At 63.7% G+C, this 57671-nt stretch carries 48 protein-coding genes, 3 tRNA genes, 1 pseudogene and 1 riboswitch (2 of these 53 running past the window's edge); of the genes and pseudogenes, 38 read left to right on the top strand and 14 right to left on the bottom strand.

Annotated features, from left to right (window positions below; translation table 11 throughout):
• From REH34_RS06785 to REH34_RS06770, 4 genes are all read left to right on the top strand, one after another.
• Positions 1-128: the 3' portion of an SDR family oxidoreductase gene (locus REH34_RS06785; RefSeq protein WP_226505313.1), read on the top strand. Its footprint begins 649 nt before the window's first position; 128 of the gene's 777 nt are visible here — the last part of the coding sequence; its start codon lies off the left edge, out of view; it ends in the stop codon at positions 126-128.
• Positions 129-212: 84 nt separating this feature from the next.
• Positions 213-288, top strand: a tRNA-Val gene (locus tag REH34_RS06780).
• A 59-nt stretch (positions 289-347) separates the two neighbouring features.
• A tRNA-Asp gene (locus tag REH34_RS06775) sits at positions 348-424 on the top strand.
• A gap of 95 nt (positions 425-519) precedes the next feature.
• Positions 520-596 (top strand) — tRNA-Asp (locus REH34_RS06770).
• A gap of 800 nt (positions 597-1396) precedes the next feature.
• Here the strand turns inward: REH34_RS06770 and REH34_RS06765 are convergent.
• The 5 genes from REH34_RS06765 to hmgA form a co-directional block, all read right to left on the bottom strand.
• Positions 1397-2638, bottom strand: coding sequence for an arsenic transporter (locus REH34_RS06765; protein ID WP_226505891.1), 1242 nt, complete (start codon positions 2636-2638; stop codon positions 1397-1399).
• 9 nt (positions 2639-2647) lie between these two features.
• On the bottom strand, positions 2648-3859 hold the full coding sequence (locus tag REH34_RS06760) for an MFS transporter (protein WP_311971179.1): 1212 nt from the start codon (positions 3857-3859) through the stop codon (positions 2648-2650).
• 134 nt (positions 3860-3993) lie between these two features.
• Positions 3994-4863, bottom strand: coding sequence for an oxaloacetate decarboxylase (locus REH34_RS06755; protein WP_311971178.1), 870 nt, complete (start codon positions 4861-4863; stop codon positions 3994-3996).
• 210 nt (positions 4864-5073) lie between these two features.
• Positions 5074-6357 carry a fumarylacetoacetase gene (gene fahA, locus REH34_RS06750; RefSeq protein ID WP_311971177.1) on the bottom strand — a complete coding sequence of 428 codons (1284 nt, stop codon included), beginning with the start codon at positions 6355-6357 and terminating at the stop codon, positions 5074-5076.
• On the bottom strand, positions 6354-7661 hold the full coding sequence (gene hmgA / locus REH34_RS06745; RefSeq protein WP_311971176.1) for a homogentisate 1,2-dioxygenase: 1308 nt from the start codon (positions 7659-7661) through the stop codon (positions 6354-6356). Before hmgA ends, fahA begins: the two co-directional genes overlap by 4 nt.
• Positions 7662-7834: 173 nt before the next feature.
• Here hmgA and REH34_RS06740 point away from each other — a divergent pair, with 173 nt between their 5' ends.
• Positions 7835-8485 (top strand): TetR/AcrR family transcriptional regulator, encoded by a 651-nt coding sequence (locus REH34_RS06740; RefSeq protein WP_311971175.1) that lies wholly within the window; start codon positions 7835-7837, stop codon positions 8483-8485.
• 143 nt (positions 8486-8628) lie between these two features.
• On the opposite strand, the gene REH34_RS06735 is transcribed toward REH34_RS06740, so the two are convergent.
• On the bottom strand, positions 8629-11361 hold the full coding sequence (locus REH34_RS06735) for a glycoside hydrolase family 3 C-terminal domain-containing protein (protein ID WP_311971174.1): 2733 nt from the start codon (positions 11359-11361) through the stop codon (positions 8629-8631).
• Between the two features lie 465 nt (positions 11362-11826).
• Between REH34_RS06735 and REH34_RS06730 the strand changes: the two genes are divergently transcribed.
• The 12 genes and pseudogenes from REH34_RS06730 (at position 11827) to gspD (ending at position 22538) form a co-directional block, all read left to right on the top strand.
• Positions 11827-12042, top strand: coding sequence for a hypothetical protein (locus REH34_RS06730; protein ID WP_226505884.1), 216 nt, complete (start codon positions 11827-11829; stop codon positions 12040-12042).
• A 64-nt stretch (positions 12043-12106) separates the two neighbouring features.
• Positions 12107-13825, top strand: coding sequence for a type II secretion system ATPase GspE (gene gspE / locus REH34_RS06725; RefSeq protein WP_226505883.1), 1719 nt, complete (start codon positions 12107-12109; stop codon positions 13823-13825).
• Position 13826: 1 nt separating this feature from the next.
• Positions 13827-15026 carry a type II secretion system inner membrane protein GspF gene (gene gspF / locus REH34_RS06720; RefSeq protein ID WP_311971173.1) on the top strand — a complete coding sequence of 400 codons (1200 nt, stop codon included), beginning with the start codon at positions 13827-13829 and terminating at the stop codon, positions 15024-15026.
• A gap of 21 nt (positions 15027-15047) precedes the next feature.
• On the top strand, positions 15048-15458 hold the full coding sequence (gene gspG / locus REH34_RS06715; protein WP_226505977.1) for a type II secretion system major pseudopilin GspG: 411 nt from the start codon (positions 15048-15050) through the stop codon (positions 15456-15458).
• 5 nt (positions 15459-15463) lie between these two features.
• Positions 15464-15892 carry a Tfp pilus assembly protein FimT/FimU gene (locus tag REH34_RS06710; RefSeq protein WP_409373255.1) on the top strand — a complete coding sequence of 143 codons (429 nt, stop codon included), beginning with the start codon at positions 15464-15466 and terminating at the stop codon, positions 15890-15892.
• A 161-nt stretch (positions 15893-16053) separates the two neighbouring features.
• Positions 16054-16422 (top strand): annotated as a pseudogene (locus tag REH34_RS06705) (prepilin-type N-terminal cleavage/methylation domain-containing protein); the annotation flags it as partial.
• A gap of 92 nt (positions 16423-16514) precedes the next feature.
• Positions 16515-17120, top strand: a complete 606-nt coding sequence (locus tag REH34_RS06700; RefSeq protein ID WP_226505879.1) for a prepilin-type N-terminal cleavage/methylation domain-containing protein — start codon at positions 16515-16517, stop codon at positions 17118-17120.
• Entirely contained in the window at positions 17120-17989 is an 870-nt protein-coding gene (locus REH34_RS06695; protein WP_311971172.1) for a type II secretion system protein GspK, read from the top strand. Before REH34_RS06700 ends, REH34_RS06695 begins: the two co-directional genes overlap by 1 nt.
• Positions 17986-19071, top strand: a complete 1086-nt coding sequence (locus REH34_RS06690; protein ID WP_311971171.1) for a type II secretion system protein GspL — start codon at positions 17986-17988, stop codon at positions 19069-19071. The genes REH34_RS06695 and REH34_RS06690 overlap by 4 nt, the downstream gene beginning before the upstream one ends.
• Positions 19055-19666 carry a type II secretion system protein GspM gene (gene gspM / locus REH34_RS06685; RefSeq protein ID WP_311971170.1) on the top strand — a complete coding sequence of 204 codons (612 nt, stop codon included), beginning with the start codon at positions 19055-19057 and terminating at the stop codon, positions 19664-19666. The genes REH34_RS06690 and gspM overlap by 17 nt, the downstream gene beginning before the upstream one ends.
• The gene (locus tag REH34_RS06680; protein ID WP_311971169.1) at positions 19663-20223 is read left to right on the top strand and encodes a hypothetical protein; all 561 of its coding nucleotides are present in this window, start codon (positions 19663-19665) and stop codon (positions 20221-20223) included. The genes gspM and REH34_RS06680 overlap by 4 nt, the downstream gene beginning before the upstream one ends.
• Positions 20220-22538: a type II secretion system secretin GspD gene (gene gspD, locus REH34_RS06675; RefSeq protein WP_311971168.1), complete on the top strand. Its 2319-nt coding sequence runs from the start codon at positions 20220-20222 to the stop codon at positions 22536-22538. The genes REH34_RS06680 and gspD overlap by 4 nt, the downstream gene beginning before the upstream one ends.
• Positions 22539-22687: 149 nt before the next feature.
• Here gspD and REH34_RS06670 read toward each other — a convergent pair whose 3' ends face one another.
• From REH34_RS06670 to REH34_RS06660, 3 genes are all read right to left on the bottom strand, one after another.
• Positions 22688-24472, bottom strand: coding sequence for a sensor domain-containing phosphodiesterase (locus tag REH34_RS06670; RefSeq protein ID WP_311971167.1), 1785 nt, complete (start codon positions 24470-24472; stop codon positions 22688-22690).
• A gap of 259 nt (positions 24473-24731) precedes the next feature.
• Positions 24732-25244: a cytochrome b/b6 domain-containing protein gene (locus REH34_RS06665; RefSeq protein ID WP_311971166.1), complete on the bottom strand. Its 513-nt coding sequence runs from the start codon at positions 25242-25244 to the stop codon at positions 24732-24734.
• A gap of 213 nt (positions 25245-25457) precedes the next feature.
• Positions 25458-26360, bottom strand: coding sequence for an AEC family transporter (locus REH34_RS06660; protein ID WP_226505871.1), 903 nt, complete (start codon positions 26358-26360; stop codon positions 25458-25460).
• A gap of 208 nt (positions 26361-26568) precedes the next feature.
• Here REH34_RS06660 and REH34_RS06655 point away from each other — a divergent pair, with 208 nt between their 5' ends.
• The 6 genes from REH34_RS06655 to REH34_RS06630 all read left to right on the top strand — a co-directional run bounded on the left by REH34_RS06655 (position 26569) and on the right by REH34_RS06630 (position 33775).
• Positions 26569-27783 (top strand): multidrug effflux MFS transporter, encoded by a 1215-nt coding sequence (locus REH34_RS06655; RefSeq protein WP_311971165.1) that lies wholly within the window; start codon positions 26569-26571, stop codon positions 27781-27783.
• A gap of 6 nt (positions 27784-27789) precedes the next feature.
• Positions 27790-28662 carry an oxygenase MpaB family protein gene (locus REH34_RS06650; protein WP_226505869.1) on the top strand — a complete coding sequence of 291 codons (873 nt, stop codon included), beginning with the start codon at positions 27790-27792 and terminating at the stop codon, positions 28660-28662.
• Between the two features lie 106 nt (positions 28663-28768).
• Positions 28769-30094: a cation:dicarboxylate symporter family transporter gene (locus REH34_RS06645; RefSeq protein WP_226505868.1), complete on the top strand. Its 1326-nt coding sequence runs from the start codon at positions 28769-28771 to the stop codon at positions 30092-30094.
• On the top strand, positions 30091-30990 hold the full coding sequence (locus tag REH34_RS06640; RefSeq protein ID WP_311971164.1) for a DUF1932 domain-containing protein: 900 nt from the start codon (positions 30091-30093) through the stop codon (positions 30988-30990). Before REH34_RS06645 ends, REH34_RS06640 begins: the two co-directional genes overlap by 4 nt.
• A 125-nt stretch (positions 30991-31115) precedes the next feature.
• Positions 31116-32462, top strand: coding sequence for an aromatic acid/H+ symport family MFS transporter (locus REH34_RS06635; protein ID WP_311971163.1), 1347 nt, complete (start codon positions 31116-31118; stop codon positions 32460-32462).
• Positions 32463-32518: 56 nt separating this feature from the next.
• Positions 32519-33775: a gallate dioxygenase gene (locus REH34_RS06630; RefSeq protein ID WP_311971162.1), complete on the top strand. Its 1257-nt coding sequence runs from the start codon at positions 32519-32521 to the stop codon at positions 33773-33775.
• 31 nt (positions 33776-33806) lie between these two features.
• Here REH34_RS06630 and REH34_RS06625 read toward each other — a convergent pair whose 3' ends face one another.
• The gene (locus REH34_RS06625) at positions 33807-34997 is read right to left on the bottom strand and encodes a LysR family transcriptional regulator (RefSeq protein WP_311971161.1); all 1191 of its coding nucleotides are present in this window, start codon (positions 34995-34997) and stop codon (positions 33807-33809) included.
• 125 nt (positions 34998-35122) lie between these two features.
• On the opposite strand from REH34_RS06625, the gene galB reads away from it, so the two are divergent.
• The 3 genes from galB to REH34_RS06610 all read left to right on the top strand — a co-directional run bounded on the left by galB (position 35123) and on the right by REH34_RS06610 (position 37798).
• Complete coding sequence (galB, locus tag REH34_RS06620) at positions 35123-35866, top strand: 4-oxalmesaconate hydratase (protein ID WP_226505863.1); 744 nt, start codon at positions 35123-35125, stop codon at positions 35864-35866.
• Positions 35863-36570, top strand: coding sequence for a 4-carboxy-4-hydroxy-2-oxoadipate aldolase/oxaloacetate decarboxylase (locus REH34_RS06615; RefSeq protein WP_311971160.1), 708 nt, complete (start codon positions 35863-35865; stop codon positions 36568-36570). Before galB ends, REH34_RS06615 begins: the two co-directional genes overlap by 4 nt.
• Before the next feature lie 151 nt (positions 36571-36721).
• Positions 36722-37798: a 4-oxalomesaconate tautomerase gene (locus tag REH34_RS06610; protein WP_311971159.1), complete on the top strand. Its 1077-nt coding sequence runs from the start codon at positions 36722-36724 to the stop codon at positions 37796-37798.
• Between the two features lie 77 nt (positions 37799-37875).
• On the opposite strand, the gene REH34_RS06605 is transcribed toward REH34_RS06610, so the two are convergent.
• On the bottom strand, positions 37876-39192 hold the full coding sequence (locus REH34_RS06605) for a sorbosone dehydrogenase family protein (protein ID WP_311971158.1): 1317 nt from the start codon (positions 39190-39192) through the stop codon (positions 37876-37878).
• 267 nt (positions 39193-39459) lie between these two features.
• Positions 39460-39686: riboswitch (cobalamin riboswitch) on the top strand.
• Between the two features lie 132 nt (positions 39687-39818).
• Here REH34_RS06605 and cobO point away from each other — a divergent pair.
• From cobO to REH34_RS06550, 11 genes are all read left to right on the top strand, one after another.
• Positions 39819-40430 carry a cob(I)yrinic acid a,c-diamide adenosyltransferase gene (cobO, locus tag REH34_RS06600; RefSeq protein WP_226505859.1) on the top strand — a complete coding sequence of 204 codons (612 nt, stop codon included), beginning with the start codon at positions 39819-39821 and terminating at the stop codon, positions 40428-40430.
• Entirely contained in the window at positions 40427-41731 is a 1305-nt protein-coding gene (locus REH34_RS06595; RefSeq protein ID WP_311971157.1) for a cobyrinate a,c-diamide synthase, read from the top strand. Before cobO ends, REH34_RS06595 begins: the two co-directional genes overlap by 4 nt.
• Positions 41732-41848: 117 nt before the next feature.
• Entirely contained in the window at positions 41849-42499 is a 651-nt protein-coding gene (gene bluB, locus REH34_RS06590) for a 5,6-dimethylbenzimidazole synthase (RefSeq protein WP_226505857.1), read from the top strand.
• A complete protein-coding gene (gene cbiB / locus REH34_RS06585) occupies positions 42496-43404 on the top strand; it encodes an adenosylcobinamide-phosphate synthase CbiB (protein WP_311971156.1) in 909 nt (302 codons plus the stop codon). Before bluB ends, cbiB begins: the two co-directional genes overlap by 4 nt.
• Positions 43397-44395 (top strand): threonine-phosphate decarboxylase CobD, encoded by a 999-nt coding sequence (gene cobD / locus REH34_RS06580; RefSeq protein WP_311971155.1) that lies wholly within the window; start codon positions 43397-43399, stop codon positions 44393-44395. Before cbiB ends, cobD begins: the two co-directional genes overlap by 8 nt.
• Positions 44392-45858, top strand: coding sequence for a cobyric acid synthase (locus REH34_RS06575; RefSeq protein ID WP_311971154.1), 1467 nt, complete (start codon positions 44392-44394; stop codon positions 45856-45858). Before cobD ends, REH34_RS06575 begins: the two co-directional genes overlap by 4 nt.
• Position 45859: 1 nt before the next feature.
• The gene (gene cobU, locus REH34_RS06570; protein ID WP_226505853.1) at positions 45860-46378 is read left to right on the top strand and encodes a bifunctional adenosylcobinamide kinase/adenosylcobinamide-phosphate guanylyltransferase; all 519 of its coding nucleotides are present in this window, start codon (positions 45860-45862) and stop codon (positions 46376-46378) included.
• Entirely contained in the window at positions 46378-47433 is a 1056-nt protein-coding gene (gene cobT / locus REH34_RS06565; protein ID WP_226505852.1) for a nicotinate-nucleotide--dimethylbenzimidazole phosphoribosyltransferase, read from the top strand. The genes cobU and cobT overlap by 1 nt, the downstream gene beginning before the upstream one ends.
• On the top strand, positions 47430-48005 hold the full coding sequence (cobC, locus tag REH34_RS06560) for an alpha-ribazole phosphatase family protein (protein WP_311971153.1): 576 nt from the start codon (positions 47430-47432) through the stop codon (positions 48003-48005). Before cobT ends, cobC begins: the two co-directional genes overlap by 4 nt.
• On the top strand, positions 48005-48724 hold the full coding sequence (locus REH34_RS06555; RefSeq protein ID WP_311971152.1) for an adenosylcobinamide-GDP ribazoletransferase: 720 nt from the start codon (positions 48005-48007) through the stop codon (positions 48722-48724). The genes cobC and REH34_RS06555 overlap by 1 nt, the downstream gene beginning before the upstream one ends.
• A 218-nt stretch (positions 48725-48942) precedes the next feature.
• Positions 48943-50148, top strand: a complete 1206-nt coding sequence (locus tag REH34_RS06550; protein WP_311971151.1) for an MFS transporter — start codon at positions 48943-48945, stop codon at positions 50146-50148.
• 177 nt (positions 50149-50325) lie between these two features.
• Here REH34_RS06550 and REH34_RS06545 read toward each other — a convergent pair whose 3' ends face one another.
• Both REH34_RS06545 and REH34_RS06540 read right to left on the bottom strand, forming a co-directional pair.
• Positions 50326-51591 (bottom strand): outer membrane protein transport protein, encoded by a 1266-nt coding sequence (locus REH34_RS06545; protein WP_311971150.1) that lies wholly within the window; start codon positions 51589-51591, stop codon positions 50326-50328.
• Positions 51592-52164: 573 nt separating this feature from the next.
• Entirely contained in the window at positions 52165-52389 is a 225-nt protein-coding gene (locus tag REH34_RS06540; RefSeq protein ID WP_226505847.1) for a hypothetical protein, read from the bottom strand.
• A 1247-nt stretch (positions 52390-53636) separates the two neighbouring features.
• Between REH34_RS06540 and rmuC the strand changes: the two genes are divergently transcribed.
• Entirely contained in the window at positions 53637-55040 is a 1404-nt protein-coding gene (rmuC, locus tag REH34_RS06535) for a DNA recombination protein RmuC (protein ID WP_311972054.1), read from the top strand.
• On the opposite strand, the gene REH34_RS06530 is transcribed toward rmuC, so the two are convergent.
• On the bottom strand, positions 55011-57671 hold the 3' portion of the coding sequence (locus REH34_RS06530) for a NahK/ErcS family hybrid sensor histidine kinase/response regulator (protein WP_311971149.1). The gene runs 810 nt beyond the window's last position; the window shows 2661 of its 3471 coding nt (coding positions 811-3471); its start codon lies off the right edge, out of view; its stop codon occupies positions 55011-55013. The two genes, rmuC and REH34_RS06530, sit on opposite strands and share 30 nt — an antisense overlap.

Below are 57671 nucleotides of genomic sequence, written 5' to 3'. Positions count from 1 at the left end.
GTGTGGGCACGGTCGAGGACGTTGCCGGGATGGTCGCATGGCTGCTGTCGCGTCAGGCCGGTTTTGTCACTGGGCAGGAATTTGTCGTCGACGGTGGCATGTCGCGCAAGATGATCTATCAGCCCTGAAAAAGGTTTTTTTAGAAAAACTTCAATCAGAGTATTGACTTAGCATCGCTAGGTGCGTAAATTTCGCGGCCTCAGCGAAGCAAAGGGTGATTAGCTCAGCCGGGAGAGCATCTGCCTTACAAGCAGAGGGTCGGCGGTTCGATCCCGTCATCACCCACCACTTCGTGAGAAAGCAGCATCGCAATATGGGTTGTACCGCTTCAGAAGAAGCACCGACGCGCAGTGGTAGTTCAGTCGGTTAGAATACCGGCCTGTCACGCCGGGGGTCGCGGGTTCGAGTCCCGTCCACTGCGCCATTTTATGTACCAGCTGGATTTATCCGGTTGGCGATTCAAAGGCACCGAAGCCTTGGAGTCACACAGGTTCAAACGGACGCAAGTCCGAGCGATACGCAGCGGTAGTTCAGTCGGTTAGAATACCGGCCTGTCACGCCGGGGGTCGCGGGTTCGAGTCCCGTCCGCTGCGCCATACATAGCTTCAGGGCCCTTGAACTCCTTGAAGCGAAACAGAGAAAGCGGCCTTCGGGTCGCTTTTTTTGTGGGCGCTGGTTAATGGCAAGGCCGAGGCTGGTTCCTGGTTCCTGGTTCCTGGTTCCTGGTTCCTGGTTGCCGCGTTTTGTCATCTGCGTTCGGATTTGGCTTCAGTGCTGGGGTGTCTTGGCTATGGGGCTTTTGGATGGCGTGTTGGTCCTGCTTGCGCTCCAGCCTGTGCGACGCCCAGCATTGGCCCTTCGCTGACGCTCAGGGTACCCGCGTTCCGGCTGCTGAATCGGTGGCACGCCGCGAATCGCCCTCCATGGCTCAGCGCGGCTTCCCCGGCATCCATGCCGGGGAGCCACCGATTCAGCAGCCGGAACGCGGCCTGCTGGAAGGGCGCCGCACAGGCTGGAGCGCAAGCAGGACCAAGCGGAAATCGCGGTGTCTTCAAAACTCAAAGCCAAAAGCCAAAAGCCAAAAGCGAATCGCTGACGCTTTTAAAATCTCGAGGACGCCACAAATATCACTGTTCTGCTTTCGAGTCGGCCTTGGGGTCGCGGCCCCCTTCCAGCAGGCCGCGTTTCGACGCACTGACGAGGGGATAGCCGGCATGGATGCCGGCTAAGCCCCGTTGGGCCACGGAAGGCCCATCGGGGCGTGCCCCTCGTCAGTGCGTCGAAGCGCGGGAACCCTGAGCCAAAGCGAAGGGCCAATGGCGGGGGCCGCGACCCCAAGGCCGGCTCGAAAGCAGAACCACCCCGAATCCCCAGATCGCCCACTTCACTCGAAGGCTTAACGTATCGCCGCCAGCGCCCCCAACAGCGCAGGCGGCATCACCAACGCCCCCAGCTTCAAGAACGTCCACGCGCTCACATGCAGCCCCTCGCGGCGTACGGCGATCAACCACAGCAAGGTCGCCAAGGAACCGGTGATCGACAAATTGGGGCCAAGGTCGACCGCTACCACCAAGGCTGCTGTCGTTTGCCCGGGCAGGCTCGCCAGCTGGCCGACCGAACCGGCGATCAACCCTGCCGGAAGGTTGTTCATCAGGTTCGTGGCGATCGCGACCAATATCCCGGTGCCCCAGGTCGCCTGCGCAGGCGCTTGTCGTGTCCACTGCTCCAGCGCCTTGGCCAGCTCCGCGATCACCCCGGTCATGGCCAACGCCTCCACCAGCACGAACAGCCCCGCCACTAACGGCAGCACAGCCCAGGACACACCCTTGAACACCGCCCATGGCGTACGGCGTTGCAGCACGTGCACCAGCGCTACCGTCAGCAACCCAGCGATGCACGTGGGCAGCCCTAGCGGTTGATCCAGTGCCGACACCACCAGCAGCAACACCGCTGTCACCGCAATGCCCGCCGCCGTCAGCCGTGCGCCCATGGGTAGCGGGCCAAGTGCCGAAACTTCGGCCAATGGTTGACGCAGATGCTTGCGCTGGCTCAGCCGCAACACTCCGTAGGTAAGCACGATCGCCGCCAGCGACGGCAGGCTGAACTGCGCCAGCCAGTCCAGCAACGGCGGCATATGGCGGCCGAAGATCACCAGGTTGGCCGGGTTTGAAATCGGCAGCACGAAGCTCGCGGCGTTGGCGATAAAGGCGCAGATGAACAGATAGGGCAGGGGATCGGCCTTGGCGGCCCGTGTCGCGGCGTATACCGCCGGGGTCAGCACCACAGCTGTGGCGTCATTGGATAAAAACACCGTGACCAGCGTGCCGACGCCGAACACCAGATCGAACAAGCGCTGACTCGAGCCACGGGCGTGCCGCGCGGCCAGGGTCGCCAGCCAGTCGAACAGGCCTTCGCGCCGGGCCATCTCGGCCAGCAGCATCATGCCGATCAGGAACAGATAGACGTCGTCCCCCTTGGTCACCGCGCTCAGCGCCAGCGTTACAGGTACCAGGCCGCTGATGACCAGGATCAGCGCGCCGCCTAGCGCCCAGATGTACTCTGGCACCCTCCATGGCCGCAGGATGACGCCAGCAGTGGCGACGGCGGTGATGCACCAGATGATCAACGGTGAATGCATAGGGCGAACTCAGGAGGCAGTGGGGGATCGATCAAGGGATTCAGGAAGTGCCAACAATAGCAGCACAGCCAATGCGGCAATGCCTGCCAGGGTCAAGAACGCCGCGCTATAGCCCGCTTCTTGCACGACCCAGCCTGCCAGCCCGTTACTCAGTGCCGCGCCCAGGCCGAACGCAGTCGTCACCGCGCCCAGGCTGACGTTGAAGCGCCCGGTACCCGCCGTGAGATCCTTGACCACCAGCGGCAGCAACGCACCGAACAGCCCAGCACCGATGCCGTCGAGCAACTGCACGCCCACCAGCCAGTAGGGGTTATCCGACAGCGTGTAGAGCACGCCGCGGATCGGCAGGATGGCGAACCCAGCCAGCAACAGCGGTTTGCGCCCCCAGCGATCGGCACGGGCGCCCACTAGTAGTGCGGCAGGTACCATCACCAGCTGCGCAGCGACGATGCACGCCGAGGTCAACGGGGTGGCCAGGCTCAGGTCGAACTGCGAGAGCTTCTGGCTCACCAGCGGCAGCATGGCGGCATTGGCCAGGTGAAATAACGCGCAACAAAACGCGAACAACAGCAGCGAGCGATTGCTCAGCAGCACCCGCCAGCCGGAGGCTTGCTCGCCGTGGGCAGGATCGAAGCCCCGCGCCATTTGATGATCGATATCCCCCGGTGCAACGGCCACTACGGCCACGACACTGCAGACCGCCATGATCGCCATCAGGTAGAACACCGCCACCGGCCCGAACAACCAGGCGAAGCCCCCCGCCAGCAGGGCAGCACAGGCATTGCCTGCGTGATTGAAGGTTTCGTTGCGCCCGGTCCGGCGAGTGAAGGCCTTCGGGCCGGTCATGCCCAAGGAGATGGCTGCAATGGCCGGGGCGAAAATCGAGGCCGCCGCCGCGCTGAACGCCTGGGTCAGCGCGACCCAGGTGAAGTCGTTGATGAACGGCAGGATCACGCAACTGCCAGTGACCACCAAAGCGGCCACGGCGACGATCAGGCGCTTGCCGCGGGTGCGGTCGATCAGCGCGCCAGCCGGGGTCTGGGTCACCAACGCGGCCAGGCCGGCAAGGGTCATCACCAGGCCGATGCTGGCAGGTTCCCAATGGTGCACGGCCAACAGGTAGATGGCCAGATAAGGCCCCAGGCCGTCGCGTACATCGGCCAGAAAGAAGTTCAGCGCATCCAGCGCATAGGTGCTGCGAGGCGAGGCGGAGTGGGCCATGATGAGCTCGACGAAGGACGCGTTGAAACTCAGTGTGGCGCTTGGTCCTTTAAGTTCCGTGCGACCGCCCCTCACCTGTGTGAGTGGGCGGGCGCGTCGGGCGGCGAAAGGTCTTCACCGGCTCCCAGCAAACATCACTCATCGACGTGCATGAATTCCCGAGCCCACTCGACGTAGCGTTCCGGGCGCGTATAAACGCGGGTCAATTCAGTCGCGCTGAGGTTCTCGGTGCTGTGCGTCAGGTTGCGTTGCGCGCGCAAGGCATCATAGGTGGCCTTGATGGCCGCGAAATAGGCGCCGTGGCCATCCACGCAGATACGCACACCGAGCTTGGCCAGGCGCGCATCGTCCTGCAGCGCCTTATTGCCGTAGGTCACCAACATCAACGGCACGGTCAGGTTGGCGGCGATTTCTTCCAGATGCTCGAAGTCGCGCACGCCGACCATACAGATACCGTCGGCACCGGCCTTCTGATAGGCCCTGGTGCGGTGAATCACTTCTTCGGTCGACAGCACACCAGCGTTGGTGCGAGCGATGATCGCCAGCTCGGGGTCGACGCGGGCTTCGAGGCCCGCGCGGATCTTGCCGATGCCTTCCTCGACAGAGATCAGGTCGGTGGACTTGCGCCCGAATTGGGCGGGCAGCAGGGTGTCTTCGATGGTCAGCGCGGCGATCCCGGCTCGCTCCAGCTCGGTCACGGTGCGCATCACGTTGAGGGCGTTGCCGTACCCGTGATCGGCGTCGGCGAGTACCGGCAGCTGAGCGACGCGACCAATGCGCGTGGCCTGCTCGACGAATTCGGACAGCGTGATCAGTGCGAAATCCGGTGCACCCAGCACCTGCAGGGAGGCGACCGAGCCGCCGAGAATACCGACCTCAAAGCCGAGGTCGGCGGCGATCCGCGCAGACATCGGATCGAACACGGAAGCGGTGTGATAGCAGGTGTGTGAGGCCAGCAACTCGCGAAAGGCGCTGCGCAATCCCTTGTGGGAAATTCTGGACATGTTTGCTCCTTATGGAGGCAGTACCGGGTTCATCCCGTCGGGCTATGGAATCGTTTAAGCCGCGTATGATAAGGAATAATTTCGTCTGTGACGATTGGTCGCGCTGTCGCAGCGGATGAAAGATGACCGAGCGGTCTGTTTGCATGACCCTTAGTGGCCGCGCACGCGAGGCGTTCAAGCGGGTTTCGACTAGCTGCGCCGAGCGCTGACCTAAGCCGCCACCACAACGCCTCGACACTCCCCAAACCCAATTTCCGGCAGCCCCGCCCCGTGGCATCTGGCCCGCAAAATCACCTCATCGCCATCTTCCAGAAACAGCCGCGTTTCACCGTTGGCCAGTACCAACGGCAACTTCCCGCCCTCGGTGATCTCCAGCAGGCTGCCAGACTCCCCTTCGTCCGGCCCTGATAAGGTCCCGGTGCCGAGCAAATCCCCCGGTTGCAACCGGCAGCCGTTAACGCTGTGATGCGCCACCATCTGCGCAACCGTCCAGTACATGTGCTGCGTATTGCTCAGCCCCAAACGTTGCGGCGCCAGCCCCTGCTCACGCATCAGCGGTGTCAGCAGCAGCGCCTGCAACTCGATATTCAGCGCGCCATGGCGTTGATCCTGTTCGGCCAGCAAATACCCAAGCGGCTGCGGGTCACCGGCGGGGCGCGGGGGTTGGGCGCAACGGAACGGTGCCAGCGCCTCGGCAGTGACCACCCAGGGCGACAGCGTAGTGGCGAAGCTCTTGGACAAAAAAGGCCCCAGCGGCTGATATTCCCAGACCTGAATATCCCGTGCCGACCAATCGTTGAGCAGGCAAAAACCGGCGATATGCTCGGCCGCCCGATCAATGGCGATAGCCGTGCCTTGGGCATTGCCGGGGCCAATCCAGACACCCAGCTCTAGCTCGAAGTCGAGCCGCCCGCAGGGGCCGAACACTGGCTCGCTGGCGCCGTTCGGCAGCGTCTGGCCGTTAGGCCGATGGACCGGCGTGCCGCTGATATTCAAGGTCGACGCGCGGCCGTGATAGCCGATAGGCACGTATTTGTAGTTGGGCAGCAGCGGAGTGTCCGGGCGCAACAGCTTGCCCACGTTGGTCGCGTGGTGGATGCCCACGTAGAAGTCGGTGTAGTCGCCTACTTGCGCGGGCAGGTGCATCTGGCAGTCGATCTGTGGATGAAGGGCGCTGGCCAGCAAGGTTTGCACCGTACTGTGTTCGCCCAGCAGGTCGAGCAAGGCCGCGCGCAAGGCTTGGCGCGCCGCACTGCCCAGCGCAAAGAAAGCATTCAGCGTCGCGCCACTGGCCGCCTCGGCCGCTGCCAGCGCTGCACCCGTGAACACACCCAGGGCGATGGCGGCGCGAAGGTCCAGCAGCAAATCGCCGATGGCGGCGCCGCCACGGGGGGTGCCGTCGCCGTGGCTGAAGATACCTAACGGCAAGTTATGGAGGGGAAAGTCCGGATGGCCATTGGCCGAGGTAATCCAGCTCTGCGGTGCCTGGCTCATGGTTGATTCCCGTCGAAGCGCGTGGGCATGCCGGCCCAGCAGCTGTCGTAATCGTTCTGCAACTGCGGTAACGCCAAAGCGGCGCGGCTAGGCCGCAACACGTAGCGTGTCTCGAACATGAAGGCCATGGTCTGCTCGATCTTGTGTGGGCGCAGCTCGGCCTCGGTGGCCAGTTGCACGGTGCTGTCGTCCGGGCCATGGGCGCTCATGCAGCTGTGCAGCGAGGCGCCGCCGGGGCTGAAGCCGCTCGCCTTGGCGTCGTAGGCGCCGCTGATCAGGCCCATGAATTCGTTCATCACATTGCGGTGGAACCAAGGCGGACGAAAGGTGTTCTCGGCCACCATCCAGCGTGGCGGGAAGATCACGAAATCGACGGTGGCGACGCCAGGGTCCGGGCTGGGCGAGGTCAGCACGGTAAAGATAGACGGGTCGGGGTGATCGAAGCTCACCGTGCCCAAGGTATTGAAGTGCCGCAGATCGTATTTACAAGGCACGTTGTTGCCGTGCCAGGCGACCACGTCGAAGGGCGAGTGCGGCAGCTCGGTGGCCCACAGCTCGCCGAGGAATTTCTGCACCAGTTGGCAGGGTTGGCGCAAGTCCTCGAAACGCGCCACCGGGCTGAGAAAATCCCGCGGGTTGGCCAGGCCGTTGCTGCCGATGGGCCCCAGGTCAGGCAGGCGCAAGGGGCTGGCGTGGTTCTCGCAGATATAGCCCCGCGCAATGGTGTCCGGCAATTCGACCTTGAACTTCAGGCCGCGCGGCAACACGAGGATCTCTTGCGGTTCGACCTCCAGCACCCCGAGTTCGGTGATCACCCGCAACCGCCCCTGTTGCGGCACCACCAGCCATTCGCCGTCGGCGCTGAAGAACGCGCGTTGCATCGAGCGATTGGCGGCATAGAGGTAGACGCTGACGCCCTCGGCCTGATCGCTAGCGTGGGTTGCGGCCAGCGGCACCAGCCCATCGATGAAGTCACAAGGCTGCGCGGGAATGTCCAGCGGGTTCCAGCGCAAGCGATTGGGCGTGATCACACCCGGTTCGCGGCCCGGCAACTGGCGTTGCAGGCGTTCGAAGCGCGGGTGGTTGGCTGCGGGTTGCAGACGGTACAGCCAGGTGCGCCGGGCTTCGCTGCGGGGCACGGTAAAGGCGCTACCGGAGAATTGCTCGGCGTACAGACCGTAGGGCGGGCGCTGCGGGGAGTTGCGCCCCACTGGCAGCGCACCGGGCAATGCCTCGCTGCTGAACTGGTTGCCGAAGCCACTGAGGTAGGTCAGCGCGCTCGGAGGGGTTGGGCTGGCAGGCATGGGGGCCTCGTTTTATGGCACTGCATTTTTATTGTAGGGCGCGCGCTATGGCCCGCCCGTTGAGGCTCAACCTAGTCGCCGCAGGCGGGTCGGTCAAGGGCGATGGCCGCCAGGTATTTGCACCTCGCGGGCAATCTGTTTACGGTAAGGGCCTTGCCCGAATGGATGCCACGATGACTACCCAGCCTGACCCCGCGCAGGACGCGCCGCCCGCCACCCCCCGCCAACGCCGCGCCCCCAAGGGCGAAAAGCGCCGTGAAGAACTGCTCGATGCCGCCTTGCAGCTGTTTTCACTGGAGGGCTATAGCGGCGCATCCATCGCCCGAATCGCCGAACGTGTCGGTATCAGCGTGGCTGGGGTGCTGCATCATTTTCCCAGCAAGATTGCGTTGCTGATGGGCGTGCTCGATCGGCGCGACGAGGTCAACCGCCGCATTGCCGACGAAGTGCGTGGCGATGGCAGCCTGGATGGGTTGTTTGGCAGCTTGCGGGCAATCAATCGCTCCAACGCCGGAGCGCCGGGTGTGGTGCGGGCGTTCAGTATTCTCAATGCCGAGAGCCTGGTGGAGGGACACCCCGCCTGGGAGTGGTATCAGGCGCGCTATCAGGATATCTATGGCCGCTTGGGTGGGCATTTGCGAGAGTTGGTACAGCGAGGGGAGGTGCGTGAGGATGTCGATCTGGATGCCATCACCCAGCAGATTCTGGCGATGATGGACGGGCTGCAGCTGCAATGGCTGCGGTTTCCCGAGCAGGTCGATCTGGAGCGTAGTTTCGAGGTTTATCTAGAGCAGGTCGATCAGGCGATTCGCCGGCGACCTTGATGGGGTGGCGGTGGGGTTGATGGCCTCTTCGCGGGCAGAGCCCGCTCCCACAGGTGCAAATCTGTGGGAGCAAGGCTTGCCCGCGAAGGGGCCGGCAAAGCAACGACGACTCCTGCGGCGTACACCGCAGGAGCCTTCACCTCTTAGTAGTCAGTCGAACCGTAGTTATCGTCGCTGGTACCGGTATCGTCGCTGGTTTCCTGATCATCCACGCCGCCAGTCTTCACCGCAGTCACAGTGACTTTGGTGGAGTTCAGCGCCGAGCGTGGCAGCGGGTTACTGGTGGTGGTCGACAGTTCCTGACGGAACTGATTGACCACTTTGCCCTGCAGACGAATGTCCTGCGACGACGCACCCAACGAGATGTTGAAGGTGTCAGCGTCGATGACCCACTGCTTGCTGTCGACATCGAAGTAGGCCAGCGAGCGATCGTTGAGCTCGATGGTCACGTGGCGAGTCTCACCCGGCTGCAGGTAGACCTTCTTGTAACCCTTGAGCTCTTTGAGTGCGCGCTCGACTTTCGGATGAGCCTGGCCAACATACAGCTCGGCAACCTCGGAGCCAGCGACCTTGCCGGTGTTGGTCAGGTCGAACGACACCTTGATCGGCGTATTGCCCACGGCAACGCCTGGGGTCACGCTGATGTTGTTGTAGCCGAAAGTGGTGTACGACAGGCCGTAACCAAACGGGAAGAGCGGCTTGGTGCCTTTCTTCTCGTAGCCGCGGTAGCCCAGGAACAGGTCGTCCTTGTAGCTGGTTTCCTTGAGCGACAGGTTGTTGTCGTAGTTCGGGAAGTCGGCGTACAGCGGGTTGTCTTCGATGTTGCGTTCGATACTGATCGGCAGCTTGGCCGACGGGTTGACCTTGCCGAAGAGGATCTCGGCCAAGGCCTGACCGCCGTTCTGGCCAGGGTAGAAGGCATGCAGCGCAGCCGGGACCTGATCGATCCAGTCCGCCATCTTCAGGCCGGTACCGCCGTGTACAGTGACGATGGTGTTCTTGTTGACCTTGCCGATGCTCTGAATCAGCTCGCTCTGGTATTCCGGCAGGTCGAAACCGTGGTCGAAACCCTCACCTTCGTATTCGTTGCTGTTACCGACCGCGACAACCACTGCGTCGTACTTGGACAGGTCTTGCGGCGCTGCCAGCGAAGCCCACGACAGCTGCACGCCCACCAGCCCGCCCATGGTCGAGATGTAGCCATCGCGACGCGAGTACTCGAGCTTGATGTCATACGCCTTGCCGGCTTCCAGATGCACTTTGCCGAACGACGGGATGGTCGGCGGGATGCTGTTGGTAGGCAGATGCTCGCCGTCACCGTTGTTGATGATTTCCTTGCCATTGACCCACAGGCGTACCGCGCCGTCGGCACGTACCTTGAATACCTGATCGCCACTGGTGGTCGGGGTCACGGTACCGGTGTAGCGGATCGAGGTATTGGCGGTGTCACCGTTGACGGGCAGCGTATCGGTGGACCAGTCTAGATCGACGTGGTCGCTGATCTGCGTAGCGGCGGCATCGCCCGACCAGTTGGCGTTGGTGAAGTACTCGGTCTTCAGGCCGGCAACTTTGTTGCCTTTGCTGTCTTTGGACGACCACACCGAAGCGCTCGGGTCCAACGACAGGCCATCGATGAATTCGACTTTGGCATTCGGCGCGGTCTGGGTCAGGCCGCTCAGCTCGCTGATGTAGTGGCTGGCCATGACGTTGGCGCTGCCGAAACCGGTTGGCGGCGAGTACTTGGCCAGATTGCCGACCACGGCGATGGTCTTGACCTTGGACTTGTCCAGCGGCAGCACGTTGTTCTGGTTCTTGAGCAGCACGATGCCTTCGCGGGCCACGTTCAGTGCGACCTTGTTGCTGGTGGCGCTGTTCATGTTGTGGGTGGTCAGCGGCGCGAATTTGTCGAACTGGTACAGGTAGATCGCGCGCAGGATGCGGCGCACCTTGTCGTCGATGGTCGCTGCCTTCAGCTCGCCGCTGTCCAGGTACGGTTTGAGGATGGTGCTGTTGAACTGGTAGCCCATCATATCCAGGTCGGTACCGGCCTGGGCTGCAGGAAGGCCATCGACAACCGCGTTGTAGTCACTCTGGATGAAACCCTTGTAGCCCCATTCCTTCTTCAGGATCTGAGCGATCAGGTGGGAATTTTCGCAGGCGTATTCGCCGTTCACTTTCTGGAACGAGCACATCATCATCGCCACCAGGCCGTTCTTGGAGGCGGACTCGAAGCTCGGCAGGGTCATCTCGCGCAGCACGCGCTCGGGGATCTTTTCGTCGAGGATGAAGCGGTTGGTTTCCTGGTCGTTGGCAGCGAAGTGCTTGGCCTCGGCCCAGACACGGCGAGACTGGATGCCGTTGATCGCGGCGGTGCCCATGCTCGCGCCGAGGAACGGATCTTCACCGGACAGGTATTCGAACGCGCGGCCGCCGTACGGGGTGCGGTACAGGTTCATGCCGGGGCCAGTGATGAACTGGTAGCCGCCAGACGCGGTGTCGTAGCCCAATGCGCGACCGAAATCGATGGCGCGACGCGGGTTCCAGGTGGCGGCGAGGTTCGGGCCGGACGGATAGACCACGCCCTGCGCGTTGCCTTCGCTTGTGTAGCGCACGCCAGCACCGCCATCGGCACCGTGAATCTGCGGTACGCCGTAAGCGCTCAACGGTTTGACGTCCCAGCCGCCAGTACCGCCGATATAGGCCAGCTTCTCTTCCATGCTCATCTTCGCCACGGTCGCGGCGGCGGCTTTGTCGGCACGTTGCTCTTTGGCTTCAAGCTGCGTCTGCGCCGTGGTGTCGGCGGCATGCACTTGCGCGATTGCCAAGCCCAGTAGTGCCAGTGCCGATTTAGCGCCAAGAAGTGTTCGGTTACGCATCTTTGATTACTCCAACTGCCGATCTTGCCCCGCGCTCTTATGTCGCAGGCAACTAGCGCGACGCCTTGCTGGCGGCAAGTCTTGGCCCCTCCCGTCATAATTGGGCAAGGAACAAACAGGCAGCAGCAGGCATGGCTATCGCCGTGCGATGAAGCGGGGAATTGTTTAATTTAAAAGCAAAAATACTGGCAACTTGCCTTCAAGTTAGAGTCAGTGCTTCCGCTTTCCCTTAAATTAAGACGATGTTTTTCAATTTGTGTCAACACGAAAAACACAAAGAATAAAAATGTAATTTTTTTATGTCAGGATGTGAACCTACCCTAAACCTACAGGTCTGTTGGTTTAGTAAAATCGCCGTCACCCCTGATTTTACTGGCTTTGGCAGTGTTTTTTTTGCGGTGATGGCTAATTGATTGCATTTTTGGCAATACTGACTTGCCATAACTTTGATTGGAGTTGATTTATATGAAGTGGCCACTTATTGCAGGTTCGGCAGTGTTGTCGATGGTTGTTGCAGGTATGGCATTGGCTGATGATTCCGCCAACTCGACCAGTGCTTCGGGTACGGCAGATTCTACCGTCATGACCCAGACCCACGATGCCAAGGCAGAAAAGAAGCAAGCGCAGAAGACGATCAAGGGCGGCCGTCCGGCCGGCGCCTCAGCTGCTACCACTAAATAACTGGTAAGATTCATCGGGGCGTCTGCAAAGGCGCCCTTTTTATTTAATTCCTGAAGTTCATCCCATGCCCTTGTCCCCCATCGATGCCGTGCACGCACAGCTGCCTGCCGACGCGCAGATCTGCGAGTGGCTGCTCGCCCATGGTGGGCTGAAGGCGGTGGATCTGGAGCGCGCGCGGCGTCTGGAGCAGGACTCGGCCAGTAATGAACTGCTCGGCCTGCTGACGCGCCTGGGGCTGGTCTCTGAAATGTCCCTGGCCGAGGCCTGGGCCGCCTGCCTGCCCGCCCCCTTGCTGCTGGCCGCCGATGCGCCGCCCATGCTCGAAGCGGTGCCGGCCTTGAGCGAACGTTTTTTGCGTCATCACCGCGTGGTGCCCTTGGGCGCGGAACGCGATGGCCTGCATGTATTGGTGGCCAACCCGGCCAATCGCTACGCCATCGAGGCGGTTGCCTATGCCTGCCAGCTGCCGGTCTACCTCTCGGTGGGCGCGGCCAATGAAGTGGAAGCCCTGATCGAGCGCTACTTCGGCCAAGGTCGGTCGGCCATGGGCTCGCTGATCGAGACCCTGGACGAGGAGGGGGGCGCTAAAGAGGACATCGAGCACCTCAAGGACCTCGCCTCCGAGGCACCGGTGATTCGCCTGGTCAACCTGATTCTCCAGCGTGCGGTGGAGCAGCGCGCCTCCGATATTCACGTCGAGCCCTTCGAAAGCCAGTTGAAGGTGCGCTACCGCATTGATGGCGTGCTGCACGAAGCCGAAGCGCCGCCGTCGAGCTCGGCGGCGGCGGTCATTTCGCGCTTGAAGATCATGGCCCGGCTCGACATCGCCGAGCGGCGTTTGCCTCAGGATGGTCGCATCATGCTGCGCATCCAGGGCAAGTCCCTTGACCTGCGGGTGTCGACGGTGCCCACCAGTTTTGGCGAGTCGGTGGTGATGCGTTTACTTGATCGGCAAACGGTCAGCTTCGATTTCCAGAGCCTGGGCATGGACGGCGAGCGCCTCGAGGGTTTCCTCGAGGTGCTGCGCAACCCCCACGGCATCCTGTTGGTGACCGGGCCCACCGGCTCGGGCAAGACCACCACGCTGTATACCGCGCTGTCGCAGCTCAATACCGCCGAGCGCAAGATCATCACCGTCGAAGACCCGGTGGAATATCAGCTCGAGGGCATCAACCAGATTCAGGTCAAACCCTCCATCGGCCTGGATTTCGCCGGGGCACTGCGCTCTATCGTGCGTCAGGACCCTGACGTGATCATGATCGGTGAGATGCGCGATCTCGAGACCTGCCGCATCGCCATTCAGTCGTCACTGACCGGCCACCTGGTGCTCTCCACCCTGCACACCAATAGCGCCGCAGCGAGTATCACGCGGCTGCTGGACATGGGCGTGGAAAGCTACCTGATTGCCTCGACGGTCAAGGGCATCCTCGCTCAGCGCCTGGTGCGACGCCTCGATCCCGAGACGCGTATCGCCTTCGAGGCGCCGCCGGAACTGGTCGCCGCCCACGGCCTCGATCGTTTCACCGAGCAGCGCCCGATCATTCTTTATCGGCCCGATACCGAGGCGATCGGCGGTGGTTATCACGGCCGCAGCGCGATCACCGAATTGCTGGTAATGAGCGAAGAACTGCGCGGCCTGCTGATGCGTCAGGCCGACGCCGCGACCCTCGAACAGGCCGCCCGCCGCGGCGGCTTGCGGACCTTGTACGAAGAAGGCCTGCGCCAGGCGGTGGCCGGCATCACTTCGCTCGAAGAGGTGCTGCGCGTGACGCGCGGCGACTGATATGGCCGACTTCAATTACCACGCCGTCGACAGCGAAGGCGCCAGTCAGCGCGGGGCGATCAGCGCCGCCGATCAGCCGGCCGCCGTAGCGCTCCTGCAAAAACGCGGGTTGATGGTCTTGAGTATTCAGGCCAGTGCTGGCGCCAGTGCGCTGGGGCGTCGGCGCAGTGCGCTGAGTGGCGCGGCGCTGGTGAGTTTCACCCAGCAGTTGGCAACCCTGTTGGGCGCCGGCCAGCCGCTGGAAAAATCCCTCGGCATCCTGCTCAAGCAGAGCAACGAGCCCAAGCGCCGTGCCCTGCTGGAGCGCATACGCGAGCAGGTCAAGGCGGGCAAGCCGCTGTCCCAGGCGCTGGAAGAGGAGGGCGGGCAGTTCTCGACGCTCTACATCAGCATGCTGCGCGCCGGTGAAGCCGGTGGTTCGCTGGAAAGCACCCTGCGCCAGCTCTCCGAGTATCTGGAGCGCAGCGAGACCTTGCGCGGAGAAGTCATCAACGCGCTGATCTATCCGATCTTTCTGGTGGTCGGCGTGCTCGGCTCGCTGGCCCTGCTGCTGGCCTATGTGGTGCCGCAGTTCGTGCCGATCTTTCGCGATCTGGGGGTGCCGATTCCGTTGATCACCGAGGTCATCCTGCGAGCCGGCCAGGTGCTCAGCGATGACGGGCTGTTGATACTCGCCGGGCTGATCGTGCTGGTCTGGGGCATCGCCTGGCGCCGTCGCGATCCGGCCCGGCGGCTGCGCTTCGATCGTCGGCTGTTGTCGGTTCGCGTCATTGGTCCGCTGCTGCAGCGCATTGAAGCGGCGCGACTCGCCCGCACGCTGGGCACCTTGTTGAGCAACGGGGTGGCCTTGTTGCAAGCGCTGCTGATCGTGCGCCAGGTCTGTGGCAACCGCGCCATCGTCCAGCAGGTCGAGCAGGCCGGCGAGTGGGTCAAGGGGGGCGGTACGTTGGCCAGTGCGTTTGGCGAGCAACCGCTGCTGCCCGAACTGGCCGTGCAAATGATCGAGGTCGGTGAACAGGCCGGCAATCTCGACGCGATGCTGCTCAAGGTCGCGGATGTGTTCGATGTAGAAGCCAAACGCGGTATCGACCGGATGCTCGCCGCGCTGGTACCGACCCTGACCGTGGTCATGGCAGTGATGGTGGCGGTGATCATGCTCGCCATCATGCTGCCGCTGATGAGCCTTACCAGTAATATCTGAGGAATCGATTCGATGAAAACCATGAAGTCCAGCCGTCGCCAAGGCGGCTTTACGCTGCTGGAAATGCTCGCAGTGATCGTGCTGCTGGGCATCGTCGCTACCATTGTGGTGCGTCAGGTGGGCGGCAATGTCGACAAGGGCAAGTACGGCGCGGGCAAGGCGCAGTTGGCGAGTTTGAGCATGAAGGTCGAGAGCTACGCGCTGGACGTGGGCGCGCCACCGGCCAACCTGCAGCAACTTCTGACCAAGCCGGCCAACGCCAGCGGCTGGATGGGCCCGTATGCCAAGCCGTCGGACCTCAAGGACCCGTTCGGTCACGCGTTTGGCTATCGCTTTCCGGGTGAGCATGGCAGCTATGACTTGATCTTCTACGGTCAGGATGGCGTCGCAGGCGGGGATGGCTACAAGGCCGACCTGGGTAACTGGCAGTAATGACGATGCACCGTGCCCGCGGCTTCACCTTGTTCGAAATGCTCGTGGTGATCGTGCTCATCGGCGTGACCGTGGGCATTCTCTCCTTTGGGGTGGGCAAGGGGCTGCATGCCGCTGCCGAACGCCGCGCCATCGCTCAGGTGGTGCAGGCGCTGCGTGCGGCGCGGGTGCAGGCGATCGTCAGCGGGCAGCCAGCGCAGACGCGGTTTGACTTGGCGCAGCGGCGTTTCGCGGCGCCCGGGCAAGCGGCACAGTCGCTGCCGGCGGATATGAACATTCAGTTGCAGACCGCTCAGGAGCTGGGGGCTGCGTTCGAGTTCTATCCGGACGGCGGGGCCAGTGGTGGGCACGTATTGCTCAGCGAAGGCGACAAGCGTTGGCGTATCGATATTGGTTGGCTGACGGGCAGCGTGGCTGTGCGGGATGTGCCGTGATTGCCCTGCGCACCTTTACCGATCCGGACTTTGTGTACGACTTGGTGGCCTCTTCGCGGGCAAGCCTGGCTCCCACAGTGCGAGCAGGGCTCGAGCGTACACCCGCGAGAGCAAGGCTTGCCCGCGAAAAGGCCCGCAGCGGCAATACAGATCGAACCCCATCCACACAGCGCGGCTTCACCCTTTTGGAAATGCTGGCGGCCCTCACCGTATTGGCCCTGTGCTGCGCCGTACTGTTGACCGCCTTCGGGCAAAGCGCCAAGTCCTTGCAGCAGGTGCAGCGCAGCGACCGTTTGAGCCTGGCCGCCCGTTCGTTGATGGATGAATTCAGCAACGGCCCGCTGCATGCCGGGCGCAGCGAGGGCACCTGGGATGGCGCGTTGCGCTGGCAGCTGAACGTCAGCCAGCAGCCCAGCACTACCGCGCAAATTGCGCTGTATCGCCTGGACCTCAACCTTGACGAAGACCGCCGCCACGCGCGCTTCAGCACCTTGCAAGCCCGCGCGGCCAGCAGTGGGGCCGCGCCGTGAAACACCGCAGCGAACTTCGACCATCGGCATGCCCGCGTGCCCAGTGGATACACCCCCCCGTGCGCCTCGGCAGTTCAAGGCAGCATCCCGCGATGCGCCGCAGCGCCGGCTTCACCCTGCTCGAAATCCTCATCGTGATCAGCCTGCTCGGGGTGATGCTGACGCTGATCGGCGGCGCGATCGTCGGTGCCAATCGCGCGGTGGCCAAGGCCGATCGCTACAGCACGCGGCTCGATGAAGTCCGTGCCAGCCAAGGGTTTTTACGTCGCTCGATCAGCCAGGCGCTGCCATTGGCCGCCGGTTCGCCGGACGCGCAAGCACCGCAGATATTCCAGGGCTCGGCGCAGAGCATGAGGTTTTATGCGCCGCTGCCGAGCCATATGGGGGGCGGCCTGTATCAGCATCAATTCAGTTGGCAGAACCATCGCTTGGTGGTTGATCTGGCACAGCTCGACGGGCAGACGCTCCACGCATTCGGCGAGCCGCAGGTCTTGCTGCATGACGTCAAGGCGCTGCACCTGAGCTACCGCGGCACTACGCCGACGGGGCAACCGAGCGGCTGGCTGGAGCAATGGCCATGGCCGGCCCGCCTGCCGCAGGCGGTGCGTATCGACGCCACCCTCGGCGGCCCGGTGCCGTGGACCTTGCAGAGCGTCGCACTGAAGCTGGACTTGTCGGCACAGGCGGGTGGGCAGTGATGTCTGTGCATATCCTTACCGGCCTCTTCGCGGGCAAGCCTGGCTCCCACAGTGCCGGCTGCACCGCAGTCGCCGCCCTGTGGGAGCCAGGCTTGCCCGCGAAGAGGCCCGCTCTGCTGACGCCGTTCCAACCTTCGCCACACAACGACCACCGCCAGCGCGGCATAGCGCTATTGGTCGTGCTCTGGGTTCTGGCTTTGCTCAGCGTCCTGCTCGCTGGCCTGGCCGGTTGGGTGCGTCTCGAAACCCGCCAGGCGCTCTGGCAACATCAGCACACCCAAGCGCTGTTCGCCGCCGAGGCCGGGGTAGGCGTCGCCGTGGCCGCCTTGCTCGATCACGATCCGCGCCGCCAATGGCTCGCCGACGGCCAACCCCACGGTTTGAACTTCGATGGCAGTGCCCTGCAAATCAGCGTGTTCAGCGAGCGCGGCAAGCTGGATCTGAACGCCGGCGCCGCTGCGGATTTCGGCCGTCTGCTCAAGGCCGTCGGCGCTCCGAACACCCTCGCCGATGACCTTGAACGCGCCCTTGAGCAGCGCCGCGGCGCTGGCCAGGCACCGCTGCGCCTGCTCGAAGAAGCCCGCGAACTGCCCGGCATGACCGAGGCGCTCTACGGCGCATTACTCCCCGACATCACCCTGTGGAGCGGCCTTGACAGCCCCGACGCCGCCTTCGCCAGCCCGCAGCTCAAGCGCGCCCTGGGCTTGGCCAAAGGCATCCCGCTGGTCGGCGATCAAGGCCCGATTCTCACGCTATATAGCCAGGCACGCCTGCCCGACGGTTTCACCACGACGCTGGGCGTGACCCTGTTACTTAATGCATCGAAGGAGGGGACGCGGCCTTACCGGGTCCTGCGTTGGCAAGAATGAACCCATTGAATTCCACCGCCCTGGCACCGCTTCGGGCCCAGGTCGAACGCCTGCTCGGCCATTGGCGCGGCAGCCCGGCGCAGCGCTATTGGCGCTTGTGGCTGAGCGAGCTGCACGGCGTGCTGCCGGCGCGTTGGCGTGCGCGTATGGGCAGCGGGCCACAGATCCGCACGCTCGACTGGCCGCTGAGCCTAGGCGATGCGGCGCTTGTGGGAGCTCCCACAGGGGATGGCGTTTCGTCCACTCTGTCCGGTGCCCGGCATATTTTGCTGCTGCCCGCCAGCACCGTGCTGATCCAACACCTCAGTGTCCCCGTCATCGCCACCCGCAACCTGCGCGACGTCCTAGGTTTCGAGCTGGACAAACACACCCCCTTCAACGCCACCCAACTGTATTTCGACGCCAAGGTCGTCAGCCGTGACAAGCATCAGGCCAGAGTCGTGCTGGTCGCGATCCTGCGCGAGCGCCTGCAAGCCATCCTCGATGAATGCCAGCAACAGGGCCTCGTTCTGCAAGCCGTAGATGTCCGCGATGCCCACGGCACGCCGCTCGGCATCGATCTGCTGCCCGCCCACGCCCGGCCGAAACAGCGTGCCGGCAACCGCATCGATCGCTGGTTGCTGGCGATCAGCGCCACGCTGCTGCTGGGCTGCATGCTGCTATGGCTCGACGCCCGGCAAACACTGTTGGACGACATGCAAAACAGCGTCGCCGAGCAGCGCCAGCAGGTCGCGCAACTGCAGCGACTGCGCAGCGAACTGCTCAATACCCGCGGCGCAGCGCGCTACCTGGCGCAACGCAAACTGGCACAGCCAGCGCTGACCCAGGTGCTCGCCGACCTCACCGACTGCCTGGGCGCCGACACCTGGCTCGAGCAGCTCGAGGTCAGCGACAGCGGCGACGTCACGCTGTCGGGCCAGAGCGCCAGTGCCAGTGATCTGATCAACCGCGTCAAGGGCTGCCACAGCCTGGTCGACGCGCAGTTCCAGGGCATCATTCAACCCGACACCGACACCGGCAAGGATCACTTTTCGCTGCGTGCCCATCTGCGCAAGGAGGCCGCCGATGCGCCGTCCGCTTAACGCCCGCGAGCGCCGCGGCGCTGCGGTCATCGTCCTCGCCCTGCTGCTATGGGCGACCTGGTGGTTGCTGGTGCAAAGCTGGTTCACTGGCCCGTTGAGCGATATCGACGACCAGTTGCAGGACCTGCGCGAACAGCAACAACGCTACGCCGGCCAGCTGGCGCAAAAAACCTTGCTGCAGCAGCAGCTCGAACAGGCGCGCCGCGATCCTGCCAGCCGCAGCAGCCTGCTGCCCGGTGACGATCTCAGCGCCGTGGCCGCGCAGTTGATGCAGCACAGCGTCGAATTGATCAAGGCCCATGCCGACGAAGGCCCCGGCTGCGAACTGACCCAACGCATGCCGATCACCCCGGAGCAGGACAGCGCTCAGCCCTATCGTCAGGTCAAAGTCAGCCTGACCCTGGACTGCGCCGCCGAACCCCTCGGGCATCTTTTACATGACATCGAATACAGCCAGCCGGCGCTGTTCGTCGACAGCCTGAGCATTCGTCGCAACAGCACCGCGCCAGCCACGGGTGGCCCCGGTCGCCTGCGTGTGCATCTGCTGGTGAGCGGCTATCTGCAGCCGGCAGCGGCGAAGGAGGTCGCCCGATGAAAACGCTGCCCTTCAATCCGCTGTTGCTGATCCCCTGTGTGTTGCTCTCGGTGCTGTTGGCCATGTTGCTCACCGGCAGCGGGCAAGACCCTCAATGGCTGGCGCCCACCGACGCGCCGCCGATGAGCAACGCCAACGCTCGTCCGCTGGCCATGCCGGAGCTGGCTGAGCAACGCCTCGCGCTCATCTGGCAGCAGCCACTGTTCAGCCCTTCGCGCCAAGGTGATCCGGCGGGCGAGCGCGCCGCCGACACCGGGCTCGCGGGCCTGAGCCTCAGCGGTGTGGTGCTCGACGGCGCCGCCCAATGGGCACTGCTGCGCGAAGGCTCGCGCAGCCTCAAATTGAAAGTCGGCGCCAGCCTCGACAACGGTTGGCAGTTGCAAGCGCTGACCCCGCGCCAGGCGACCTTCGTTCACCATGGTCAGACCCGTCAGTTGAGCCTGCCGACCTTGCGCCTGCCGCCGCCCGATGCCGCATCGGGCCCCAAGCTTCCCGCCCCATCAGTCGTGCACACGGATGCGCCTCAAGAGGCCGAGCCTCCAGTGACCGCACCATGAACATCATCCCCTCAGGAGTCAGTAACATAGCCACCTTGCGCACCCCCCTGCTTTGTCTGGCCGCCGCCGTCGCCCTTGCCGGTTGCGCGATGCCTTCGACCCGCACCGAGAACGATCCGGCGCTGATGCACGAGGCCCTGCGCGGCACCGGCGACCAGCGCTCGGCAGTGGACGACACACCGCTGGCCACGCCGGTCAACGACGCCGCCACACCGGCCGCGAGTCGCGCACGCCAGCAGATCATCCGCGGCAACCAGAGTTTCGTGCACACCGCGCCGAGTCGCGCCACGGCGCTGCCGGCCAGCGCGCCAGGCCAGGGAGGGCAGGCGTCCGGCGACATCATGTTCAACTTCACCAACCAGCCGATCGAAGCGGTGATCAACAGCGTCATGGGCGACCTGATGCACGAGAACTACAGCATCGCCCAGGGTGTGACCGGCGACGTCAGCTTCTCCACCTCGCAGCCGGTCGACAAGACCGAAGCGCTGTCGATCCTCGAGACCCTGCTGTCCTGGACCAACAACGCCATGATTCGTCAGGGCAACCGCTACGTGATCCTGCCGGCCAACCAGGCGGTGAGTGGCAAACTCACGCCGACGCTGGCCTCCGCGCGGCCGGCCAATGGCCTCTCGGCGCGGTTGTTCAGCCTGCGCTACATCTCCGCCACCGAGATGCAGAAACTGCTCAAGCCCTTCGCCCGCGAGAACGCCTTCCTGCTGGTGGACCCTGCCCGCAACGTGCTCAGCCTGGCCGGTACGCCCGAAGAGCTGGCCAACTACCAAGACACCATCAATACCTTCGATGTCGACTGGCTCAAGGGCATGTCCATCGGCGTGTACGGCCTGCAGCGCGCCACCGTCGGCGAATTGATGCCGCAACTGCAGAAGATGTTCGGCCCCGACAGTGGTATGCCGCTGGCCGGCATGGTGCACTTCTTGCCGATCGAGCGGACCAACTCGGTGGTCGCGATCTCGTCGCAACCGCAGTACCTGAGCGAAGTCGGTGACTGGATTCACACCATCGACGAGGGCGGCGGCAACGAGCCGCAGCTGTACGTCTACGACGTGCGCAACATGAAGGCCACGGACCTGGCAAAGTACTTGCGCCAGATCTACGGCAACGGCGAGATCAAGGACGACAGCGCCGCCAAGGTTGCGCCGGGTGTGCGCACCACCAGCCTGTCCTCGCTGAACAGCAACAACAGCTCGGGCACCAGCGGTGGCCTGAGCAGCGGCGGCCTCAATGGCAGCAGTGGCCAGGGCCTCAACAGCAGCAACGGCAACAGCATGCAAAGCGTCGGCAGCGAGCAGAACAGCGACGACGACAGCGATCAGGACGGCACCGCCAGCAGCGATGGCAGCGATGGCAGCAGCAGTGATTCGGCCGGCAGCCAAGGCACCGCAAAAAGCCTCGACCAAAGCACCCGCATCACCGCGCAAAAGAGCAGCAACCAACTGTTGATTCGTACCCGCCCGGCACAGTGGACGGAGATCGAAGGCGCCATCAAGCGCCTCGACAATCCGCCCATGCAGGTGCAGATCGAAACGCGCATCCTCGAGGTCAACCTCACCGGTGAACTGGACATGGGGGTGCAGTGGTACCTCGGGCGCCTGGCCGGTAACTCTTCCAGCACCACGGTATCCAATACCTCGGGCAGCCAAGGCGCGCTGGGCAGTGGCGGCGCAGCGTTAGCCAGCACCGATTCGCTGTTCTACTCGTTCGTCAGCAAGAATCTGCAAGTGGCCTTGCATGCGCTGGAGAGCAATGGCCGCACCCAGGTGCTGTCGGCGCCGTCGTTGGTGGTAATGAACAACCAGCAGGCGCAGATCCAGGTGGGCCAGAACATCCCGATCAACCAGACCTCGGTCAACACCACCACCTCGGACACGACTCTGAGCAGCGTCGAATACGTGCAGACCGGGGTGATCCTCGATGTGGTGCCGCGCATCAACCCGGGCGGCCTGGTGTACATGGACATCAAGCAGCAGGTCAGCAACGCCGACTACAGTAACGTCACCACCACTAACAGCAACCCGGCCATCTCCGCACGTTCGGTGGCGACTCAGGTGGCGGTGCAGAGTGGTCAGACGGTGCTGTTGGGGGGCTTGATCAAGCAGGACAACAGCGACACCAGCACAGCGGTGCCGTATCTGGGGCGCATTCCGGGGCTCAAGTGGTTGTTTGGCAGCACCACCAAGTCGAAGGCGCGTACCGAGTTGATCGTGCTGATCACGCCGCGCGTGGTGACGGGGAACAGCCAGGCGCAGCAGGTGACCGACGATTACCGGCAGCAGATGCAGTTGCTCAAGCCTTGATGGGGTGAATCAGGGCTGGCCCGTTCACTGCCGAACGTGCAAGCCCGCTTCCACAGGTGTACGACGCTGGGACTGTCGACACTGTGGGAGCCAGGGGGCGCGTTCGGCGGCGAAGGCGCCGGATCAAGCAACGCCAAGCCCGCAAGCGTTCAACCGCAAGCAATCAACGGGAAATCCTGACCCGCATCCTCTGAGTATCCACGCATCAGCCGCTCCGCCGGCAACGGCCGACTGAGGAAGTACCCCTGCGCCTCATGGCAGCCATAGGACTTCACCAGGCTCAAGCTTCTGAACGTTTCGATCCCTTCAGCCACCGTCCGGTACCCCAGTTCGCGCGCCAGTTGCAGCACCGAGCGGGCGATCACGCGGTTACGCGGTTTGTTTTCCAGGTCGGTGATGATCGATTGGTCGAGCTTCAGCACATTGGCCGGGATGTCACGCAGATACGCGAAGTTGCTGTAGCCAGTGCCGAAATCGTCGATGGCGACATCCACGCCCAGCGCCCGAATCCGCTGCAATTGCCCGATCACGTTCGGCGCTTCGCGAATCCACTCGCCCTCGGTGATCTCCACCTCGATGCGCTCGGCAGGCACCTGATGCAGCTTGCAGGCACGGCTCAGGGTCTGAGCGATGTCCATGCCTTGAAAGTCCAGCGCCGACAGGTTGATCGACACTTTGCTGTCGTCATGCGCCCACTGCGCAACGGCCGCCAGCGAACGATCGATGACCCAGCGCGTGACGTGGTTGATCTGCCCGGCACGTTCGATCAGCGGGATGAATTCGGCCGGCGACACCGGTCCGAAGTGCTGGTGGCGCCAGCGCAGCAGGGCTTCGGCGCCCAGTTGCCGGCCATCCTGCAGGTTGAAGCGCGGCTGGAATTCCAAATACATGCCGCCGCCTTCCATGGCCGCGCTGAAATCGTTGACCAGGCTGAAGGCGCGCCGATGGATATGCGCGCGGCTTTCGTCATAGGCCTGCCAGCGGCTGCGCGCGCGCTCGGCGGCGCTGGCGGCATGGATGGCCTTGCGCAGCAGATTGCCCACCGACTGGCTGCCGTCCAGGCAACAGGCGACACCGATGCGGGTGCACGGTGCCAAGGGGAAATCCTGAGTAGGGAAGGGCTGGGTGATCATCTCCACCAGCGCCTTGGTCAGTTCCTGATGGCGATCGGGGTGACAGGTCAGCATCAGGCAGAACTGCTGCTCGCTGAGCTGGTACAGGCACGCCACACCCTCGAGGATGTGCGCCAGCTTGTCACTGACGCGCTTGGCGCCGGAGCGCAGGGCGCTGAAATTGTCGTCGGCGCCGTCGTCGGGCTGCCAGTGGTTGTCCACCGCCTCGATCAGCATCATCAAGCGCGCCGGGGCGCGAGAATCGAGGTGCACGCCGCGGGTATCGGTCAGGAACTGGCGCAGATTGGGCAGGCCACTGACCGGGTCGCGGGTGTCGAGCATCTGCCGTTGTTCGATCTGCGCCATGACCATTTCGGCCATGTCCTGCAGCACCAGGCTATCGCCCGGGGCCAGTTCGTGGGGAAGCTTGTCGATGATGCACAGGCTGCCGATATTGAAGCCCGAGCGGGTGCGCAGCGCCGCACCGGCGTAAAAACGGATGCCTTCGGGGGCGGTGACCAGCGTGTTGTTGCACACCCGCGGATCCTGCCGGGCATCGGGGATCTGCATCACGCCGTTCTGGCGGATGGTCAGGGCACAGATCGACTGATTGATCGGCGTTTCGCTGGCAGCGAAGCCAATACGCGCCGGGAACCACTGGCGGTCTTGCTCCACCAATGACACTAATACGGTCGGCACTTTGAAGTAGGCCGCCGCCAAGCGGCAGATACGCTGGAAATCCTCGTTATGAGCGGTTTCCAGCCATTGCAGCGCATGCACAGCCGCCAGGCGTTGGGATTCGGCAGTATCGGTACTGTGCATGGGGGTGGCCTTCGAATGGTGCACGGCAGAGGCTTTCTAGTAGATTAACAGGGTGATGGCCTTGTGACACTAACTGATGGCAAAGGTTTCACGGGCGGGCGACGTGTGGTGGGGGTTTTCACTGGAAGGTGTCGAAATCGTTACCGAAAGGTGGCTATTGCATCGAGGTGGATGCGATTTCCGGGTTTATAAATGGGAGAACCCTGAGTTGATGCCACGGGCACCATCGCGAGCAATAACATCTTGCAGCGCTAAGCGATCACCGCATCCGGTACAACACCGACTTCCCCCGCAGCGCATGCACCGCCACCGCCCCCAGGTGCATCGCCACCAGCAACGCCAACAGTGCACACAGCACATGATGCGCCTCATGGATGCGGTCCAGCACCTGACTTGAATGGATCAACTGCGGAAACGTCACCAGCGAAAGCATCCTTACCGGATGCGTCATCATCAACACCCCACTGAGCAGTACGCTGAAAATCATCAGATACAACAACCCATGCACCAAGCCCGCCACCCGGTTATGCACCTCGGTATCGCGATCCCGCAGATACAGCCACAACCGCATCAGAAAAAATGGAATGAACAGGCTGGTCAGCTGCGGATTGAGATTCTCGACCCACACCCGCAGCGGGTCATCTGGCGCCAGCAGACCGACCCCGAACCCACTGAACGTCGCCCATAGAATGATCAACGCCGACAGCCAATGCAGGTATTTGCGAGCGGGGGTGTAGGGGGATTCAGCTGACGAGGGGGAGCTGGTAGGCATAGCGGTTACCGTTAGCGTTTGCGAAACAGATGCATTTGCGTCGGTGGTATACGCCTGTTGGACGTTTTTTGCACGGTGATTTTACTAACCGACCCCCAGTGCCTGCTCGCACCGTCGACCGAAGCGGGGTGCACGGCCATGTTCAGCCTCAATGCCGCCTGCGACGCGCTTAATCGAGGACGTGAAAGCCCTGGAAAAGGTCGATGAACCTGACTATCCCACCAGCCCATTCACCCACATCCACAACGGCAACGTCACCGCCGACAACACCGTGGTCAAGCAAATCGCCGAACTGGCCTTCTGGCTATCCTCCAACGTGCGCGAGAACCCCAGGGTATTGACCCCGCACGGGTTCGCCGCCATCAGCACCAGCACCCCTCGCGGCATGCCATACACCCCAAAGAACCGGCACGCCACGATCACCAGCAACGGCATGATCATCAGCTTGGCGAGGGTAATCCCCAACGCCTCGACACTGGGCTTGAGCCGAAACCCTGCCAGATTCGCCCCCAGCACGATCAGCGCGCAGGGCAGGGCGGCCTGAGCCAGCCATTGCGCCAGCTGCATCAGCGGGACGGGCAGGTGCAGGTTGCTGAGGTTCAACGCCACGCCGGCCAGCAGGCCAATGATCATCGGGTTGGCGAGGCTGGCGACCAGGGTGCTGGCCTTGAAGGGTTCGTTGCCGGCGAAGCTGTTGTACAGGCTCTGGAAGCTGAACAGCAGCAAGCTGTGCACGGCCAGCACGGTGAACAGCATCACCAGCCCGCCGCTGCCGAACAGCCCGGCCACCAGCGGGATGCCGATCAGGGCGTTATTGCCAAAGGCGGCGGTCAGGCCGTAGGGCGTGGGGCGGCCGACGTAGTAGTGGGTGACGCCATTGACCAGCGCGAAGATCATCAGGGCCGGGATGAAGTACGCGGCCAGGAGTGTCACATTCAAACCGTCGTGCAGCGGCGCGTTGGCCATGCCGGTGAACAGCACCATGGGCATGAACAGCGAGAAGGTGATGCTGCTCAGGCCCTTGTTGATCTCGGGCTTGAGCGGGCCGCGGCGGGCGAGTAAATAGCCGAGGATGATCAGCAGAAAAATCGGCAGGATGACTTGCGGGACGGCCACGGCGCTGGGCTCCTTGAATACATGGCGGGCATTATTGACCGAATGGACGTCGGTTGTCGTACCATTCTTCTACCGCCCGACTTAGAGCGCTGCGCGCTACATATGGCCGGTAACCTGAAGTCCCTGACCGATGCTGCGGTTTTTATCCCGATAGACTGATCCCTTTGGCCGCCCGTGCGGCCTTTTGACTGTGATAAGGCGTAAATGCATGAAGATGAGCAGGGCAGGCGTGACATTCGCGGTGTTCCTGGGGGCGTTGGCCGCGCTGCCGCCGATTGCCACCGACATGGCGTTGCCCGCGCTGACCCGGATCGGCGATGCGCTGCACTCCACGCAATCGCTGGCGGGGATGACCCTGAGCCTGTTCATGGCCGGCTTTGCACTGAGTCCGTTCTTCTACGGGCCGTTGTCCGACCGTCATGGGCGTCGGCCGTTGCTGGTGGTCGGCCTGGTGCTGTTCGCGCTGGGCGGGGTGCTGGCCACGGTGGCGCCGAACATGACCGTCCTGTTGATTGCCCGCCTGCTGCAGGGCCTGGGTGCCGGCGCCGGGATGACCCTGGCCATGGCCATGGTGCGCGACAGTTTTGAAGGGCGGACAGCGCAGTCGCGGCTGGCGGTGATCACTGTGGTGGCGAACATGGCGCCCATGGTCGCGCCGGCGCTTGGCGTGGCGGTGCTGGCGGCGATGGGCTGGCGCGCCATCTATGCGATCAATGCGGTGAGCGGCGTGCTGTTGCTGGTGATGGCCTGGCTCGGCCTTGAAGAGACCGCTGCGCCAGTGCCAAACCCAGCCAAAGCCAGCAGCCTGATTCAGGATTACCGCGAGGCCCTGAGCCACCGCTCCGTACGCGACCATCTGTTGATCAATGCCCTGGGGTTCGGTTGGATGTTCGGTTACGTGGCCGGTTCGCCCGTGGTGCTGATCGAGCACCTGCATGCCAGCACGACCCTCTATTCGATCTTGTTTGCGTGCACGGGCGGCGGCATTGTCGCCGGTGCCAGCCTGAGTGGCTGGCTGGGCCAGCGCGGCGTGGCACCTCAGCGGCTGATTCAATGCGGGGTGATCCTCGCGGTGCTGGTCACGGGCGCAGCGGTGGTGATGTCGCTGACGGCGACCGCCACGCTGGTCACCTTGATGCCGTGCCTGGTGCTGGCCACTGCTGCGTTCGGCATCCTCGCGCCCTGTGCCGCGCAAGGCGCCCTGGAGCCGTTGCCAGCGCTGGCGGGCGTGACCGGCGGGCTGCTGACCTCGATTCAGATGTTCGCCGGCGCCCTGGCCAGCCTGTTGGTGAGCCTGCTGCTGCCGCCGCTGGGTATACTCGGCATGACCGCCACCATGGCCGGTTTTGCCCTTTTGACCTTGCTGCTGGTGCTGGGCCTGGCGCGCGCCACGGCCGCCGAAGCCGCACCGATGGAAACCTGAAGCCCTATGGAATACCTGCGCCGCCGCATCGAAGCACAAATGCTCAGCATGACCGGCCTGGCGCTGGGGCAGATCGATTTCGAACAGCCCAAGGGCGACCCCGGTTTGTACGGCCCCGATGCAGTGTGCTGGCGGGTACACGGCGATTTCCCTTGCATGCTGATCGGCGGCATCACCGCGTTGCTGCTGCAGATGCTCCACCCGCTGGCGCTGGCCGGGGTGTGGGATCACTCCAACTTCCGCGACGACATGACCGGCCGCCTGCGCCGCACCGGGCAGTTCATTGCGGGCACCACCTTCGCCGCGCGAGCGGACGCCGACTGGCTGATCGACAAGGTCCGCACCCTGCATGAGAAGGTCGTCGGTACCGCCGCAGATGGCCGGCCCTACGCGGCCAGTGATCCAGCGCTGCTGACCTGGGTGCACGTGGCCGAAGTGCACAGCTTCATGGCCGCGCATTTGCGCTATCTCAACCCGCACCTGTCGCTGGCCGAGCAGGATCGTTACTACGCCGAAACCGCCCTGATCGCGCGACGGCTCGGCGCCGAGCATGTCCCAACCAATGCCCGCGCGATCGTCGCTTATATCGACGGCATGCGTGGGCAATTGTCGTGCGATGAACGCAGTCTCGAGGTGTTGCGCTTGCTGCACACCGCGCCCGCGCCGAGCGTGCTGGCGCGGCCGGTAGGGGCCCTGATGCTGCAAGCCGGGGTGGATCTGCTGCCCGCGTGGGCCGCGCAACTCTTCGGTATCGAGCATTCGCCGCTGCGCCGCAGCCTGGTGCGTGCCACCACGCAGCCCGTGGCAGGGGCGATGCGCTGGGCGCTGCGCAACGGCTCGATCCACCGCGCCCGCAAACGCCTCGATCTGCCTCTCTAGCGGCCCCGATAAACAAAAGGCATGGTCCCGCAAGGCTTACGCATTGCCCTGACTGCGCCCCCCTGTGCCACCCTCGACCTGAATAATAAAAACAAGGTCGCCCCCCATGAAATTGCTCGGCAAACTGTACATCCAGGTGCTGATCGCGATGGCATTGGCCATCGTGCTCGGGCTTGCCGCACCCTCCGTCGCCATTCAGATGAAACCCCTGGGCAGCGCCTTCATCGCGCTGTTGAAGATGCTCCTGGGCCCGATCATTTTCTTCACCGTGGTCCACGGCATCGCCCACATCGGCGACTTCCGGCGCTTGGGCCGCATCGGCATCAAAACCCTGGTGTACTTCGAGGTGGTCAGCAGCCTGGCAATGGTTGTCGGCTTTACCGTGGTGTCGCTGGTGCGTCCCGGCGAGGGGCTGCACGCCAACCTCGGTGACAGCCTGAATGCCGGCGAAGCGGCCACGGTGAATGCGGCGCTGTCGGGCGGCAGTTTCGACATCGGGCACTTCTTCCTTTCGATCATCCCCAAGACCCTGGCCTCGGCCTTTGTCGAGGGCGATATCCTGCCGGTGCTGTTCGTTTCAGTGCTGGTAGGCATTGCCCTGGCGCAGTGCGCCAAACCCGACTGGCTGGGCCTCAAGCTGCTCTCCGAGGGCCAGACCCTGACCTTCAAGTTGCTCAGCTACATCATGCGCCTGTCGCCCATCGGTGCATTCGGCGCCATGGCCGCCGCCGTTGGCAGTTTCGGCTCACAGACCTTGCTGTACCTGCTGCGCTACATCCTCACGTACTACGCCAGCACGCTGATCTTTATCTTCCTGGTGCTGGGCAGCGTGGCGGCCCTGGCCGGGCTGTCGATCTTCAAGATACTGCGGGTCATCAAGGAGGAAGCCATCATCGCCATGGGCACGGCTTCCAGTGAGGCGGCGTTCCCGCGGTTGGTCGACAAACTCACCAAGGCCGGTTGCGATGAGGCCGTGGTCGGGTTCGTGTTGCCTGCCGGTTACAGTTTCAATATCGATGGCGCCTGTTTGTACATGGCCTGCGGCCTGGGATTCCTGGCCCAGGCCACCGACACCAGCCTGACCCTCAGCCAGCAGATCAGCATCATGGCGGTGATGTTGCTGACCTCCAAGGGCGGCGCCGGTGCGGCCGGTGGTGCGGTCATCAAACTGGCGGCTACCTTGCAGTCAGTGCATGTGGTGCCGCTTGGTTCACTGGGCCTGCTGTTCGGCATCGACCGGGTGCTGGCCATCGCTACCTCGACCACCAATGTCATCGGTAACAGCGTGGCGGTGATTGTGATCTGCAAGTGGGAAAAACTCTTCGATCGCGAACGCTTCGACGCCTGTCTGCGCAACCCTGATAGCACTGGAGCTATGGCCGAGCAAGCGCCTGTCACCCCACAACCTGTCTTCAAGGAAAGCCTCAAATGACTACCCTAGCATCCCTGCAACATGTGGCCCTGATCGGTTTCGGTGAGGCCGGCGGCATTCTTGGCCAGGACCTCGCTGCCCAGGGCGTCAGCGTGCATGTCTACGACCGGCTGTTCGAGGATGCGGCGCGGCGGCCGGCGCTGCAGGCCAAAGCTCAGGCTGCGGGTGTCGAGCTGTGCGAGAGTGCGGCCAGTGCTATCCAAGGTGTGCAACTGGTGATCTCGGCGGTCACGGCCGGGTCGGCCTTGCAGGTCGCCGAGCAGGCTGCGGCGCACCTGCAGCCCCAGCAATTGTTCATGGACATCAACTCGGTGGCGCCGGCGACCAAGCAAGCTGCCAGCGCGGCCATCGAAGCCCGCAGTGGCCTTTACGTCGACGCCGCAGTGATGGCGCCGGTACCGCCGCAGCGCTTGCAGACACCGATCCTGCTGGGCGGCCCACAGGCGCAGCCGCTGGCCGACTGGCTGACACCGCTGGGCTTCAATATTCAGGTGGTGGCCGACCGCATCGGTGTCGCCTCGGCCATCAAGATGTGCCGCAGCGTGATGATCAAGGGGCTCGAAGCGCTGACCACCGAGTGCCTGGCGACCGCCCGCCAGTACGGCGCCGAAGAGCGGGTGCTGGCCTCGCTGCACAAGAGCTTCCCGGGCATGGGCTGGGATGCGCGCCAGCCCCATTACCTGATCAGCCGCGTCGCCGAGCATGGACGGCGACGCGCCGAAGAGATGGAGGAGGTGGCCAAGACCGCAGCCGATGTCGGCGTCAGCCCGCACATGAGCCTGGCAATTGTGCAGACCCAGCGCGGCCTGGTCGAGCGGATGGCTGAGCAGGGCCTGGCGTATAGCGACCCCTTCGATTGGCAGGTACTGGTCGATGAACTGTATGGCGATCAATAGAACCGATACCTGTTTAAACATTTCACAGACGCTTCCCAGGCGGCGCCGGCCTATGCTGGCGCTACCTGCAAACGCCCCTGCTTGGCGTCATGCAGCCCCACAATCAAAATAAAAGGGTCGCATCGATGAACACTCCCGCTGTGGACATCAAACACTGGATCGATCAGCGATCCGTCTCCCGCTTTCAATGGCTGATTCTCGGTTTGTGTTTTTTGATCGTCACCTTCGACGGTTTTGACGCCGCCATCATGGGCTTCATTGCGCCGGCGGTGATTGCCGACTGGGGCATCAGCAAGTCTGCCTTCGGTCCGATCCTCGCCTCGGCCATGGTCGGGCTGGCAGTGGGCGCGCTGATGTCCGGGCCCTACTCTGACCGCCTGGGGCGGCGCCGCGTGCTCTTGATGTCGGTCGCCTGTTTTGGGGTGTTCAGCCTTTTGTGTGCCTTCGCGCGCTCGCCGTTGGAGCTGGCCGCATTGCGCTTTCTCACCGGCCTGGGGCTGGGCGCAGCGATGCCTAACAGCACCACGCTGCTGTCCGAATATATTCCGGCGCGGTTGCGGGGCCGCTTGATCACCTCGATGTTCATGGGCTTCGGGCTGGGCTCGGCCATGGGGGGCTTCGTGTCGGCATGGATGATCCCCTCGTTTGGCTGGCACGCCGTGCTGCTGGTGGGTGGCGTGCTGCCGCTGGCGCTGCTGCCGGTGCTGTACTTCCTGCTGCCGGAATCGGTGGACTTGATGATCGATCGGCGTTTCCCCCGGGAGCGAATCATGGCCGTACTGAAGCGCATGGGGGCGGAATTTTCAGACACCGTGAGCTTTGTGGTCAGCGCGCCGGTTGCGCGCGAATCGGCAGGGCGCAAGGTGTCGCACCTGTTTACCGCTGAATACCGCTGGCGCACGCTGAGCCTGTGGGGCACCTATTTCATGGGCCTGCTAGTCATCTATCTGTTGACCGGCTGGATGCCGACCCTGATCAAGGATGCCGGCATCAGCCTCGAACGCGCGGCGGTGGTCACCGCCATGTTCCAGTTCGGCGGCCTGGCAGGGATCTTGTTGGTCGGCTTCGCCATGGACCGCTTCAATCCGAAGGCGGCGATTGCCCTGGCTTACGTGGGCGGCGCGCTGTGCATATTCGCTCTGGGTTTCGTCGAGATCGGCGCCTCGGCGTTAGGTGTGCTGGTGTTCGCGGCGGGGTTTTGCATGAATGGAGCGCAGACGGGCCTCAACGCTTTTGCGCCGGGCCAGTACCCAACGGATTTCCGTGCTACAGGCGTCAGCTGGATGCTCGGCATCGGCCGCTTCGGTGGCATTTTCGGCTCCCTCACTGGCGGCGCGCTGTTGAGCCTGGGGCTGCCGATGAGCCTGATATTCGCCGTGCTCGGCATCCCGGCGCTGCTGGCGGCGCTGGCTATTCTGGCCGGCCCCAAGCCGCGGCAGGCCCTCGGATTAATGCCTGAGCTCCACCATTGATAAGTCGCGGGCTTGCGGGCCCGCGGTGTTTTTGCGTTTATTCTGGAGACCTTCACATGGCGCGCATCATCGGCGGCCTCGCCGTATCACACACGCCCACCATCGGCTATGCGGTCGATCACGACAAACAGTCGGAAGCGGCCTGGGCGCCGATCTTCGCCAGCTTCGAGCCGATCAAGGCCTGGCTCGCCGAGAAGCAGCCGGACGTGCTGTTCTACATCTTCAACGATCATGTGACGTCTTTTTTCTTCGACCACTATTCGGCCTTCGCGCTGGGGGTGGACGACCAGTACGACGTCGCCGACGAGGGCGGTGGCAAGCGCGACCTGCCGGCCATTGGCGGCCATGCGGCGCTGTCGCGGCACATCGGCCAGAGCTTGATGGCCGATGAGTTCGATATGGCGTTCTTCCGCGACAAGCCCATCGACCACGGTCTGTTCTCGCCGATGTCGGCGCTGATGCCGTTCAAGGATGGCTGGCCGGTGCAGGTGGTGCCGCTGCAGGTGGGCGTGTTGCAGTTTCCGATCCCCAGTGCCAAGCGTTGCTACAAACTCGGCCAGGCGCTGCGCCGGGCGATCGAGAGCTATCCCGAAGACCTCAAGGTTGCCATCGTTGCCACGGGCGGCGTGTCGCACCAGGTGCACGGCGAGCGTTGTGGCTTCAACAACCCGGAATGGGACGCGCAGTTTCTCGATCTGTTCGTCAACGATCCCGAGCGCCTGACGGACATCACCTTGGCTGAATACGCCACCCTGGGCGGCATGGAGGGCTCGGAGGTGATCACCTGGCTGATCATGCGCGGGGCCTTGTCGGCCAACGTGGTCAAGCTGCATCAAGACTATTACCTGCCGTCGATGACCGGCATCGCCACCTTGCTGCTGGAGAACCAGGCGCGCGAGGTGCCGGTGGATGTACTGCAGCGCCACCGCGACCACATCGGCTATCAACTGGCCGGAATCGAGAAGCTGCCCGGTACCTATCCGTTCGATTTGGAGCGCAGCCACAAGGGGTATCGCTTGAATCGCTTCCTGCATCGGCTGATCGAGCCCGGCTGGCGCCAGCGTTTTCTCGAAACGCCCGAGGTGCTGTTCGAGGAGCATCAGTTGACGGATGAAGAGCGCCGACTGGTCAGCGAGCGCGACTGGCAGGGGCTGATTCGCTACGGGGCGATCTTCTTTTTGCTGGAGAAACTGGGCGCGGTGGTGGGGGTGTCGAACCTGCATATCTATTCGGCGATGAAGGGCTTGAGCCTGGAGGCGTTCCAGCAGACCCGTAATCAGCAGGTGACGTATTCGGTGGCGGGCAAGCGCTGAGGTTCCCCGTAGCGAGGGGCAGGCCCGCTCGCTACAGGTTTTTTGCCACGCTGCGGATCTGCGCCATCAACGCCTCGGCCGCAGGCGATGGCAGGCCGTTGCTGCGGTAGATCAGGCCGATGGGACGCAGGGTGTCGTGCAGCGTCAGGCGCAACGGCTGCAGTTCACCACTGGCCATCTCGTATTCCAATTGGTGTGCCGACACCACGGCGAGCATGTCCGAGCGCATCAGCAGGCCACGGATGATCGCCATGTCGCCGGTCTCTACTACCGGTTCAGGCGACGGGCTACCAATCTGCTGAAAGTGCGCCTCCAGCAGCAATCGCGCTGGAGTATCCGCTCGCGGCAGCACCCAGCGCGCATCATCCAGCTCGGTCAGGTCCAGACTGCGGTCCAGCAGCGGATGCCCGCGGCGTACCAGTATCACCATCTCCTCGGTCAGCAACCGTTCGCCGTGCAAGTCGCTGGCGTAATCGCTGGCACGCAGGGCGCCGAAGACGAAATCCACATCCCCGGCTCGCAGTTCCAGGGCCAGCAGATTGAACGGGCTTTCATTGGTGGCGATGCGCACGCCGGGGTGTTGCTCAAGCAACTGCACGATGGCCTGGGGCAGGATGCGTGTGCGCCCCAGTGGCAGCGCGCCAACCATCACCACGCCTTGCAGCGAGCCCTTGATGGCGGCGACATCGGCGTCGATGCGGCGCAGATCGTTGAGCGCGCGGCGGATCGGATAGAGGATGTCGTGGCTGGCCTGGGTTGGCTGCAGCCCGCGCGCGGTGCGCTCGAACAGCCCCTTGCCGGCGCCGTCTTCGAGGGCCTTGAGCGCGGCGCTGATGGCCGGTTGGGTCAGGCCGAAGGCCTTGGCCACCGTTTGCATGTGGCGGGTTTCGCAGAGTTTGACGAAGATTTCCAGGCGCCGCGTTTGCAGCAGGTACAGCGGTTCGTGGGCGGCATGGCCGAGCAATGCCGGAATGGCCTCCAGCTCAGCCAGCACCCGCACCGCGCGCGGCAGGATGGCTTTGCCATAGCCGCTGAGGAGCATGCCGCTGGCGTGACGTTCGAACAGCGGCACATCGAGGCGGATCTCCAGATCGCGGATGGCTCGGGTGATCACCGATTGCGCGCGCAGCAATACCTCACACGCGCGGGAGATGCTGCCGTGTTCGGCTACACGCACGAAGGCGCGGATCTGCATCAGGGAAGGCAGGGGCTGCTCGGGCATGGGGCGGTTACCAGTCAGGCAATGAGGGCCGATAAGTAAAAAGTATACCAGCCCTAACTGAACGCATTATTGCGTTATGGCGTGGCGTGACAGCATGGCCAGACTAAAAAAGCAGGAGCCTTTGCATGAATAACAACAGCCCCGCCAAAACCGCCCTGGTGGTCAGCGCCCACTCCGCCGACTTCGTCTGGCGCGCCGGCGGCTCGATCGCCCTGCATGCCGCTCAGGGCTACAAGGTGCATATCGTCTGCCTGTCGTTCGGCGAGCGCGGCGAGTCGGCCAAGCTGTGGCGCAAGGGCGCCGAGATGACCGAAGCCACCGTCAAGGCCGCGCGCCGCGAAGAAGCTCAGGCCGCCGCCGACATTCTCGGCGCGAGCGTGGAGTTCTTCGACATCGGTGATTACCCCATGCGCGCCGACAAGGACACGTTGTTCCGCCTGGCCGACGTGTTCCGTCGTGTGCAACCGGAGTTCGTCCTCAGCCATTCGCTCAAGGACCCGTACAACTATGATCACCCGCTGGCCATTCACCTGACCCAGGAAGCACGCATCATCGCTCAGGCCGAAGGCTACAAACCTGGCGAGCAGATCGTTGGCGCGCCACCGGTGTACAGCTTCGAACCCCACCAGCCCGAGCAGTGCGAGTGGAAGCCCGACGTACTGCTGGACATCACCGAGGTCTGGGACAAAAAGTACGCCGCGATCCAGTGCATGGCTGGCCAGGAGCACCTGTGGGAGTACTACACCCGCGTGGCCCTGCAGCGCGGCGTGCAGGCCAAGCGCAACATCGGCATCACGGCGAAAAAGAACATCGTCTACGCCGAGGGCTATCAGAGCATCTTTCCACGGGTCACGGAGAATCTGGGATGAGCAGTGTAGGAAAGACCGGTGTGGTGGTGCGCAATATCCAGCGCGCCGACCAGGCGTTGATCGCAGAACTGACCCAGTACGGCGTTGCCACCGTGCATGAGGCGCAGGGCCGCAAGGGGCTGTTGGCGCCGTCGATTCGGCCGATCCAGCAGGACTTCGCCCTCAGCGGCTCGGCGGTCACCGTGCTGGCGGCGCCGGGGGACAACTGGATGTTCCACGTGGCGGTAGAGCAGTGTCAGCCTGGGGACATTCTGGTGATGGCGCCCAGCTCACCATGCACCGACGGTTTTTTCGGCGATTTGCTCGCGACTTCGTTGAAGGCCCGCGGGGTGCTTGGCCTGGTGCTCGACGCCGGGGTGCGCGATACCCGCACCTTGCGTGAGATGGGCTTTGCCGTGTGGTCGCGGGCGGTGCATGCCCAGGGGACGATCAAGGAGACCCTGGGCTCGGTGAATATCCCGATTGTTTGCGCCGGGCAACTGGTCAATCCGGGCGATGTAGTGCTGGCGGACGACGACGGTGTGGTGATCGTGCGCCGCGATGAGTTGCCCGCGGTGGTCGAGGCCAGCCGCAAACGGGCGGATCTCGAAGAGCAGAAGCGCCTGCGCCTGGCGGCCGGTGAGTTGGGCCTGGACATCTACAACATGCGCCCGCGGCTGGCGGAGAAGGGCTTGCGGTATGCCGATAGTCTGGATGACGTGTAAGGCCTTTAGCCAGGCGGCGTTTATGCCGGCCCCTTCGCGGGCGAGCCTTGCTCCCACAGGTGTTCGACTCGGACGCTGTGGGAGCAAGGCTTGCCCGCGAAGAGTCCGGTAGGACTGGCACTTATGTTTTGTCGTGATGGAGATTCGAACCATGCCCCAAACCCGCATACCCTGCCTGATGATGCGCGGCGGCACGTCCAAGGGCGCGTACTTCCTCGCGGACGATCTGCCCGCCGATCCTGCGCAGCGCGACCGGGTATTGCTGGCTGCCATGGGCTCGCCGGACCCGCGCCAGATCGACGGCATCGGCGGCGCGGACTCCTTGACCAGCAAGGTGGCGATCATCCGCGCATCGACCCGCCCCGGCATCGACGTCGACTACCTGTTTGCCCAGGTCGTGGTGGATCAGCCACGGGTCGATTACGGCCAGAATTGCGGCAACATCCTCGCCGGGGTCGGGCCATTTGCGTTGGAGCGCGGCTTGGTGGCGGCCCAGGGCGAGCAAACCGCAGTGCGCATCTATATGGAAAACACCGGTCAGACCGCCACCGCGCTGGTGCAGACAATCGATGGCCAGGTGCGCTACGACGGCACCGCGATCATCGACGGCGTGCCCGGCAGTGCCGCGCCGGTGATAGTGCGTTTTGACGATATCGCCGGCTCCAGTTGCGGCGCGTTGCTGCCCACGGGCCAGGTGCGTGATCGCATCGACGGTATCGAGGTCACCTGTATCGATAACGGCATGCCGGTGGTGCTGTTGCGGGCCGCGGACTTGGGGCTTACGGGCCGTGAAAGCCGCGCCGACTTGAATGCCGATGAGGGCTTGAAAGCGCGTCTGGAGTCGATTCGGTTACAGGCCGGGCCGTTGATGAATCTGGGCGATGTGAGCGCACGGACGGTGCCGAAGATGAGCCTGATCGCGGCGCCCATGGACGGCGGTGCAATCAGCAGCCGGACCTTTATTCCACACACCTGCCATGCCTCGATCGGTGTGTTCGGCGCGGTGAGCGTCGCGTCGGCCTGTTTGCTCGAGGGGTCGGTGGCCGAGGGGTTGGCGCAGGTGCCGGAGGGCGCGCTGCTGAATGTCTCGGTGGAGCATCCGAGTGGCGAGTTCACCGTGGAGATCCGCCGCGATAACGGCGTGATCACCGGGTGCGGGCTGCTGCGCACCACGCGGTTGTTGTTTGATGGGGTTGTGTGTATCCCTGCAGATCTGCGAAGTCTATGACCCTGACGCGCTAGTCGCCATTCTCTGTGGTGGGGGAGCAAGCCCCCTCACCACAGAGTGATCCTGCAACATTTCGCCTACTGCTTCACCGCCGTCACCCGCCAGATACGATTACCCACGTCGTCCGCCACCAACACCCCGCCGCGGTGATCGACCACCACGCCCACCGGCCGGCCCATGGCGTTCTCGTCCTTATCCAGGAAGCCCGTCAACAGATCCACCGGCGACCCGCTCGGCTTGCCGTCGGCAAACGGTACGAACAGCACTTTGTAGCCGCTGTGCGGTTTGCGATTCCACGAGCCATGCTGGCCGATGAACGCGCCATCGGTAAAAGGTGCGGGCAACGCATTGGCCTCGGCAAACGCCAGTCCCAGTGACGCCGTGTGCGGCCCGACGGCGTAGTCGGGGGCAATCGCCTTGGCCACCAGTTCGGGGTTCGGCGGGCTCACGCGCTCGTCCACATGCTGCCCGTAATAGCTGAAGGGCCAGCCATAAAAGGCGCCGTCCTTGACCGAGGTGATGTAGTCCGGCACCAGGTCGCTGCCGATCTCGTCACGCTCGTTGACCGCGGTCCACAAGGCACCGGTCCTGGGCTCCCAGGCCAGGCCGTTGGGGTTGCGCAGGCCGGAGGCGAAAATCCGTTGCTGATGGGTGAGCGGGTCGACTTCCCAGATCGCCGCGCGGCCTTTCTCGGCCTCCAGGCCGTTTTCCGCGACGTTGCTGTTGGAGCCGACGGTGACGTAAAGCTTCTTGCCGTCCTGGCTGGCAATGACGTTTTTGGTCCAGTGGTGATTGATGGTCCCGCCCGGCAGGTCGACGATCTTGTCGCCGGGGGTGGTGATCGAGCTGGCACCCTGGGCATATTTGAAGTGCAGCAACTGGTCGGTATCGGCCACGTACAGGTCATCGCCGACCAGCACCATGCCGAACGGCGAGTTGAGGTTGCTCAGGAACATACTGCGGGTTTCGGCCACCCCGTCGCCGTCCTTGTCGCGCAACAGGGTGATGCGGTTGGGGCTGGGTACGCCTGAACCGGCGCGGCTCATGACCTTCTTGGCGATCCAGCCCTTGATCCCTTTGCTGTCGTCGGGTTTGGGCGGGGCGTCGGTCTCGGCCACCAGCACGTCGCCGTTGGGCAATACGTACAACCAGCGTGGGTGATGCAATTCGCGGGCGAACACCGCCACCTGGGTGCCCGGTGCGGCGACAGGTTTGGCGCCTTCGGGCCAGCCGACGGCTGGGGCGATGTTGACGGTGGGCAGCAAGGTCTTGTTGGGCGGCGGCAGTTCAGGCCTGGGGCCGGTGCCGTCGCTGACTTGCAAACTGGAGGTTTCGCCGCAGGCGGCGAGGGCGGCGCTGAGACTGATCAGCGCGGCGAGGCGAGTGATGTGCATGGCAGGTTCCCTGTGTTTCCCATTGGTCTTGTTATGTGCAGTGCATGCTGCGCTTGAGCGGTAGAGGTATTGATCGCGGTGTAGGTTCCGGTGAATGTGAGCGCGCCAGACTGGCCCCTTTGCGGGCAAGCCTGGCGCTCACAGGTGTACGACGCTGCAACTGTGTACCGAGGGAGCAAAGCTTGCTCGCGAAGGGGCCAATTGCTTCACCGCATGCCCCCGTCCCACCCAGCGGCTTCATTTGACGCTTACCCGCCAACCCTCTAACCTTCGCGGCGTGTTTCAGGTGCTCGGCCGCCCCACGGCGGGTCGAGTGAAACAGGGAAGCCGGTGAGCGAGCATAGCCTCGCGATTCCGGCGCTGCCCCCGCAACGGTAAATGAGTCAAGGCCGCGCACGTCGCCACTGGTCCTTCGGGGTTCGGGAAGGCGCGCCGCCTGGGTGTGACTGCCCCGCTCATGAGCCCGGAGACCGGCCTGGACGCTTTTATTCAATTGACTGTCGCGCGGGTGAGAGCGGCATCGACGATATTCAGCGAGCCGCCCGCGCGCCCTGTCCTCGACACGGGCGGCGCGGGCACCGTTCGTGCGTCGATGCCGTCTGCGTGCACCAGTAGCGGAGGCTGCCATGACTGAATCCATCGAGCGCGACGAGCGCCATATCGCGCGCATGCTGCGTAAAAAAGCCGTGATCGACGAGCGTATCGCCAACGCGCCCAACGCCTGTGGCCTCCTGCTGGTGCTGACCGGCAATGGCAAAGGCAAGAGCAGTTCGGCGTTCGGCATGCTGGCCCGTGCCATGGGCCACGGCATGCAATGCGGTGTGGTGCAGTTCATCAAGGGCCGCAACAGCACCGGGGAAGAATTGTTCTTCCGCCGCTTCCCCGAGCAGGTGCGCTACCACGTCATGGGCGAGGGCTTCACCTGGGAAACTCAGGACCGCCAGCGCGATATCGCCGCCGCCGAAGCTGCCTGGGAGGTGTCCCTGCAGATGCTCCAGGACCCGGCCATTCACTTCGTGGTGCTCGATGAATTGAACATCGCCCTCAAGCACGGCTACCTCGACCTTGACCGTGTGCTCAGCGACCTGCAAGCGCGCCCGGCCATGCAGCACGTGATCGTCACCGGTCGCGGTGCCAAGCCGGAGATGATCGAGCTGGGCGACACCGTCACTGAAATGGGTATGCTCAAGCACGCGTTTCAGTCCGGTATCGGCGCGCAGAAGGGCGTCGAACTGTGAATCAGGCCCGTCAATGCCCAGCGGTATTGATCGCCGCCCCCGCCTCGGGGCAGGGCAAGACCACGGTCACTGCCGCCCTGGCGCGCTTGCATCGCAATCAGGGGCGCAAGGTGCGGGTATTCAAGTGCGGACCGGATTTTCTCGATCCGATGATCCTCGAACGCGCCAGTGGTGCCCCGGTGTACCAGCTTGACCTGTGGATGGTGGGCGCCGACGAGAGCCGCCGGCTGTTGTGGGAAGCTGCCGCCGAGGCTGATCTGATCCTGATCGAAGGCGTGATGGGGCTGTTCGATGGCACGCCGTCGAGCGCCGATCTGGCGCGGCATTTCGGCGTGCCGGTGCTGGCGGTGATCGACGGCACGGCCATGGCCCAGACGTTCGGCGCCCTGGCGCTGGGCCTGGCCCGTTACCAGGCTGATCTGCCGTTCGCGGGCGTGCTGGCCAATCGGGTCGGCACTTTGCGCCACGCGCAGCTGCTGGAAAACAGCCTGACCGAAGGCCTGCGCTGGTACGGTGCGTTGTCCCGGGACCTGGCAATCGAGCTGCCCAGCCGTCATCTGGGGCTGGTGCAGGCCAGCGAGCTGAATGACCTGGATGCGCGCCTGGACGCGGCCGCCAAGGCCCTTGGCGGCAGTTGCGAAGTGGCGCTGCCGCCGCCGGTAAGCTTTGCTGCGCCCACCCTGGTGGTGGCCGAACCGCTGCTGGCGGGCGTGCGCATTGCGGTGGCCCATGACGAAGCGTTCGCCTTTACCTACGGCGCCAGTCTTGATTTGCTGCGGGCCATGGGCGCCGAGCTGGTGTTCTTCTCACCCATCCACGACGGCGAACTGCCCGCCTGCGACAGCCTCTATCTGCCCGGCGGCTACCCTGAACTGCATCACCTCGCACTGGCTGAAAACCATGGCGTGCTCAAGGGCATCCGCGCCCACCATGCGGCCGACAAGCCCATGCTTGCGGAGTGTGGCGGCATGCTCTATCTGCTCGACGCACTGACCGATGTAGAAGGCGTCCGCGCGCCCCTGGTGGGGCTCTTGAGCGGTGAGGCGGTGATGCAAAAACGCCTGGCGGCGCTTGCGCTGCAAACGGTAGAGCTGCCGGAGGGGGCGCTGCGCGGCCATACCTATCATCATTCATTGACCAGCAGTGAATGCCAGCCCATCGCCCGTGGCATCAGCCCCAATGGCGGGCGCGGCGCCGAAGCGGTGTATCGAATCGGGCGGATGACGGCGTCTTACGTGCACTTCTATTTCCCGTCGAACCCGCAGGCTGTTGCGGCGTTGTTCGCGCCGACATCTGCTTGATGATCTCGATCGCCGTTGTAGCGAGGGGGCTTGCCCCGACAGGCCCGATCAAGCGCACCGCAATTGCCGAAATATTTTCGGGGGCAAGCCCCCTCGCTACAGGTTTACTGAGACAACATGACTGATAACGCCTTCTCCGACGCCGAGCGCGCAGCGGTCTACCGCGCCATCGCCGAGCGCCGCGACATGCGCCATTTCGCCGGTGGCCAGGTGGCTCCCGAGCTGCTGGCGCGGGTGCTGGCGGCTGCCCATCACGCGCCCAGCGTCGGCCTGATGCAGCCTTGGCGTTTCATCCGTATCACCGACCCGGCCCTGCGCACGCAGATCAAGGCGCTGGTGGAGGCTGAACGCCTGCGCACTGCCGAAGCCCTCGGCGAGCGTTCTGATGAATTCATGAAGCTCAAGGTCGAGGGCATCGACGAGTGCGCCGAAGTGCTGGTCGCCGCCTTGATGGATGGCCGCGACGCCCATGTGTTCGGGCGCCGGACCTTGCCGGAAATGGACCTCGCGTCGTTGTCCTGCGCTATCCAGAACCTGTGGCTGGCGGCGCGCGTCGAAGGCCTGGGCATGGGCTGGGTCTCGGTGTTCGAACCCCAGGCGCTGGCCGATCTGTTGCACTTGCCCGCGGGTGCCAAGCCGCTGGCGGTACTCTGCCTGGGTCCGGTAGAAAGCTTTTATCCGGCACCGATGCTGGTGATGGAAGGCTGGCGCAGCGAACAACCGTTGAGCGAGATGCTGTTCGAGAACCAGTGGGGACACACGTCATGAGCATTGCCCTGTTGACCGTCGCGGGCGTGGCCCTCGATGCCTTGCTCGGCGAGCCGCGGCGGGCGCACCCGCTGGTGGCCTTCGGTAATCTGGCCAATCGCCTGGAGCGGCGCTTCAACAGTGGCGGGCGCGGTTGGCGCAGTCACGGTGTGACTGCCTGGGTGCTGGCGGTGGTGCCGATCACGCTGATCGCCAGTTGGCTGTCGAGTCTGCCCTGGATCGGCGAAGGGGTCGCCGTGCTGGCGCTGTACTGCGCCCTCGGGCTGCGCAGCCTGGGCGAGCACGTTGCTCCTGTGGCTCAGGCGCTGCGCAGCGATGATCTGCCTGAGGCGCGGCGCCGTGTGGGCTATCTGGTCAGCCGCCAGACCGACGAACTCGACGCCAGCGCGGTTGCCCGTGCGGCGACCGAGTCGGTGCTGGAAAACGGCAGCGACGCGGTGTTCGCGGCCATCTTCTGGTTCGTGGTGGCCGGGGTGCCCGGCGTGGTGCTGTACCGCTTGAGCAATACCCTCGACGCCATGTGGGGCTATCGCAACGAACGCTTCGAGCGCTTTGGCTGGGCGGCGGCGCGCATCGATGATGTGCTCAACTACATTCCGGCACGATTGGTGGCGTTGACCTACACCCTGCTCGGCAAGTCCCGCCTGGCCTGGCGGTGCTGGCGCAGTCAGGCACCACACTGGGACAGCCCGAACGCCGGGCCGGTGATGGCTGCGGGTGCCGGCGCGCTGGGCGTCGAACTCGGTGGCCCGGCGATCTATCACGGTGAACTGCACGAACGCGCCATACTCGGCGCAGGCCCGGCGGCCGATGCCGGGTCCATCGACCGCGGCTGGGCTCTGGTGCAACGGGGCGTCTGGCTGTGGTTACTGCTGCTCTGCGTGGGAGACTATGTGCATGCTTGAACATGGAGGGCGCCTGCGCGCCGCCGCCCGGCAATACGGTGTTGCGCAAGAGCACTGGCTGGACCTGTCTACCGGCATCGCCCCTTGGCCGTTTACCGTGCCGACGATAGATATGCACGCCTGGGCGCGGCTGCCCGAGACCGATGACGGCCTCGAGGCGGCGGCCTGCGCCTATTACGACGCGCCGCAGGTGCTGCCGGTGCCCGGCTCGCAAGCGGCCATCCAGTTGCTGCCGCGCCTGCGCAAGGTCGGCAAGGTCGGTGTGCTGTCGCCTTGTTACGCCGAGCACGCCGAGGCCTGGCGACGCGGCGGGCACCTGGTGCGCGAGATCCGCGAGGCCGAAGTCGACTATTACCTCGACGGCCTCGATGTGCTGGTGCTGGTCAATCCCAACAATCCCACCGGCCGCCTGGTGCCCCCCGAGCGCCTGCTGGAATGGCACCAGCGCTTGAGCCAGCGCGGTGGCTGGCTGGTGGTCGACGAAGCTTTCATGGACCCTACGGCCGCTTTCAGTATCAGCCGTTACACCAGTCGTCCAGGCCTCATCGTGCTGCGCTCGTTCGGCAAGTTTTTCGGCCTGGCCGGTGCACGGCTGGGCTTTGCGCTGGCCGAGAGCAAACTCCTGCGTCTGCTGGCCGAGCAGGTCGGGCCCTGGGCTGTTGGCGGGCCGATCCGCGCCGTGGGCCTGGCGTGCCTTGAAGATCGCACCACCCAGGCGGTGCAACGGGCTCGTTGCGCACTGGCCAGCGAGCGCCTGGTGCGGCTGTTGAGCGATGCCGGCTTGCAACCCCAGGGCGGCTGCGCGCTGTTCCAGTGGCTGATCACCGAGCACGCGGCGCCGCTGCACGACTTTCTGGCCGAACGCAGCATCCTCGTGCGGCTGTTCGCGCACAACAGCAGCCTGCGCTTCGGCCTGCCAGCGGTCGAGGCCGACTGGCAGCGGCTGGAGGCGGCGCTCACGGCCTATCGTCAGACGGAGGTCGTTTCATGACCACAGTGATGGTGCAGGGCACCACCTCCGATGCCGGTAAAAGTACCTTGGTCACCGCGCTGTGCCGCTGGCTGAAACGCCAAGGCGTCGGCGTGGTGCCGTTCAAACCGCAGAACATGGCGCTCAACAGCGCCGTTACCGCCGAGGGTGGCGAAATCGGCCGGGCCCAGGCGGTGCAGGCCCAGGCCGCCGGGCTGGCGCCGCACACCGACATGAACCCGGTGCTGCTCAAACCCAACAGCGACACCGGCGCCCAGGTGATCATCCATGGCCGCGCGGTCACCACCATGAACGCCGTGGCCTATCACGACTACAAGGCTGTGGCCATGCAGGCAGTGCTGGCCTCGCACGAGCGTTTGAGCGCCGCCTGGCCGGTGGTGATGGTGGAGGGCGCGGGTTCGCCTGCGGAGATCAACCTGCGTGCCGGCGACATCGCCAACATGGGCTTCGCCGAAGCCGTCGATTGCGACGTGCTGCTGATCGCCGACATCAACCGTGGCGGGGTCTTCGCCCATCTGGTCGGCACGCTGGAACTGCTGTCGCCCAGCGAGCAGGCACGGGTCAAGGGTTTCATCATCAACCGCTTTCGCGGTGACATCGCGTTGCTCCAGCCCGGCCTCGACTGGCTCGAACAGCGCACCGGCAAACCGGTGGTCGGCGTGCTGCCCTATGTGATGGACCTGCATCTGGAAGCCGAGGACGGCCTCGATCGGCGGCAGACGGCCAAGGCGCAGCAAGTGCTCAAAGTCATAGTGCCGGTGCTGCCGCGGATCAGCAATCACACCGATTTCGACCCGTTGCGCCTGCACCCGCAGGTCGACCTGCAGTTCATCGGCCCTGGCGAGACGATCCCGGCGGCGGATCTGATCATCCTGCCGGGCTCCAAGAGCGTGCGCAGCGACCTGGCCTATCTGCGCAGTCAAGGCTGGGCCACGGCCATCGATCGGCATCTTCGCTACGGCGGCAAGTTGCTGGGCATTTGCGGCGGCCTGCAGATGCTCGGCGAGCACCTGCATGATCCGCTCGGACTCGAAGGGCCAGCGGGGTCTAGCCCCGGCCTGGGTCTGCTGGCGTTCAGCACCGAGCTGGCGGCCGAGAAACAACTGCGCAACGTCAGTGGCCGGCTGCAGCTTGAAGACGCTGCCGTCAGTGGCTATGAAATCCATGCCGGCGTGACCTCGGGGCCTGCCCTTGAGCGCCCGGCGGTGCAGCTCGACGATGGCCGCGATGATGGCGCCATCAGCCGCGACGGGCAGATTCTGTGTACCTACCTGCATGGCCTGTTCGAGTCCTCGGCGTCGTCCGTGGCGTTGTTGCGCTGGGCAGGGCTGGAGGCCGTGCAGAGCGTCGATTACCATGCCCTGCGCGAAACCGATATCGAACGCCTCGCCGATCTGGTGGAGCGTCATCTGGATACGCGCCTGTTGCGCACCTTGTGCGGCCTGGCCCAGGAGCCTGTTTGACATGCAGCAATTGATTCTCGGCGGTGCCCGCTCGGGTAAAAGCCGATTGGCGGAACAACTGGCAGACGATAGCGCCCTGGCGGTGACCTATATAGCCACCAGTCAGCCGCTGGACGGCGAGATGGACCAGCGCGTGCGTGTGCACCGCGAGCGTCGCCCGACCCATTGGGGCCTGGTGGAAGAGCCCTTGGCCCTGGCCGATACCTTGCTGCGCCATGCCGCATCGGGCCGCTGTTTGCTGGTCGATTGCCTGACGCTGTGGCTCACCAACCTGTTGATGCTCGAAGACAGCGCGCGCCTGGCTGTCGAGCGCGACGCGCTGTTGCGCGTGCTGCCCGAGTTGCCCGGCGACATCATTTTTGTCAGTAACGAGACCGGCCTTGGGGTTGTACCCCTGGGCGAGTTGACCCGCCGATACGTCGATGAAGCCGGCTGGTTGCACCAGGCCCTGGCCGAGCGCTGCGAGCGCGTGGTGCTGACCGTGGCCGGCTTGCCCCTGACCCTCAAAGGAACCCGATAATGAGTCAACACTGGTGGCTGCTGCCTTGCCAGCCCGTGGATCAAGCGATCCAGCAACAAGCCCTGGAACGCCAGCGGCAATTGACCAAACCGGCCGGCTCTCTGGGCCAGCTGGAACAGGTCGCGGTGCAGCTTGCCGGGCTGCAGGGGCGCCTCAAGCCGCGGGTCGATCAGGTCTGGATCAGTATCTTTGCCGGTGACCATGGCATCGTCGCTGAAGGCGTGTCGCCGTTCCCGCAAGAAGTGACGGCGCAGATGCTGCTCAACTTCGTCAGCGGTGGCGCGGCCATCAGCGTGCTCGCCGGGCAACTGGATGCGCAGCTCGAAGTGGTCGACCTGGGCACCGCGACACTGACCGAAGACCTGCCTGGCGTGCGGCACCTGCACATCGGTGCCGGTACCGCCAACTTCGCGCATACCCCGGCGATGACCGGAGCACAGGGCATGTTGGCCCTGCAAGCCGGGCGCGACAGCGTTGGGCGGGCGCTGGCGGCGGGTGCGCAGCTGTTCATCGGTGGCGAAATGGGCATTGGCAACACCTCCGCAGCCAGCGCCTTGGCCAGCGTGATGTTGCAGTGCCCGGTCAGTGACCTGACCGGCCCCGGTACCGGGCTCGATGCCAAGGGCGTGAGCCACAAGGCGCAGGTGCTGCAGCGGGCCTTGGACCTGCACCAGTTGCAGGGCAAGGACCCGCTGACCCAGCTGTTGTGTTTTGGCGGATTCGAAGTGGCCGCATTGGCCGGGGCTTATCTGGCCTGCGCGCAGGAAGGTCTGCCGGTGTTGGTGGATGGTTTCATCTGCACAGTGGCGGCGTTGGTGGCCGTGCGTCTCAATCCTGGCTGCCGTGACTGGCTGCTGTTCGGTCATCGCGGCGCAGAACCCGGCCATCGGATTACCTTGGCTGCACTGCAAGCGCAGCCATTGCTGGAGCTGGGCCTGCGTCTGGGCGAGGGCAGTGGTGCGGCGCTGGCGGTTCCGCTGCTGCGCCTGGCCTGTGCCACCCACGGGCAGATGGCGACTTTCGCCGAGGCGGCCGTGGCGGATCGTCCAGCATGACACTGTGGCTGGATATGCTGCGTCATGGCGAGACCGAACAGGGCGGCGGCTTGCGCGGCAGCACCGACGATGCCCTGACGGCGCGGGGCTGGGGGCAAATGCGTGATGCGGTGCTGGCGAAGGGGCCCTGGGACGCGATCGTGACCTCGCCCTTGCAGCGCTGCGCGCGTTACGCTGAGTCGTTGATGCAGGCACTCGAACTGCCGCTGGTGTACGAAAAGGATCTGCAGGAGCTGCATTTCGGCGCTTGGGAGTGCCACAGCCCGGCGCAGTTGATGGAGACCGACGAGCGCGGTCTGGGGCTGTTCTGGAGCGATCCCTACAGCTTCACACCACCCGGGGGCGAGCCGGTGCTGGCGTTTCGCGAGCGCGTGTTGGCCGCCATCGACCGCTTGTATGAAGCCTACGCCGGGCAGCGCTTGCTGCTGATCACCCATGGTGGGGTGATGCGTCTGCTGCTGGCTCAGGCCCGCGGCCTGCCGCGCGAGCAGTTACTGCAAGTGGAGGTGCGCCACGGCGCGTTGATGGCGCTGCAGATCGAGGCGGGCGGCATTTTGCGTGAGCCGATCTGATGTTGCCGTTCTGGATTGCCTTGCAGTTTCTCAGCAGCCTGCCGGTGACCTTGCCTGGCATGCCGTCACCCCAGGCCATGGGCCGTTCGTTGCTGTGCTACCCCTTGGTGGGGCTGCTGTTTGGCGGGCTGCTGTGGTTGCTCCACCTGGCGCTGGGCGCTACGCCGCCGATGTTGCAAGCGGCGTTGTTGCTCAGTGCCTGGGTCTTGCTGAGCGGAGCGTTGCATCTGGATGGGCTGGCCGACAGTGCTGATGCCTGGCTGGGTGGTTTCGGTGACCGGGCGCGCACCCTCGAGATCATGAAGGACCCGCGCAGCGGCCCTATCGCGGTGGTGACCCTGGTGCTGGTATTGCTGCTCAAGTTTTGCGCCTTGGTGGTGTTGCTCGAGCGCGGTGAGGCGGGGTTGTTGGTGATGGTGCCGGTGGTGGGGCGGGCGGGTCTGCTGGGTTTGTTTCTCTGTACGCCTTATGTACGCGCGGGAGGATTGGGGCAGGCGTTGGCCGATCACCTGCCGCGCCCGGCGGGGCGCGCGGTGCTGCTGGTGAGCGGGATCGCCTGTTGGTACTGGGTGGGCCCAGGGATGCTGGCCGTTGCCGCCGTGGTGTTCTTTTGGCTGCGGCAGTTGATGGTGCGTCGGTTGGGCGGCACCACGGGGGATACCGCTGGGGCGCTGTTGGAGCTGCTTGAGCTAACTGCGCTGCTGGCCGTAGTCATTTAGTGGTGATTGTTTGATCCAGCCGCTGCGCTGAGCTACGGGTCTTTGCTGCCACAGTATTTGTCGATCTAGAGTGGTACACCTGTGGGCAAAGCTTGCTCGCGAACAGGCCATCTGCAACCCCGCTATAGGCAGTTCGACAGTGGCAAGCAAGGTACTTGCCTTTTAATGCAATACGGGTATATACCCATGTTTCAAATTATTCGCTGGGGATAACAATAATGACTTCTCTTTGGCGCAGCTGTGGCTGGGTGCTGCTCGGCAGCGCGTTGATCCTGGCGCTTTCGCTGGGCATTCGCCACGGTTTCGGGCTGTTCCTTGCGCCGATGAGCGCGCAGTTTGGCTGGGGTAGGGAGCTTTTCGCCTTTGCTATTGCGCTGCAGAATCTGATGTGGGGGTTGGCGCAACCGTTTGCCGGAGCCTTGGCCGATCGCTTCGGGGCACGGCGCACGGTGCTGACCGGTGGCGTGCTGTACGCGGCGGGGTTGTTGTTGATGTCCCAGGCTGACTCGGCTTGGTCGCTGTCCCTGAGCGCCGGGATACTCATCGGCATCGGCCTTTCGGGGACTTCATTTTCAGTGATTCTGGGTGTGGTGGGGCGTGCCGTCCCGGCGGAAAAACGCAGCATGGCCATGGGGATCGCTGCTGCCGCAGGTTCATTCGGTCAGTTCGCCATGTTGCCGGGCACCTTGGGCCTGATCAGTTGGCTCGGTTGGTCGGGGGCCCTGTTGGTCCTGGGGCTGCTGGCCGCGTTGATCCTGCCTCTGGTGGCCATGTTGCGTGACCAGCCTTCGCCCGCAGTGGCCGGCACCGAGCAAACACTCAAAGAGGCGCTCAAGGAGGCCTCTTCCCATAGCGGTTTCTGGCTGCTGTCCCTGGGCTTCTTCGTGTGTGGGTTCCAGGTGGTATTTATCGGCGTGCACTTGCCGTCTTATCTGGTCGACCAGCACCTGCCGGCCGTGGTCGGTACCACCGTGCTGGCGCTGGTAGGCCTGTTCAACGTATTCGGGACCTACATCGCGGGCTGGCTTGGCGGTCGACGTTCCAAGCCGCGCTTGCTGGCGGGGCTGTATCTGCTGCGGGCGGTGGTTATCAGCCTGTTCCTGTGGGCGCCGGTGACGGTGACCAGTGCCTATCTGTTCGGTATCGCCATGGGCCTGCTGTGGCTGTCGACTGTTCCGTTGACCAACGGCACGGTGGCGACACTGTTCGGCGTGCGCAACCTGTCGATGCTGGGCGGTATCGTCTTCCTGTTCCACCAGTTGGGCGCTTTTCTGGGCGGTTGGCTGGGTGGAGTGGTTTACGATCATACCGGCAGCTATACACTGATCTGGCAGATATCCATTGCCCTCAGCCTGATCGCCGCGGTGCTCAACTGGCCCGTGCGTGAGCACCCTGTGGCCCGCTTGCAGATGGCAGCCGCATGATTCGTCATGGGCTGCGCTGGCTGTTGTGCTGCGCTGGCGCTAGCGCATTGGCGCTGGTCTGGTGGGGTTGGCAGCACAGCGGCATGGCGCTGATGCAACTGGGCGCACTGTGCTGAAGTGCTATCGGCAGGCATAAAAAAACGCATCCGAGGATGCGTTTTTTGTCAGCGATGACTATCAGAAGCGATAAGTCAGGCCGGCACCCAGGCCGTGGGCGCTGTTGCGGTAGCGAGCGTCGTAGGTGCCTTTGCGAGGATTGCTCTGGTCGACGGTAACGGCCTCTTCCTTGAGGTAGGAATATGCCAGGTCGATGGTCACGTCATCGGTTGGCGACCAGCCTGCGCCGAAGCTGACCGCCATGCGGTCGCCCGTAGGAATGCGCGGCGAGCGATCGGTGTTGTTGGTGGGCGACTGGTCCACCGAGAAGCCGGTGCGCAGGGTCCATTGCTTGTTGACCTTGTAGGAAGCGCCAACCGCATGAGACCAGGTGTCGTGCCAGTTTTCCTGTTCGCTGATGGTACCGAACTGCCCTGCGCCAATGACCCCGAGATTGCCGGTATTGTTGACGGTGATGTCCTTCAGTCGGCTCCAGCGCGTCCAGGTGCTGCCACCATAGAGAGTCCACTGATCGGTCAGCTCATGGGTGAAGGAGGCGTCGATGCTTTCTGGCGTCTTGATGTTCAGGCTGGCGTCGTAATCGCGGCTGCCCAGCAGAGGATTCAATGCACCCAGGCTGACCTTGGTGCTGCCCTTGAGCTTGTAATCGACCATCGAGTGGTAGACCAGGCCCAGACGAGTCTTGTCTGTCGCCTGTACCAGGATACCGATGTTGTAGCCGACTGCAGTGTCGTCGCCCTTGATCGAGGCTTTGCCGTCGGCGCCGCCCAGCGGGTTGCGCAGTGCCGAGGTCAGGGTGCCGTCGATGCGGTTGAAGGTCGGGCCACCACCAATCGATACCTTGTCGTTGAAGGCATAGCTGACGGTGGGCTGCAGGGTGACGACCTGCACTTTGCTGTCATGGGCGAAGTAGCGGCCCTGGAAGCCGTTCTCGTATTCGGTCTTCAGGCCGAATGGGGCGTAAACGCCGAAACCCACTGCCCAGTGATCGTCGATGGGTTTGACGTAGTAGCCCATGGGCACACCAACAACGGGAACCATGTCGCCGTTGTTACTGCCGGTGTTGGTGGTACTGCTTCCAGAAATGTCGGTCTTGGCGATGACCGCCGCGGCGCCGACGGTGATCTGTTCACGCTTGAGGCGCGACATGCCGGCAGGGTTGCCGTACACGGTGCTGGCGTCGTCGGCGGAAGAGGAGCGGCCGGCGAAGCCGACACCCATACCGCTGATGCTTTGTTCGTTCAGGGCGAAGCCGGAAGCGAAGAGTTGAGTGGAGGCAAGAGTCACTGCGAGACTGAGGCTGGTCTTGATCATTGCTTTTTTCATTATTGTTGAACTCCATGGTGATCACCAAGGCGAAACTACCAACATTTTCACATTAGCGCTATAGGCTGAATCGCACGAGATAGAGCGGTTTTGTAGGACAATCCGACGAACATGGGGGCTTTATTTGTGTCTTGAATGAAACACCATCAATGGATACGCAGCAGTGATGATCAAACGTTTGTTTGCTCACTTTTGCGTCACTCATTATTGGTGTCATCAACAGGCTCCCACCGGTTCGTCGGCGCACGAAAAGATCCCACAAAGACCGAGGGCAGTCGCGGGTTGATTCAATTCAAAGCGTTTCAACAGGGGGATCGTTTCCCTGACAAAAGAACGGCGGGCCCGGCGCCTGGCAGCGATGGATCGGGGGCCCGCCTGTAAGCGGCTCCTGCCGCTCATGTTCGAGTGTAGTCAGAGAGAGATGATGTAAAGGCTTGTTACGAAGGGTATTCGATGGGTGGTCAGGGCTTGGCATCATCACTGATGCTGCTGGCCCAATACCATCGAATCTCCCAGCTTGCCAGCCGAGGCGTTGCCTTGCACCTTACAACCAAGGGCGCTCGAGAGGCGCTATCAGGCAACCAGCGCCTGACGCGTACGGTCGATGATCGCTTGCAGCGGTTCGGCGCTGGCGTACTGTTCAGGGTACAGGCGCTCGCTGCGGCGGGCGATGCCGTGCTCGTCGACCAGAGTGAAGCTGAAGCAGCCATTGCGTGCTGCCCCGATCAGGCAGTTCAGTGGAGCAAAGGCGTTGGTGAGGGTGCGGATAGCATCCTGAGTATGAAAAGTATGAGTCATGTTATGGGTGTTCCTGCTGAATACGCGAATAGGATCCGCGCAAATCGAAAACGTTCCAGCAAACGCCGACCAGAAATGGCCGTGCGAAGAACCTGGCTGGAACAAATCTGTCGGGCGACGCCGGGGTAAGTGATGGCAGTCGAAGCGACAGGTCGGTACGTGGGGTGACAGGCGACACGTCAGGGAAAAGGTCCATTGCCCTGGGTGGATATCCTGATCAATCTGCGGCTTGGTATTGCCGGATAACGCGGCTGCTCCGTGATGTGCTTCATCCATGTGAAGCCGGAGGCAGGGGTTACCTGGAAACCATCGTGTAGGCCGGAGGTGGTCCTGGGTTCAGCGCGGAGATTCGCGAGACTGCAACGACAATGCGCTGGCAGGCGGCGGAAGAAGGGGCTGGAGGACAGCGACGGCCAAAATTGACTTTCAGCTTGGTACTAACTGTGGAGAAGCCTACCTGATCGAGTGGGCCTATCGCAAGTCGTTTTTGAAATCAAGCAAAAACTACCAGACGAGCAGCCAACCAGTGTGCCTCGTTTGAGAAACCTTGCATACCCCCGGTAATAGACTGGATGTTTCAACAGTAGTACCCCGCAGAACGATATTGGTGCGTGCCGTTGCCTTGCTTTAGGGCGGTTGTACACATTGCGGTCTAAAGTGTCACCTGGCGGTAACGAGAACGGCTCCGCACCGGGCTAACCGTTTTTGCAAATTTAAGTCAATGAAAAAAAACGCTTTTTTTAATTGGTGAAAAAATCGACAGTTTGACCGCAGGCCCCGTTCCATAAGCCTTTGCGGGGCGTGAGGGCGGGTTGTCCACTGAGTTATCCACAGCTTCTGTGGATTGTCCCGTGCGGTTGCTCTAGACCGCGGGTGCCGCCGTAGCATCATTCTAGGCAGTGACTTTTCCCGTTGTGCACAACGCCAGACTGGCAATTTTCTGCCGCTTGAAACACCTCCTCTCGGATGGCAAAAAAAACTGTATCGAAAGAAAAAATCTATCGATAGAGCCTTTTTTCAGCCTTACTGACCGTGCGCCATCCTGTGGCGCTGCCTGCCCACCTGACTGCCAGGTTTGCCTGGGGGGGCCATCGGCCTCAGACTGACGCCTTCAATGTGTGGATGGTGCGGTTATGGCGGTGGATATCACCAGTATGGTGTGGGGGCTGCTGGCAGCGGTGGTGCCCTGTGTGGCGTTGGCGTGGACTCTGCAGCGGCGGGTCATGGCGGCGCAAAGTGAACTGGCGTTGCTTGACGAGCGTCTGGCCACGGCGCAAATGGCCCAGGATGGCCTGGCGGCGCAACTGGAAAGCAGCCGTGACGAAATCAGCGACTTGAGCCAGGCCAATGCCCTCAAGCAATCCTCGTTGGCAGCCCAGGCCCGCGAGCTCGAACTGTTGCAGATCGACCGTGACAACGCGCGCGACGCGGCCCATGGCTGGTCACTGGAGCGCAGCGCACGGGAGGCCGAAGTGCGGCGTCTGGATGCCCAGTGTGCCGGGCTCACCGCCGAACTGCGCGAGCAGCAGGAAAGCCATCAGCAGCGTCTTGCCGATCTGCAGGGTTCGCGGGATGAACTGCGCGCACAATTCGCCGAGCTGGCAGGCAAGATTTTCGATGAGCGCGAGCAGCGTTTCGCCGAGACCAGCCAGCAGCGCCTGGGGCAACTGCTCGACCCGCTCAAGGAGCGCATCCAGTCGTTCGAAAAGCGCGTCGAAGAAAGCTATCAGCAGGAAGCCCGCGAGCGTTTCTCGCTGGCCAAGGAGCTGGAGCGCCTGCAGCAGCTCAACCTGCGCCTGGGCGACGAGGCAAAGAACCTTACCCAGGCGCTCAAGGGCCAGAAGACCCAAGGCAACTGGGGCGAGTTGATCCTCGAGCGGGTGCTCGAACATGCCGGGCTGGAAAAAGGCCGCGAATACCAGACGCAGGTCAGCCTCAAAGGCCCCGATGGCGAGCGCTTCCAGCCGGATGTGCTGATCATGCTGCCTGGCGACAAGCAGGTGGTGGTCGACTCGAAAGTGAGCCTCACGGCCTACCAGCAGTATGTTTCGAGCGACGACCCGGCGGTGTCCCAGGCGGCGCTCAAGCAGCACGTGCTGTCGTTGCGCAATCACGTCAAAGGCCTTTCAGGCAAGGACTACAACCGCCTCGAAGGCTTGCACAGCCTGGATTTTGTGCTGTTGTTCGTACCGATCGAAGCCGCTTTTTCGGCAGCACTGCAGGCCGAGCCGGGGTTGTTCCAGGAGGCCTTCGACCGGCAGATCGTGATTGTCAGCCCGACCACCTTGCTGGCGACCTTAAGGGTGATCGACAGCTTGTGGAAGCAGGAGCGACAAAGCCAGAACGCCCGCGAGATCGCCGAGCGCGCCGGTTGGCTGTACGACAAGTTCGTGCTGTTCATTCAGGACCTGGACGAGGTCGGCAATCGCCTGCAGCAATTGGACAAGGCCTACAGCTCGGCGCGCAACAAGCTTACCCAGGGCCGCGGCAACCTGGTCAGCCGCAGCGAACAATTGAAGTTGCTCGGCGCGCGGGCCAGCAAGAGCCTGCCGGCCGACCTGCTCGAGCGCGCCATGGAAGATGCGCACGCACCCGCCGCCGATGACGTACCCCAGCACCCGTCAGGCGTGGCTCAAGTACCGGTTGAGTAAAGCCCGTAACGCCGCCGGCTTGACCGGTTTGGCCAGATAGTCGAGCCCGGCGGCGTTGACCAGAGCGAGCGTCTCCGGGCGTCCGTCGGCACTGATCACCACGCCGGGTACCGGCTCGTTCAGGCAGGTGCGCAGCCAGGCCATCAGCTCGGTACCGGTGTCACCGGCGTCGAGGTGAAAGTCCACCAGTGCCAGCTGCGGACGCAGGCCGTCGGCGAACAGGATCTGGCATTCGTCGCGGTTGCGTGCCGTCCAGACCTGGCACCCCCAACGGCTGAGCAGGCTCTGCATGCCGATCAGGATGCTGTCTTCGTTGTCGACGCACAGGACCCGCGCGCCACCCAGGGCGTCTCCCGTTCGGGTGGGGGCGACAGGCACGCTGGGCGCGTCCACCGCCAAGGGCACGTGCACGCTGAACACGCTGCCGCGGCCCGGCCTTGAACGCACTTGCAGTTCATGGTTGAGCACACGGCACAGGCCATCGGCGATCGCCAGTCCCAGTCCCAGACCTTTTTCGGCACGGGTCTGGTGGCTGTCCAGGCGCTTGAACTCTTCAAAGATGACTTGCAGCTTGTCCGCTGCGATGCCCGGGCCGCGATCCCACACCTCAAGGCTCAAGTGCCCGGCCTTGCGGCGCACGCCCAGCACCACGGTGCCTGTGCCGTAGCGATAGGCGTTGGTGAGGAAGTTCTGCAGGATGCGCCGCAGCAGCTTCTGGTCGCTGTCGATGCGCAAGCGACTGCCGTGCACCTTGAACGTCAGGCCCTGCTCGCGGGCCAGGGCCTGGAACTCGACGCCCAGGGTGGCGAACAGCTCGTTGACCACGAACGGCTTGCGCTCGGGGGTGATCTTGCCGTTTTCGAGGCGCGAGATATCCAGCAGATCGCTGATCAAATCTTCGGCCGAGCGCAGCGAGCTGTCCATGTGCTGCACCAATTGCTGGGCCTGCGCGGACAGTTCTTCGCCCTGGTGGGAGAGGGCGGAGGAAAACAAGCGCGCGGCGTTCAGCGGCTGCATCAGATCATGGCCGACGGCAGCAAGGAATCGGGTTTTCGATTGGTTGGCGGCCTCCGCAGTCCCCTTGGCCTCGGTCAGCGCAACGTTCAGTTGGGACAGCTCGAAGGTGCGTTCGGCCACCCGTTGCTCCAGGCCTTCATTGGCATGCTTGAGCGCGCGTTCGGCTTCGCGGAACGCGGTGATGTCGGTGAAACTCATGACGAAGCCGCCGCCCGGCATCGGGTTGCCGATCAGCTCGATCACCTGGCCATTGGGGAACGGCCGTTCGGAGGTGTGCGCGCGGCCTTGGCGCATCCAGTGCAGGCGCCGCGCGACATGGACCTCCGGCTCGCCGGGGCCGCAGAAACCGCGTTCGGCATTGAAACGAATGATGTCGGCGATCGGCCGGCCGACGGCAATCAGGCCGTCCGGGTAGTTGAACAATTCCAGATAGCGCCGATTCCAGGCCACCAGACGCAGTGACTGGTCGACCACGCTGATGCCCTGGTTGATGTTTTCAATCGCACCTTGTAGCAGCGCGCGGTTGAACTGCAGCACCTCGGAGGCTTCGTCGGCGATGCGCACCACGTCCTCGAGTTGCATCTCGCGGCCTTCGATAGCAGCCTTGACCACCGCCCGCGTCGACGAGGTCCCCAGCGTGCCGGCCAGCAGGCGCTCGGTGTGGGCGATCCAGTCGCGGTCGGCATTCTGAGCGGGGTTGAAGGGTTTGTTCTGGCGCCCGGCAAAGCGCATGAAACTCTGCCTGGCGCGGTCCTCGCCGACAAAGCGCCCGGCGAGTTGCAGCAAGTCTTTGATCTGTACGGCCAGCAGGGTACGGCTGTTGGGCCGCGAGGCGAGTTGCTGGCCGACGAAGCGCCCGGCCTGCCAGTGTTCGGAAACCCGCGTGCGGGTCAGCACCGAGACCCACACGAACAGAATGAAGTTGCCCGCCAGCGACAGCATCACCCCTTGGGTCAGGGGCGAAAGCGGCAGGTTCCACGGGTTGCTGTGCAGCCAGCTCAAGCCCGGAAACGCCGAGAGCGGCAATTGCAGGCCGTGGGCCACCAGCGGCAGCACCAGCGCGTAGAACCACAGCAGCACCCCGGCCGCGAGTCCGGCCACCACGCCGCGGCGGTTGGCTTGTTTCCAGTACAGCGCGCCGATCATCGCCGGTGCCAGTTGGGTGATGGCGGCGAAGGCGATCTGGCCGATGGTCGCCAGGCTCGTGGTGGAGCCCAGCAAGCGGTAACTCACATACGCCAGCAGCATGATCACCACGATGCTGACGCGCCTGACGGTCAGCATCCAGTGCCGGAACAGCTCGAACGGTCGCTCGGCATTCTGGCGGCGCAGCAGCCACGGCAGCAGGATATCGTTGGAGACCATGGTCGACAGCGCCACGCTGGCGACGATGACCATGCCGGCGGCCGCCGACGCACCGCCAATGAAGGCCAGCATCGCCAGCGCCGGGTGCGCCAGAGCGAGGGGCAGGCTGATGACGAAGGAGTCAGGGATCACCGAAGCGGGCAGCAGCATCTGCCCGGCCAGGGCGATGGGCACCACGAACAGCCCGGCCAGCACCAGGTACGCGGGGAATACCCAGCGCGCCAGGCGCAGATCCTGCGGCTCTATGTT

Origin of the sequence: Pseudomonas baltica (assembly GCF_031880315.1) — a bacterium.
Lineage (GTDB): Bacteria > Pseudomonadota > Gammaproteobacteria > Pseudomonadales > Pseudomonadaceae > Aquipseudomonas.
The sequence above is the reverse complement of the archived record's forward strand: the minus strand, read 5'-3'. Positions and strand labels throughout refer to the sequence as shown.

Excerpts from the sequence above, each read along its gene's own strand:
- REH34_RS06645 (WP_226505868.1), top strand. The coding sequence starts at position 28,769 with ATGAAATTGCTCGGCAAACTGTACATCCAGGTGCTGATCGCGATGGCA.
- REH34_RS06740 (WP_311971175.1), top strand. The coding sequence starts at position 7,835 with ATGACTACCCAGCCTGACCCCGCGCAGGACGCGCCGCCCGCCACCCCC.
- gspM (WP_311971170.1), top strand. The coding sequence starts at position 19,055 with ATGCGCCGTCCGCTTAACGCCCGCGAGCGCCGCGGCGCTGCGGTCATC.
- gspG (WP_226505977.1), top strand. The coding sequence starts at position 15,048 with ATGAAGTCCAGCCGTCGCCAAGGCGGCTTTACGCTGCTGGAAATGCTC.
- REH34_RS06575 (WP_311971154.1), top strand. The coding sequence starts at position 44,392 with ATGACCACAGTGATGGTGCAGGGCACCACCTCCGATGCCGGTAAAAGT.
- REH34_RS06735 (WP_311971174.1), bottom strand. The coding sequence starts at position 11,361 with ATGCGTAACCGAACACTTCTTGGCGCTAAATCGGCACTGGCACTACTG.
- REH34_RS06670 (WP_311971167.1), bottom strand. The coding sequence starts at position 24,472 with ATGCACAGTACCGATACTGCCGAATCCCAACGCCTGGCGGCTGTGCAT.
- REH34_RS06730 (WP_226505884.1), top strand. The coding sequence starts at position 11,827 with ATGAAGTGGCCACTTATTGCAGGTTCGGCAGTGTTGTCGATGGTTGTT.
- cobO (WP_226505859.1), top strand. The coding sequence starts at position 39,819 with ATGACTGAATCCATCGAGCGCGACGAGCGCCATATCGCGCGCATGCTG.
- REH34_RS06700 (WP_226505879.1), top strand. The coding sequence starts at position 16,515 with ATGCGCCGCAGCGCCGGCTTCACCCTGCTCGAAATCCTCATCGTGATC.
- REH34_RS06550 (WP_311971151.1), top strand. The coding sequence starts at position 48,943 with ATGACTTCTCTTTGGCGCAGCTGTGGCTGGGTGCTGCTCGGCAGCGCG.
- REH34_RS06695 (WP_311971172.1), top strand. The coding sequence starts at position 17,120 with ATGTCTGTGCATATCCTTACCGGCCTCTTCGCGGGCAAGCCTGGCTCC.
- REH34_RS06610 (WP_311971159.1), top strand. The coding sequence starts at position 36,722 with ATGCCCCAAACCCGCATACCCTGCCTGATGATGCGCGGCGGCACGTCC.
- cobD (WP_311971155.1), top strand. The coding sequence starts at position 43,397 with ATGCTTGAACATGGAGGGCGCCTGCGCGCCGCCGCCCGGCAATACGGT.
- REH34_RS06755 (WP_311971178.1), bottom strand. The coding sequence starts at position 4,863 with ATGTCCAGAATTTCCCACAAGGGATTGCGCAGCGCCTTTCGCGAGTTG.
- cobU (WP_226505853.1), top strand. The coding sequence starts at position 45,860 with ATGCAGCAATTGATTCTCGGCGGTGCCCGCTCGGGTAAAAGCCGATTG.
- gspF (WP_311971173.1), top strand. The coding sequence starts at position 13,827 with ATGGCCGACTTCAATTACCACGCCGTCGACAGCGAAGGCGCCAGTCAG.
- REH34_RS06625 (WP_311971161.1), bottom strand. The coding sequence starts at position 34,997 with ATGCCCGAGCAGCCCCTGCCTTCCCTGATGCAGATCCGCGCCTTCGTG.
- cobC (WP_311971153.1), top strand. The coding sequence starts at position 47,430 with ATGACACTGTGGCTGGATATGCTGCGTCATGGCGAGACCGAACAGGGC.
- REH34_RS06630 (WP_311971162.1), top strand. The coding sequence starts at position 32,519 with ATGGCGCGCATCATCGGCGGCCTCGCCGTATCACACACGCCCACCATC.
- REH34_RS06650 (WP_226505869.1), top strand. The coding sequence starts at position 27,790 with ATGGAATACCTGCGCCGCCGCATCGAAGCACAAATGCTCAGCATGACC.
- REH34_RS06545 (WP_311971150.1), bottom strand. The coding sequence starts at position 51,591 with ATGAAAAAAGCAATGATCAAGACCAGCCTCAGTCTCGCAGTGACTCTT.
- REH34_RS06710 (WP_409373255.1), top strand. The coding sequence starts at position 15,464 with ATGCACCGTGCCCGCGGCTTCACCTTGTTCGAAATGCTCGTGGTGATC.
- cbiB (WP_311971156.1), top strand. The coding sequence starts at position 42,496 with ATGAGCATTGCCCTGTTGACCGTCGCGGGCGTGGCCCTCGATGCCTTG.
- REH34_RS06760 (WP_311971179.1), bottom strand. The coding sequence starts at position 3,859 with ATGGCCCACTCCGCCTCGCCTCGCAGCACCTATGCGCTGGATGCGCTG.
- fahA (WP_311971177.1), bottom strand. The coding sequence starts at position 6,357 with ATGAGCCAGGCACCGCAGAGCTGGATTACCTCGGCCAATGGCCATCCG.
- REH34_RS06665 (WP_311971166.1), bottom strand. The coding sequence starts at position 25,244 with ATGCCTACCAGCTCCCCCTCGTCAGCTGAATCCCCCTACACCCCCGCT.
- REH34_RS06640 (WP_311971164.1), top strand. The coding sequence starts at position 30,091 with ATGACTACCCTAGCATCCCTGCAACATGTGGCCCTGATCGGTTTCGGT.
- REH34_RS06540 (WP_226505847.1), bottom strand. The coding sequence starts at position 52,389 with ATGACTCATACTTTTCATACTCAGGATGCTATCCGCACCCTCACCAAC.
- bluB (WP_226505857.1), top strand. The coding sequence starts at position 41,849 with ATGACTGATAACGCCTTCTCCGACGCCGAGCGCGCAGCGGTCTACCGC.
- REH34_RS06635 (WP_311971163.1), top strand. The coding sequence starts at position 31,116 with ATGAACACTCCCGCTGTGGACATCAAACACTGGATCGATCAGCGATCC.
- REH34_RS06615 (WP_311971160.1), top strand. The coding sequence starts at position 35,863 with ATGAGCAGTGTAGGAAAGACCGGTGTGGTGGTGCGCAATATCCAGCGC.
- REH34_RS06655 (WP_311971165.1), top strand. The coding sequence starts at position 26,569 with ATGAAGATGAGCAGGGCAGGCGTGACATTCGCGGTGTTCCTGGGGGCG.
- cobT (WP_226505852.1), top strand. The coding sequence starts at position 46,378 with ATGAGTCAACACTGGTGGCTGCTGCCTTGCCAGCCCGTGGATCAAGCG.
- REH34_RS06765 (WP_226505891.1), bottom strand. The coding sequence starts at position 2,638 with ATGCATTCACCGTTGATCATCTGGTGCATCACCGCCGTCGCCACTGCT.
- REH34_RS06555 (WP_311971152.1), top strand. The coding sequence starts at position 48,005 with ATGTTGCCGTTCTGGATTGCCTTGCAGTTTCTCAGCAGCCTGCCGGTG.
- galB (WP_226505863.1), top strand. The coding sequence starts at position 35,123 with ATGAATAACAACAGCCCCGCCAAAACCGCCCTGGTGGTCAGCGCCCAC.
- hmgA (WP_311971176.1), bottom strand. The coding sequence starts at position 7,661 with ATGCCTGCCAGCCCAACCCCTCCGAGCGCGCTGACCTACCTCAGTGGC.
- gspE (WP_226505883.1), top strand. The coding sequence starts at position 12,107 with ATGCCCTTGTCCCCCATCGATGCCGTGCACGCACAGCTGCCTGCCGAC.
- REH34_RS06605 (WP_311971158.1), bottom strand. The coding sequence starts at position 39,192 with ATGCACATCACTCGCCTCGCCGCGCTGATCAGTCTCAGCGCCGCCCTC.
- REH34_RS06680 (WP_311971169.1), top strand. The coding sequence starts at position 19,663 with ATGAAAACGCTGCCCTTCAATCCGCTGTTGCTGATCCCCTGTGTGTTG.
- gspD (WP_311971168.1), top strand. The coding sequence starts at position 20,220 with ATGAACATCATCCCCTCAGGAGTCAGTAACATAGCCACCTTGCGCACC.
- REH34_RS06690 (WP_311971171.1), top strand. The coding sequence starts at position 17,986 with ATGAACCCATTGAATTCCACCGCCCTGGCACCGCTTCGGGCCCAGGTC.